The following is a 56,237-nucleotide window of genomic DNA, read 5'->3' as shown; positions in this document are numbered from 1 at the left end:
GCGCACGGTCCATGCGGGCCGCGCGGCCGGGTCGGCCGATCGAGCCGATCCGGCCGCAAGCGCAGGACCGGACGCGGAGCGCCTTCCCATCGATGTCGTCGTGCCGGTCCCGGCCAGCCGCGCTTCCCTGCGCCAGCGCGGGTTCAATCCGGCCGGCGAATTGGCGCGAGGCGTCGCTCTGCGCCTGCAGTTGCGCCTGCTGCGCGGCGTTTTACGGCGGCGCCATGAAGGCGTTGCGCGCCAGGCCAGCCTGGCGCGGCCCGATCGCGAGGCGGCCGCGCTCGATGCCTATGTCTGCGCGCAGCGGCTCGACGGCCTGCGCGTCGCGCTCGTGGACGACGTGATGACCACCGGCAGCACGGCCGACGCGGCGGCGCGGGCCTTGCTGGCCGCGGGTGCGGCCAGCGTCACCGTGTGGGTGGCGGCGCGCACGCCCAAGCCACTTTGAGATAATGGCGGCATGTTCCATGTCATTCTCGTCTGCCCCGAAATACCGCCTAACACGGGCAATGCCATACGCCTTTGCGCCAATACCGGCGCGCAGCTGCATCTGGTGCGGCCCCTGGGCTTCGATCTGGATGACGCCAAGCTGCGCCGCGCCGGGCTGGACTATCACGAATGGCAACCCGTGCAGGTACACGACAGCCTGCCGCTGGCCTTGCAGGCGACGGGCGCGTCCGCGCCGCGCATCTTTGCCATGACGACGCGCGCCGAACGGCACGTGGGCGAAGTGGCTTTCCAGGCGGGGGACGTGTTCGTGTTCGGCCGCGAGACGGCAGGTCTGTCTGCCGAGCACCTGGCCTTGTTCGACATGCCGCAGCGCCTGCGCCTGCCCATGCGGGCCGGCCAGCGCAGCCTGAATCTTTCCAACGCGGTGGCGGTGACGGTATTCGAGGCCTGGCGCCAGCAAGGCTACCCAGGCGGGCTGTAACGCCGGCCGTCAATTGATGCTGTAGCCGTGGCCCTTCAGGCAGGCGCCGATGGCGCGCGAGTACGAAGAGGTCTGCGCGCTGGTGGTCCATTGCGAAGCCTGAGCGGGGTCGTAGCCGCTTTGGCCGGAGGCCCAGTGTTCGCAGGCGGTGCGGTCGCTGGCCTGCTGCGCCGCGCTCTGGCCGTGCAGGGGATAGGCGATCACGTCGGTCGAGTCCGCCACGGCTTGGGGCGGCATGGCCACGACAGGCGGCATGGAATAGGTCATCATGGGCACCGAGGAATAGACGACCTGAGGCGTGGAGTAGACCACGGGCGGTGCGGCATAGTAGGGACTTGGGTAGGCGTAGGTCGGACTTGGGTAGGCGTAGGTCGGCGGGCTCAACGCCATGACGGTACCCGCGGCGGCCAGGCCCAAGGCCGCGCCGATGAAGAAACCGCCGCCGTGATGGTAGTAGCCTCGGCCGCCCCAGGCATTGGCGGTGCCGCAGGCCGCGCCCAGACTGACGACAAGCGCCAGCGCGGCGGTTTTGACGGTGATGGATTTCATGTCAGCCTCCGCACGGCCGCCCGCAGGAGGCGCAAGCCCCCTCGGGGGGCGGCGAACGCAGTGAGCGTGGGGGTATTCATATCATGACTCCTGCCGGCATGGATGCCCAACCGGCCGCGCGCGCAAGGCACGCAATGCAATAAACCTAATTTACTCCTGTTCGGCCTCGGGCCTGTTTCAGGATTCCTGCCGCGCTTCGCGCGCCAGCAGCGACGATACGGCCGTGACCGGAGCCACGCCGTCGAACAACACCGCGCATACGGCTTCGGTGATGGGCAGTTCCACATGCAGCTGGCGCGCCCGCGCGAGCACGGCGCGCGCGCAGCGCACGCCTTCGGCGGTCATGCCGCCGGCCAGGATGTCGCCCAGGGAGCGGCCCGCGCCGATTTCCAGGCCTACGCGGCGATTGCGGGAAAGGTCGCCCGTGGCTGTCAGCACCAGGTCGCCCAGGCCGGTGAGGCCCGAGAAGGTTTCGACCTGTGCGCCCAGCGCCTGGCCGAAACGGGCGATCTCGGCCAGGCCGCGCGTGATCAGCGCCGCGCGGGCGTTGGTGCCCAGGTGCAGGCCGTCGGCAATGCCGCAGGCCACGGCGATGATGTTCTTGAGCGCGCCGCCCGCTTCCACGCCGACGACGTCGCCGCTGGCGTACACGCGCATCGGTCCGCCATGTAGGGCCGCGATCGTCGCTTCGCGCACGGACGATTCGCGGCTGGCGATGGTCAGCGCCACGGGTAGGCCCTGCGCCACTTCACGGGCGAACGAAGGCCCCGAGAGTACGCCGCCGCGCCATCCGGCGGGCAAAGCGGCTCGGGCGATTTCATGCGGCAGGCGCGAGGTGCCTTCTTCGAAGCCCTTGCAGGTCCAGACGATGGGCACGCCGGCCATCCCCAGTGCCGGCAGGCGTTGGGCCAGCATGCGGCAAATCGGGTCCAGGCCCGCCACCGGCACGCCCAGGATGATCAGTGAGCGGGCCGGATCGCCCTGCAAAAACGCCAGCGCGGCGTCCAGGTCGCTGCCGACGGCGAGCGCCTCGGGCAAGGGGACACCGGGCAGGTAGCGGTGGTTTTCATGCGCCTGGGCCATGGCTTGCGCCAGTGCAGCGTCGCGCGCCCAGAGCAGGGTGGAATGGCGCCGTGCCGCCGCGGCGGCCAGCGCCGTGCCCCAGCTGCCCGCGCCCAGCACGGCAACGCGCAAGGCGGCGGGCGTGTTCATGATGGCAGCGGCTGCTTATTGGCGCGTGGCGCCCGGCGGCAGGATGATGCCCGAGTCGTTGCCGTTGGCGGATTCGCCCTGCTGCTGTTCAAGCTGGGCGATCTGCTGCTCGTACAGCGCCTGGAAGTTCACCTCGGCCAGGTGCAGCGGCGGCAGCGAAGTGCGTGTGATGGCGTCGGCCACGTTGGCGCGCAGGTACGGATAGACCATGGTCGGGCATACGATGCCCAGGATGGGGTCCATCTGTTCGACCGGAATGTTGGCCAGTTCGAAGATGGCGGCCTGGGTGGCTTCGACCAGGTAGAGCACCTTGCCGTCGACGCGGGTGGTGACAGTGGCGGTGACGGTCGATTCGAACACCGTCTCGGCCAGACGCTGGCCGCCGACATTGACGCTGACTTCGACCTGGGGCGTTTCCTGCTCCAGGAAGACGTGCGGCGCGTTGGGCATTTCCAGCGAGAGGTCCTTCAGGTAGACGCGCTGCATGTTGAAGGCAGGAGCATCGGATTCTTGCTGGGTGTTTTGATCGTCGGCCATGAAAGTTCCGTTGATGTGTGGGGCGAGGAAAAGAGGAAGTGAGTTTCAGCCGTTGAGCAGGGGCAGCAAGCCGTCCCGGCGGTCCAGGGCGACCAGGTCGTCGCAGCCGCCGACGTGGGTCGCGCCGATATAAATCTGCGGCACGGTACGGCGGCCGGTTCGCTCGATCATGGCCTGACGCTGGGAGGGGTCGTGGTCGACGCGGATCTTCTCCAGGTCGGTCACGCCGCGCGCCTTGAGCAGCGCCTCGGCGCGCTGGCAATAGGGGCAGTAGTCCGTGCTGTACATGACGACTTTTTGCATGATTTTTCCTGCGGGGAAATCAGCTTTTTTGCGTTACGGGCAGGCCGGCCGAGAACCAGGCTTTCATGCCGCCCTGCAGCGCCTTGGCGTCTGCATAGCCCTGGGCGCGCAGGCGCGCGGCGATGCGCGATGCGTCCCGGCCCTGCTCGCACACCAGGATGAGCGGCTTGTTCTTGGGCAGACTGGAGATTTTCTGCTCGACGTCGGCGGCCGGCAGGCTGCGCGCCTGGGCGATGTGGCCGGCCTGGAACTGCTCGGCGGGGCGCACGTCGACCCATACCGCTTGCTGCTGGTTGCTCATCTGGATGGCCTCGGACGTGCTTAGCCCGCCGCTTGCGCGGCCGTTGCGCAGGTTCGGAAAGGCCAGCATCGCGCCCGAGACAGCGGCGATGATGACAAAGAAAATATTGCTCTTGTCGAGCAGGAAGTGCAGAAGGTCCACGACGTTCACGGAAGGCTTTCCTGGATTTGGTTACGTATGCGCCCGGCGAAAGATGCCCGGGCAAAGCAGTCAATTATAAAATGAGAGTGTTACCGATTCTAAAGACTTGGTTATTTCATCCGAATTCCACACGATTCCCGCGTCCGGCGCGGCTCCTACTATGTACAAACTTGTTCTGATGCGCCATGGCGAAAGCCAATGGAACCTTGAAAACCGCTTTACCGGCTGGACCGACGTCGATCTTACCGATGTGGGTCGCGAACAGGCCCGCCAGGCAGGCCTGCTGCTCAAGAAAGAAGGCTATTCCTTCGACCTGGCCTTCACCTCGGTGCTCAAGCGCGCCATCCGCACCCTCTGGATCGTGCTCGACGCCATGGATGCCATGTACACCCCGGTGGGCAATACCTGGCGCCTGAACGAGCGCCATTACGGCGCCCTGCAGGGCCTGAACAAGGCCGAAACCGCGGCCAAGTTCGGCGACGAGCAAGTGCTCGTCTGGCGCCGCGCCTACGCGATCGCGCCCGAACCCCTGGCTCAGGACGATCCGCGCCATGCGCGGTTCGACCCGCGCTATGCCCGCGTGCCGGCCGGCGAACTGCCCGACACCGAGTGCCTGAAGGACACCGTGGCGCGCGTGCTGCCCTTCTGGAACGATTCCATCGCTCCGGCCATCCGCTCAGGCCGCAAGGTGCTGGTCGCCGCCCACGGCAACAGCCTGCGCGCGCTTATCAAGTACCTGGACAATATGTCCGAGGACGATATTGTCGGCCTGAACATTCCCACCGGCCAGCCACAGGTTTACGAACTGGACGAGGATCTCAAACCCATACGCCATTATTATCTGGGCGACTCTGCGCAAATCGAGGCGGCCATGGCCGCGGTGGCCGCGCAGGGCAAGGCCAAGAAATAAGCGGACGGGCGACGATGCGCCGGATGGCAGGATTTACGTGGGCGGCGGCGCTGATGTTGGCCGCTGCCTCGGCGTGCGCGGCGCCGTCCGCCGACCTGGCCAGGCAGCAGACCCAGGCAGAACAGCGCCAAGCCTCCCTGCGCGAGCGTATCAGCGTCTTGCAGAAAGCTATCGATGCCCGGGAGGCGGACCGCAAGGACGCCGCCGATGCGCTGCGCGCATCGGAAACCGCCATATCCCGCATCGACCTGCAACTGCGCGACCTGGGTCTGGCCCAGCGCCGCGCGCAAACCGACCTGGCCAATATCGAGAAGCAGATCACGGCCGAGCAGATCGTGCTGGCCCAGCGCCGCGAGGAACTGGCCCGCCAGTTGCGCGCCGAGTACGCCAGCGGCCTGTCGCCCTGGGCCGCCTTGCTGTCGGGCGGCGACCCGCAGCAACTGGGCCGCAACCTGGGCTACCTGGATTTCGTTTCCAAGGCGCGCGCGCAGGCGCTAGCCGCGCTGCGCGCCGAACTCGACCGCATGGCCCAGCTGCAATCGTCGGCTGCCAACCGCCGCGCCGAGCTCGCGCGCGTGGCCAGTGAAACCGCCGCCCAGAAAAACAAGCTGCTGGCCGAGCAGAAGGCGCGCATCGAGGTCCAGCTCCACACTCAGCGCGCCGAGGCCGGCAAGCTGGGCCGGGATGACCAGCGCATGACGCACCTGATTGACGACTTGCAGGTCGCCATGGCCCGTCAGGCGGCCCAGGAGGCGCGTCGGGCCGAGCAGGCACGCAAGGCGGAACTGGCACGCAAGGCGGAACTGGTGCGGCAGGCCGAGCAGGCCCGCCAGGCCGAGATCGCGCGCAAGGCGCAGCAGGCCAGGCAGGCGCAGCGGGCAGCCGAGCAGGCGCGCCGCGCGGCCGCCGCCACGCCCTCCAACAGCAACGCAGCCCAGGACAATCCCGGCGGTTTACAGCCCCGGTTGACCGAATCGAGCACGCCGCGCCTGACGCCGCCCTCGCTGCTGCAGCCGGCCCAGCCGCACACACAGCAGGCTCCCGAAGCGCTGCCGCCCCAGCAGCCCTCCAGACAGCCTGCCGCCGTTGCCCAGCAGGGCGGCGGCGAGCAGGACGACACCGAGTCGCCTGTCCATGGCCCCCACGTCACCGGCACCGGCCTCAAGCATGGCCTGATGATGCCGGTGGCCGGCGGCGTGCCCCAGGGCCGTTTCGGCCTGGGGCGGCCCGACGGCGGGGTATGGCGCGGCATCGTGCTGCGCGCCCCCGCGGGTACGCCGGTCAGGTCGGTCGCCGCCGGCGTGGTGGTCTATGCCGACTGGCTGCGCGGTTTCGGCAATCTTATGATTATCGACAACGGCCAGCACTACATGACGGTCTACGGCTACAACCAGAGCCTGCTCAAACACGTGGGCGATCCGGTTTCCGCCGGAGACCAGATTGCCACGGTGGGTTCCACGGGCGGGCAGGTGGAATCGGGCCTATACTTCGAAATCCGCTACCAAGGCAGGCCGGTCGACCCGGCGCAATGGCTGGCCCAGTAGGCCTCGGGCCGCAACTCAGGAAGTGTGCATGAGCACCAGCAAGCGCAACGAAGCATCCCTCGGTCAAGACTCCCGCATTGAACCCGCGCGCCGCAAATGGCGTGGCGCCGGACTGATCGCCACGGGGGCCGTGGCAGGCATTCTGTTAAGCGTGGGCATCACCGCCTTCGCGCAGAAGGCCACCGCGCCGCTGCCCTTGGGCGAGCTGCGCCAGCTCAGCAGCGTGTTCGCGGCCATCAAGGACAACTACGTCGAGCCGGTCAGCGACAAGAAGCTGATCGACAACGCCATCGCGGGCATGGTGAACAACCTAGACCCGCATTCGGCCTACCTGGATGCCCAGGACTACCGCGACATGCAGAGCACCACCCAGGGCGAGTTCGGCGGCCTGGGCATCGAGGTCGGCGCCGACAGCGGCTTTGTCAAGGTGATCTCGCCCATCGAGGGCACGCCGGCCGCGCGCGCGGGCATCCTGGCGGGCGATCTCATCGTCAAGATCAACGACAAGCCTACCAAGGGCATGTCCCTGAACGATGCGGTCAAGCTCATGCGCGGCGCACCCAATACGCCGGTCACGCTGACCGTCATGCGCGCCGACCAGCCGCAGCCCATCGTCATCAAGATCGTGCGCGAGATCATCAAGGTCAAGAGCGTGCGCAGCAAGATGCTCCCCGGCGGCATCGCCTATGTGCGCATCGCGCAGTTCCAGGAGCGCACCGGCCTTGATCTGATCAAGAACCTGAAGCAACTCGGGGCCAAGGGCGCGCCAAAGGGCCTTATCCTGGACCTGCGCAACGATCCGGGTGGCTTGCTGACCAGCGCCATCGGCACTGCCGGAGCCTTCCTGCCGCCGGACTCGCTGATTGTTTCCACCAAGGGTCGCGCGCCCGACGCCAGCCACAAGTACCTGGCCGTGCCCGGCGAATACGCACGCGGCGAAGGCAACTACCTGGATGACGTGCCGAGTTGGGCCAAGACGGTGCCCATGGTGGTGCTGATCAATATCGGCTCGGCCTCGGCCTCCGAAATCGTGGCCGGTGCGCTGCAGGACTACAAGCGCGCCAAGCTCATGGGCAACCGCAGTTTCGGCAAGGGTTCGGTGCAGGTCATCCTGCCGCTCTCGCAGGACACCGCCATCAAGCTCACCACCTCGCGCTACTACACGCCCAAGGACCGCTCCATCCAGAACATCGGCATCACGCCCGACTATGTCGTGTCCGACACCGCGCAGGGCGATCTGTTCCGCCTGCCGCGCGAGGCCGATCTGCAGCATCACCTGAGCAATACGCAGACCGTGAACGAGATCAAGGGCGACGAATCGTCGACCGCGCTGCTGCCTGCGACCAAGATCTTCGAATTCGGCAGCAAGGACGACTTCCAGCTGCAGCAGGCCGAAAACCTGCTGGAAGGCAAGCCTGTCATTCCGGGCGTGTTGTCCGCCGGCAAGAACGACACGCAAGCGGCCAGCGCCGCCGTCAAGCCCGTCGACACCAAGGGCGCGCAGCGGATGAAGATCACGCCCACGGGCGTCGTGCCCGAATCGGCCCCGATACTGGTGCCGGCCTCGACGGAACCGGCCAAGTAATCGTCCAAGAGGCCCAGTCACCGACTGGGCCTCTTAGTTTTACGAATACCTCATGAACGACCAGCAACTGCTGCGCTATGCCCGCCATATCCTGCTCGACGAACTCGGCATCGAAGGGCAGGAAAAACTGCTTGCCGCGCATGCGCTGGTGATCGGTGCGGGCGGCCTGGGGTCGCCCGCTGCCCTCTACCTGGCTACGGCCGGCGTAGGCCGCATTACCCTGGCTGATGACGACAAGGTCGAGCTCAGCAACCTCCAGCGCCAGATCCTGCACACCACGGCCAGCCTGGGCCGGCCCAAGGCCGAATCGGGCCGCGACATGCTGGCCGCGTTCAACCCCGAAACCCGGATCGATGCCCGCGTCGCGCGTTTGCAGGGCGATGCCCTGGACGAGGCGGTCGCCGCGGCCGACATCGTGCTCGACTGCTCGGACAATTTCGCGACCCGTCACGCGATCAACCGCGCGTGCATGCACCACCGCAAACCGCTGGTATCCGGCGCGGCCATCCGCTTCGATGGCCAAATCAGCGTCTACGACCTGCGCCGCGACGACGCGCCTTGCTATCACTGTCTGTTTCCCGACGAGGCCGACGAGGCCGACGAAATCCGCTGCGCGACCACGGGCGTTTTCGCGCCGCTGGTCGGCATCGTCGGCAGCATGCAGGCGGCCGAGGCGATGAAGGTGCTGATGGGCCTGGGCGAGCCGCTGGTGGGGCGTCTGCTGCAACTGGACGCGCTGACGATGCAATGGCACACCGTCAAGTTCCGGCGCGATCCCGCATGTTCAGTTTGCGGGCATCGCAATGCAGTTGTCTCTTAGTCAAGGCAAGGGGATTGGCATCCAATGCAATCCTGGTTTGGGGGTATGTCTGATTTCAGGCCCCGCGCTAATACGAGCCTGACCGCGGCGGCGCAATGCCTGCGGAGATTGCCCGTAGATTCGAATGCATACCGGGCGCATGCGCTCGGCGGCGTGCGCCGGAGTTTCCCCCGTTTCCGCTACGAACTGGCGCGGACTAATGTTCGCCACCTCTGCCAACTAGTTCGACTGACAGACGCTCACCCAGATGTGTGCGGGCATAAGCGAGGGCATCGCGAAAGCGTCCAGGCCGGGACTCCAATGCCAGTCTCGTGGAGAACTGCAACTGTCCTGCGCTTTTGCGGTGATACACGACAAGGTCGCGCGCGATGCCCGTCGGGCAGCCCTGCATGGGCCTGCAGGCAAGCCCCTGTACAGAGGCTTGCCTTGCGGCGGGTCCGCGGTGCGATGGCGCGGATGAGCGTCGTGGTCTTGGCCTGGCTATCGAGAATCTGAGCGGTGGGAGCGCCCACGGCCATCAAGGTTTCGCAGTTGATCGCTCCCGTCGTCCTCGTGGACTGATGAGCAGGTTCTTGCGCCGGGTGGACTTGATCCTCAGGCCCTGGAAATCGTGATTGCCGACCGTCTTGCCGGCGCCGCGGCAGCCAAGGCGGCCTGGCCGCTGACGCCAAGTCCTTGTTCGTCCCGCAGTGGCGAGCACCCGGCGTGCTGAAGGGCGTCATACGCGAGGGGCGTGGTCTGGCCAGAGGGATTCTATAGTTGAATCGATGTGAGCTTGACGGTCGTCCCGCGCCGCAGGCGCAGCGCCAATGCGCCCAGGGCGGCGACCGCGGCCAGCAGGGTGACGCCTTGCCAATGCCAGTGCGCCAGCACGGCATTGCCCAGCGCGGATCCCAGCGACATGCCGATGAACATGCCTGTGAGCAGCACGGCGTTGAGTCGGCTGCGGGAGGCGTGATCCAGGCCGAAGACGATGCTCTGGTGCGAAATCAGAGCGCTCTGTATGCCCAGGTCGAAGACGATGGCGCCGATACCCAGCGCCCAGAGGGCGGCATGAGGTGGGAGTCCGCTGCCCAGGAACAGACCGATGAAGGCCAGGACCGTCAGGCCGGCGCCCAGCCGCGTGACGGGTTCGGGGCCGTGCCGGTCGGCGATGCGGCCGGCGATGGGGGCGGCCAGCGCACCCGCGGCGCCCGCCAGGCCGAAGGCGCCGGCGGCGCTGGCTCCCAGGTTGAAGGGGGCATCGTGCAGCATGACGGCCAGGGTGGACCAGAATGCGCTGAACGCGACGCAGAGCAGGCCCTGGGCCAAGGTGGCCTGGCGCAGCGCCGGATATTGCTTCCAGAGCGTAAGCAGCGAAGCCAGCAGCCGGCCGTAGGACATTTGCGCGGTGACCGCAAAGTGCGGCAGCTTGCGCCACATGGCCGCGGCCATTGCCAGGACAGCGAGGGCGGCCAGGCCGAACATGGCGCGCCAGCCGAGGTATTCGGCGATAAAGCCGCTGGCCACGCGCGACAGCAGGATGCCCAACAGCAGCCCGGTCATGACGCTGCCGACGATGTGCCCGCGCCGTGCCGGGGGGGCCAGCGTGGCGGCGGCCGGTACGATGTCCTGCGCGACGGTGGCCACCAGGCCGAGGGCGAAACTGGAGACCAGCATCAGCGGCAGCGAGGGCGCCAGGCTGGAGGCGAGCAGCGCGGCGGCCAGCAGCAGCGCCTTGACCAGGATGACGCGCCGGCGGTCGTGACGGTCGCCCAGCGGAGCCAGGAGCAGGGTGCCGAAGGCGTAGCCCAACTGGGTCAGCGTGGGAATCCAGCCCAGGGCCTGATCGCTGGCGTGCAGATCCGCGCCGAGGATGCCCAGCAGGGGTTGGCAGTAGTAGATGGACGCCACGCCCAGGCCTGCACCCAGGGCCAGCAATAGCACCATGCCACGGGAAATATCGGATTGTGATGCGTCATGCGCATGTAAATTTGATGCGGTGGACATGAAAAACTCCTTGAAAATCGTTAAATATCCAGAAGATGGTGCATTGTCCAGGAGGTCAATTGGGTTTTGTAGAGGCATAAAACGCAAATTGGTTATACGATAAACGTATGATAAATGACGCGGTGAACCTGGCCGGCGGCGCCGACCGTATGCAGCTCATCGAAACCTTCGTACGTATCGTCGAGGCGGGCAGCCTGTCGGCGGCGGCCGAGCAGCTCGGAAATACTCAGCCCACGATCAGCCGCCGGCTGCAGGCGCTGGAGCGTGCGCTGGGTGTGCGCCTGTTGCAGCGTTCGACCCATGCCATGAAGCTCACCGAGGACGGCAGGCGCTGCTACGAGCGCGCCAAGGATCTGATCTCGACCTGGCAGGTGTTCGAAAGCGACGTGCGCGGCGACAGCGAAGAACCCGTCGGTCTGCTGCGGGTCGTGGCGCCTCACGCCTTCGGCCAGCAGCAGCTGATCGGACCGCTGGCGTCCTACCTGCGGCGTTATCCCAAGGTGCGGGTGGAATGGCTGCTGCACGATCGGCAGCCGGATTTCATTGCGGAAGGCGTCGATTGCGCGATTCGCGTCGGCGCGGTCCAGGACTCGTCCATGGTGGCCCTGCCTCTGGGCCAGGTGCCGCGCTCGGTGGTGGCCGCGCCGGCCCTGCTGGGGGATGCGCCCATCCCCCGGGACGCGGCGGACCTGGCGCGCCTGCCCTGGCTGGCGCTGCGCACTTTCTACCGCAGCGGTGTGCAGTTGACGCATTGCCAGACGGACGAAGTTCAGGCGCTGGATATCCAGCCGCGCCTGTATGTGGACAACGTCTTCGCCTTGCGCAATGCCATGATGCAGGGTTTGGGAGCGGCCGTGATCTCGTCCTGGCTGATCGCCGACGACTTGGCTGCGGGAAGGCTGATACACCTGGCGCCGCAGTGGGACGTGTCGGCGCTGCCGGTGTCTCTGATCTATCCGCAGGCGCGCTTTCTGCCGGCGCGCCTGCGCCGGTTCATCGATCTGATGCGCGAATGCGCGCCGGCGGCGCTGGCGGGAGACTTCACCCAGGCGTCGATCACGCCTGGTGATAGATCTCCGATCCCTTCTTGACGAACTCGATCGCTTTTTCCTGCATGCCCTGGTTCAAGGCATCCTTCTCGGCCAGGCCCTGGGAGGCCGCGTAGTCGCGCACGTCCTGCGTGATTTTCATCGAGCAAAAGTGCGGGCCGCACATCGAGCAAAAGTGCGCCACCTTCATCGAGTCCTTGGGCAGGGTCTCGTCGTGAAAGTCCTTGGCGGTGTCCGGATCCAGGCCCAGGTTGAACTGGTCGTCCCAGCGGAACTCAAAGCGCGCCTTGGACAGCGCGTTATCGCGGATGGCCGCGCCCGGATGGCCCTTGGCGAGGTCGGCCGCATGCGCTGCGATCTTGTAGGTGATGATGCCGTCTTTCACGTCCTTCTTGTTGGGCAGGCCCAGGTGCTCCTTGGGCGTGACATAGCACAGCATTGCCGTGCCGTACCAGCCGATCAGCGCCGCGCCGATGCCGGACGTGATGTGATCGTAGCCCGGGGCGATGTCGGTGGTCAGCGGCCCGAGCGTGTAGAAGGGCGCCTCGTCGCAGTGCTTCAGCTGAAGCTCCATGTTCTCCTTGATCATCTGCATGGGCACGTGGCCCGGTCCTTCGATCATCACCTGCACGTCGTGCTTCCAGGCGACCTGCGTCAGTTCGCCCAGCGTCTTGAGTTCGGCGAATTGCGCTTCGTCATTGGCGTCATAGCTCGAGCCCGGACGCAGGCCGTCGCCCAGCGAGAAGCTCACGTCGTAGGCCTTCATGATCTCGCAGATGTCCTCGAAGCGCTCGTACAGGAAGCTTTCCTTGTGATGCGCCAGGCACCATTTGGCCATGATCGAACCGCCGCGCGAGACGATGCCCGTCATGCGGTCGGCCGTCATGGGAATGAAGGGCAGGCGCACGCCGGCATGGATGGTGAAGTAGTCCACGCCCTGCTCGGCCTGCTCGATCAGCGTGTCGCGGAAGATTTCCCAGGTCAGTTCCTCGGCTTTGCCGTCGACTTTTTCCAGCGCCTGGTAGATGGGCACGGTGCCGATGGGCACGGGCGAGTTGCGGATGATCCACTCGCGCGTTTCGTGGATGTGCTTGCCGGTGGAAAGATCCATCACCGTGTCGCCGCCCCAGCGAATGGCCCAGGTCATCTTTTCCACTTCTTCGGCGATGCCCGAGCTCACGGCCGAGTTGCCGATGTTGGCGTTGATCTTGACCAGGAAATTGCGGCCGATGGCCATGGGCTCGATTTCCGGGTGGTTGATGTTGGCCGGAATGATGGCGCGGCCGCGGGCGACTTCGTCGCGCACGAATTCGGGTGTGATCGCGTTGGGCAGGGATGCACCGAAAGATTGACCGGGGTGCTGGCGCAAGAGGCGCCTGGCCATCTTCTCGCCTTCTGGACCGAGGGCGCGCAGGCTTTCGATGTATTGCTCGCGGCGCAGGTTTTCGCGGATCGCGACGAATTCCATTTCCGGGGTGACGATGCCGTGGCGCGCGTAGTGCATCTGCGAGACGTTGGCGCCGGCCTTGGCGCGGCGCGGCGGGCGTTGCAGGTCAAAGCGCATGGCGGTCAGCTTGGGGTCGGCCAGGCGCTCGCGGCCGTAGTCGCTGGTCGGGCCGCTCAGCAGTTCGGTGTCGTTGCGTTCTTCGATCCACGCGCGGCGCAGCTCGGGCAGCCCCTTGCGGATGTCGATCTGCGCCGCGGGGTCGGTGTAGGGGCCGCTGCAGTCGTAAACGGTGAGCGGCGGGTTCTTTTCACCACCGAACATGGTGGGCGTGTCGGCCTGCTCGATCTCGCGAAAGGGCACGCGGATATCGGGACGCGAACCGGTCTCATACACCTTGCGCGACATGGGCAGCGGCGCGACGGCGGCGGCGTCCACTTCGGCGGTGGCGGCCAGGAATTGGGGATTGGCGTTCATGTGGGCTCCAGGGGGGGGCACGCCTTGCGGGACGTGTTGCTGCGTTATGGAGCCGAGCGGGAATGGATTCCGGCCTGATGCGCGCCTGTGGTAGTACCTTGCGCGAAGCGGATGGAATACGCTCCCAGCATCGGCATTATCCGTACTGGTGCGAAGGGACTGTCTCAACACGCCGCCGGATTTATCCTGCGGCGAGTACCCCTGCGTCAAAAGTCAGACCCCAGTATAAAACCTTCCCGCAAATTGCCGTTGCGCGCCATTACAAACAGGGTGCGTATCGCGCTGACGCCCGCGCCCGCGAGCCGGTAAACTTCAAGGTTTCGCCACAAGGATTTTCGGAACGCGCCATGCTTTTGAATCTACGCTCGTTCGCTCCTCTGCTGGGCGCCTTGATGCTGGCGCTGGCAGGTTGCCAGGTCGCGCCGCAGAACCCCGACAGCCCGGTCATTCCCCCGATGGAGCCGGCAGCCCTGGCCCCCGGGCAATCCGAACCGGGTGCCGCGCCGGCGGCGCCCAGTAGCCAGGCTCCTACGGCCGTTCCCGCGCTTACGCCCGTCACGAACAGCCCCGCGACGTTCTTCATCGGCGATACGCATTCCGCCCCGGATCTGACGGCGGTGAAAATGATCGATGGAACCCGCCTCTATCTGCAGCGCGAACCCGTGCTCAAAGGCGAGGACATTACCCAGGCCCATGATCTGGTCGACAAGCAGGGCCGGCACTTCATCGGGGTGCGCTTTACCAAGTCGGGTGCGAGCAAGCTCGCCGACATTAGCGCCAAGAGCAAGGGCAAGCGCCTGGTGCTGATCATCAACGGCAGGGTGGAGGCGGCGCCGGTGATCGGCGAACCCTTGAATCACGGCGTGCTGGCGTTCGGCGTGCCCAGCGCGCTGGGCGCCGCCAGCCTGGCGGCCCGCATACGCGGCGACCAGCCTCCCGGGCTCAAGTTCAAGCCCGCTCCGAAGCCTGAATCAAAGCCTGAACACAAAGTCGAGTCCCGGCGCAAGATCGAACCCAAGCGCAGGGTCGAACCCAAGCACAGGGCCGAACCCAAGCGCAGGGTCGAACCCAAGCACAGGGTCGAACCCAAGCACAGGGCCGAACCCAAGCACAGGATCGAACCCAAGCACAGGATCGAGCTCCGTCACAAGGTAGAGCCCAAGCACCAGATCAAGCCCAAATCCGTCGTCAAACCCAAGGAAGAAACGACGGAAAGGAAGGCCCAGTAGCACGATGGTGCCGGCCGGCAGCGATCGGCACGGTTGCCCCGGACCGATGCTTCAGAGCAAGATCAGGTTGTCGCGGTGCATGAGTTCGGGGTCGGTCATGTCGCCGAGGATTTCGGCGATTTTCGACGAGGGCTGGCGCATGATGCGCCGCGCGTCGGCCGACGAATAGTTGATGATGCCGCGCGCGCATTCGCGTCCGCCCGTATCCAGGCAGGCGACCACGTCGCCGCGCTCGAAATCGCCCTGCACCTCGGTCACTCCGATGGGCAGCAGGCTTTTGCCGTCCTGGAGCAGGGCGCGTATCGCGCCTGCATCGAGCATCACGCGGCCGCGCGTGTGCAGATGATCGGCCAGCCACTGTTTACGCGCCGACCACACCGCCATTGACGCCTGCAATTCGGTGCCGATGCATTCGCCCTGGGCCAGGCGCGTCAGTACGTTGTGTTCGCGTCCCGACGCGATCACCGTGTGGGCGCCGCTGCGTGCGGCGCGCTTGGCCGCCAGAACCTTGGTCAGCATGCCTCCCTTGCCGATGCCGCTTCCGGCCCCGCCCGCCATGGCTTGCAGCGCCAGGTCGCCGGCCCGGCCGTGCGAGATGAACGCCGCGTCCGGGTCCTTGCGCGGATCGGCGCTGTACAGACCGCGCTGATCGGTGAGGATGACCAGCGCGTCGGCTTCGATCAGGTTGGTGACCAGGGCGCCCAGCGTATCGTTGTCGCCCAATTTGATTTCGTCGGTGACCACCGTGTCGTTTTCGTTGACGATGGGCACCACGCCCAGGCGCAGCAGCGCGAACAGCGTCGAGCGCGCGTTCAGGTAGCGGCTGCGGTCGGCCATGTCTTCGTGGGTGAGCAGCACCTGTGCGGTGCGCAGACCGTGCGCCGCGAAGGCCGCTTCATAGGCCTGGCACAGGCCCATCTGCCCCACGGCCGCTGCGGCTTGCAGTTCGTGCATGGAGGTGGGGCGCTTGAGCCAGCCCAGGCGCGCCATGCCTTCGGCGATGGCGCCGGAGGACACCAACACCACCTGACGGCCCTGCTGGCGCAGCGTTGCGATCTGAGCGGCCCAGTGGGCCACTGCTTGGCGGTCCAGGCCACGGCCTTCGTTGGTGACCAGGGAAGAACCTACCTTGGCCACCAGGCGCGTGGACGAGGCGATGACGGAAACGGCGTTATGCGAGCCAGTCATGATGATTGACCGTGAAGCGTGTGATGCGGAACCGGCTGGGAGGGCCGGCAAACCCAGCGCAGGATTATGGCTTATTCGTCACCACCGGGCGGCCGGGTGTCCGCGTCGCTGCGCGTGGTGTCAAAGCGCGGGTCTTCGAACACATAGGTGCCGTCCTGCTTGTCCTGCTCGTCCTGTTCCTTGCGGCGGGCGTCGTCGAGGTAATCCTGCAGGGCCCATATCAGGTCCTGGGTGCCCGAGCCGTTCAGGGCCGAGACTGCGTGAACCGGGCCATCCCAGCCGAATTCCTGGCAGAAACGGTCCTGCGCGGCCTGCGGGTCGCTCACCATGTCGAGCTTGTTCAATACCAGCCAGCGCGGCTTGGCGGCCAGCTCGGGGTCGTAGCGGCGCAGTTCTTCGACGATCGAGCGCGCATCCTGCACGGCGGCGGCGATGGCGTCGAATTCGGGGTCGGGACTGGAGATGTCGACCAGGTGCAGCAGCACGCGGGTGCGTGCCAGGTGGCGCAGGAACAGGTGGCCCAGGCCGGCGCCTTCGGACGCGCCTTCGATCAGGCCGGGAATGTCGGCCACGACGAAGCTGCGCTCGGGCGAGGTGCGCACCACGCCCAGATTGGGGTGCAGCGTGGTGAAGGGGTAGTCGGCGATCTTGGGGCGCGCATTGGAAATGCGGCTGATGAGGGTGGATTTGCCCGCGTTGGGCATGCCCAGCAGGCCCACATCGGCCAGCACTTTCAGTTCCAGGCGCAGGCGGCGCTGTTCGCCTTCTTTGCCGGGCGTCCATTGCTTGGGCGCGCGGTTCACGCTGGACTTGAAGTGCAGGTTGCCCAGGCCGCCCTGACCGCCGGCGGCCAGCGTCACTTTTTGGTTGTGGCGCGCCAGGTCGAAGAGAACTTCGCCGCTGTCGGCGTCGTGCACGATGGTGCCCACGGGCACGCGCAGGGTGATGTCGGGGGCGGCGGCGCCGTACATGTCCGAGCCGCGGCCGTTTTCGCCGTTCTTGGCGCGGTGCATGCGCGCGAAACGGAAGTCCACCAGGGTGTTGATGTTGCGGTCTGCCACGGCATAGATGCTGCCGCCGCGCCCGCCATCGCCGCCGTCAGGGCCGCCCTTGGGGATGAACTTTTCGCGGCGAAAGCTCGACACGCCGTTGCCGCCTTTGCCGGCAAGGACTTCAATGGTGGCTTCGTCGACGAATTTCATGGTGGTGGATTTGTTGTGTTTGGGTTCTTGAGGCGGCTGTTCGTGGCCCTGAGTCCCGCAGGCCGGGCCGGCTCCGAAGAGTCGGGTTTGGGCGCCGCCTTAGGCGCCCAAAGTCCCTTCGGGACTGCCCCGACTCTTAAGTCGCCCGGCCCGGCCTGCGGGACTCAGGGCCACGAACAGCCTTGCGTCTTTTAATACGACGCACGTAAAACAAAAAGCCCTGCCTTGATTATGGCAGGGCTTTCATCGGGGCGGCATGCCGCCCTGGACCTTATTCGGCTGCGACGACCGAGACGATCTGCTTGTTCAGAGCGCCCTTGACGCCAAACAGCACCTTGCCGTCGACCAGCGCGTACAGGGTGTGGTCCTTGCCCATGCCGACGTTCACGCCGGGATGGACGCGCGTGCCGCGCTGGCGCACGATGATGCCGCCGGCCAGGATTTCCTGGCTGCCGTACACCTTCACGCCCAGTCGCTTCGATTCCGAGTCGCGGCCGTTACGAGTCGAGCCGCCGCCTTTTTTCTGTGCCATGTTTAGCTCCTGCTAAATACCGATTACATCAAGCCGTGATGGCTTCGATGCGGATCTCGGTGTAGTTCTGACGGTGGCCTTGATGCTTTTGATAGTGCTTGCGACGGCGCATCTTGAAGATCGTGACCTTGTCGTGGCGACCGTGCGCAAGAACCGTAGCCTTTACCACGGCGCCGGCCACGAGCGGAGTGCCAACTTTCAGTTGGTCGCCTTCGCCCACGGACAGAACCTGGTCCAGGGTGATTTCTTGCCCGATGTCAGCCGGTATCTGTTCTACCTTGAGTTTTTCGCCAGCGGCAACGCGATACTGCTTGCCACCGGTTTTTACGACCGCGTACATGGGGGATTCCTTGATTGAATAAAAGAGCCTCGGGGACTGCGCCTGCTTTGCGCGCACTTGCGCTTCGCGCCCTTTAGAGCAAAAGAGAACCCGAGCCCGCCATTCTAGCTAGAGGCTGTGGAAAAGTCAAAAAGCTCAATCAGGGCAAGGATTTAGCCTCCAAGTTTGGGGACGGATGGCCCCACCCCGTATAATCGCGACGAATTCCCGCCGACGTCCCGGCGCGGGTCCGTTCGGCCCGCGTGCGGCGCGGCATGCTTCGTACCGGATACGACTTGAACCTCCCCGAGATCATTGCTCCCATCGCCGATGACATGAAGGCTGTCGACGCGGTCATCCGCGCGCGGCTCAATTCTGACGTGGTGCTAATCCGCACGATCGGCGACTACATCATCGGGGCGGGCGGCAAGCGCATGCGGCCGGCCATGGTGTTGATGGTGGCGCGGGCGCTGGGCTACCAGGGCAGCCACCACCATCTCATGGCCGCCGTGGTCGAGTTCATCCACACCGCCACGCTGCTGCACGACGACGTGGTCGACGAATCCGACATGCGCCGCGGGCGTGATACGGCCAACGCCGTATTCGGCAACGCCGCCAGCGTGCTGGTGGGCGATTACCTCTATTCGCGCTCGTTCGAAATGATGGTCGAGGCCGACGACATGCGCATCATGCGCATCCTGTCCGAGGCCACCACGGTCATCGCCGAGGGCGAGGTGTTGCAGCTGCTCAATGTGCACGACCCCGAGGTATCGCAGGAGCGTTACCTGCAGGTGGTGCGCTACAAGACGGCCAAGCTGTTCGAGGCGGCCGCCCAGGTGGGCGCCGTGCTGGCCGGCGGCACGCCCGCGCAGCAGGAGTCCGCCGCGGCTTACGGCCGTCATGTGGGAACCGCCTTCCAACTGGTCGACGACGTGCTCGACTACAGCGGCGATGCCCAGGCCCTGGGCAAGAACGTGGGCGACGACCTGCGCGAAGGCAAGCCCACCTTGCCGCTCATTCGGGTGATGCAGGTGGGCACGCCGGCGCAGCAGAACCTCGTGCGCGAGGCCATTCGTACCGGCGATGCCGACTTTGCGGCGGTGGCCGCCGCCATCCAGGCGACCGACGCGCTCGACCATACCCTGGCCGCTGCCCGCGCCGAGGCCAAACTGGCCCGCGAGGCGCTGGTCAATTGGCCGGTTTCCGTTTGTCGTGAATCTCTGCTAGAATTTTGTGCTTTCGCGGTTGATCGTGACCGCTGAAATCCTGTCTTTCCCAGAGCAATCGGAGCGTAGCTCAGCCTGGTAGAGTACTGCGTTCGGGACGCAGGAGTCGGAGGTTCGAATCCTCTCGCTCCGACCAGTTTTTCTGGTCGATTCGATACTCTGGTTAAGGCGGTATAAGTCAGGCATGTAAGCCCGGTAGTATGTAAGCCCGAACTGGCGCACGCGGCGTAGTCCGTTTGACGAATAAGTCGCGGGCGCTGCCACAGAGCGCCATACATCGGGCAAGTGCAATGCCACTTGATGGGCGCCCATCTCCAACGCCGTGTAAGCGGCGTTTGCTATTTGCGCCGCCGCATTCCCTTCGAGAAGGGTCGATGCGGCTGGCCATATCGGCTTTTCGAGAAAATCCGGTAAGCACGCGTCCCAGGCTCGGCCAAGAGTAATATGCCCCGGGCAGCACGGCTACGGGGTTCTGCCGCGAACCTTGTTCCGCCCTCGATTCTTTGCCATGTCGCTGCGTTTTGCACGTACCCAGGTCTATCCCGCAGGAGAGGGGGTTCCCGCCGCCGAGCGATTGAGCGCGATGCTGTCGCTGATGCTGGGCGTGTGCATGTCCAGCCTGGATACGGCCATTGCGAACACGGCGCTGCCCACCATGGCGCACGATCTCGCCACGACCGAGTCGATGTCGGTGTGGATCGTCAGCGCCTATCAGCTGATCATGGCCGCCTGCCTGTTGCCCCTGGCCGGGCTGGGCGAAATCGTCGGCCATCGGCGCGTGATCATGTCGGGATTGGTCATCTTCACCCTCGCTTCGCTGTTCTGCGGCCTGTCGTCCTCGCTGGAGTGGCTGGTCGTTGCGCGGGTACTGCAAGGTTTTGGCGCCGCCGCGGTGATGTCGGTCAACGCCGCCATGCTGCGTTTCGTCTATCCCTCGAACCAGATGGGCCGGGCAGCCGGCATCAACGCACTGGTCGTGGGCATTTCGTTTGCCTCGGGGCCGACGATCGCTTCGCTGATCCTCTCCCTGGCGAGCTGGCACTGGCTGTTCTGGGTCAACGTGCCCACGGGCATATTGGCGGTATACCTGGGGCTGCGTTCGCTGCCCGCCACGCCGCGCGGCAGAGCGTCTTTCGACTATGCCGCCGGGCTGCTATGTTCGGCGTTCTTCGCATTGCTGATCTTTACGCTCAACGAAGCTGCCCATGCGCAGGGGTGGGGCCGGGTGGCCGGCGAGTTCGTGCTGACCCTGGCATTTCTGGTGCTGCTGTTGCGCCGTCAGTCGGGCATGACGGCGCCGATTTTGGCGGTCGACCTGCTGCGGCTGCCGGTGTTCGCGCTGTCGGCGCTGACGGGCGTATGTTCGTTCGCCACGCAGGCGCTGGCTTTCGTGTCTTTGCCCTTTTTATTTCAGCAGGTGCTGGGCTATACGCAGATCGAAACGGGTTTTCTCATTACGCCCTGGTCGGTGGTCGTCGCGCTGGCCGCGCCCATCGCCGGCCGCCTGTCCGACCGCTATTCATCGGGGATGCTGGGCGGCGTGGGCCTGGCCCTGCTGTGCCTGGGCATGGTCTCGCTGGCCTTGCTGCCGCATCAGCCCTCGGTGCCGGACATCCTTTGGCGCATGATGCTTTGCGGCGCGGGTTTCGGCTTTTTCCAGTCGCCCAACATCCGCGCCATCATGACGTCGGCCCCGGTCGAGCGCAGCGGCGGGGCCAGCGGGATGGTGGGGACGGTGCGGCTGCTGGGCCAGTCCTGCGGCGCGGCCATGGTGGCCGCTTGTCTGCATGTGTCCAGCGCATACGGCGCGCTGGCGGCTCTTTGGCTGGGCGCCTTGTTCGCGGGGCTGGCCAGTGTGGCCAGCTTCATGCGCCTGCAGTATCGCTGACGCAGCAGTCGGGTACTTCACTCGACCTGCAGCACGCCCATCATCCCCAGGTCCTCGTGCTCCAGGATATGGCAGTGGAACATGCGCAGCCCCGCCATGCGCTGCACGGTGGCGATGCGCACGACTTCGCTGGGGCGCAGGTTGACCGTGTCGCGCCAGGCGAGAAAGGGTTCGGGCACGGTCTTGCCTTCGTAGGTGCGGTCGAGCACCTGGAACTGCGTGCCGTGCAGGTGGAAGGGGTGGTCCATACCGGTGAAGTTCTGCACGGCCCAGGTTTCCACCTCGTTGCGCTGGCTCGTCATATTGATGCGGTTGGGATCGAAGCTCTGGTTGTTGATCAGAAAGCGCATGCCGCCGGGCAGGCCCATCGGACCCTGGGCATGCATGTGCCGCATGTCCATCTGCTCGGTCATCATCACGGTCTTTTGATCGACGGGCTTGCCCAGCGGCTCGATGGCGCGCAGCCAGGCGGGCAGGGCGCGCGCGCCGTCCGCCGAGGGGGCGAACTGCACCTGCGCCAGCACGTGGTCGGTTTCGGGCGGTACCTTGCCTGACAGGCTCATCTTGCCGCGGTTGTAGGCCAGGGCCAGCAGCGCGGCCTGCGAATTTGCAGCGCCTGCCTGAACGATGATCTCGGCGCGCGCGCCCGGCGGCAACAGCAGCGTTCTGATGCCCGGAATGGGACGCTTGAGCAGGCCGCCGTCGGTGCCGACCTGTGTGAAGGCGCGGTGATCGCTGAATGCCAGCTTGAGGTAGCGGGCGTTGCAGGCGTTCCAGATGCGCCAGCGCTGGTCGCCGTCCACCGTGATTTGCGGCCGCAGGGCGCCGTTGACCAGCACGTATTGGCCTTCGCGGCCGTTCATCCAATCTAGCAGGCCGTTGGGCGGGATGTTGCCGTCGATGTCCAGGCGCAGATCGGTGAAGAACAGGTGCTTTTCGGGCCAGGTGGCCAGCGGATCGTTGGCAGCCCGCACGATGATGGGGCCGGCCAGGCCGCGGAATACTTGCTCGGCGGTTTGCATGTGTGGATGCGGGTGGTACCAATAGGTGCCGGCGCAACCGTGCGGCAGGGTGAACTGGTAGATGCGCGCGGCGCCCGGGACGACGAAGTCCTGCGGATTGCCGTCCTGGTCCGGCGGCACGGGCAGGCCATGCCAGTGTATGGTCGAAGGTTCCGGCAGGCGGTTGTCGAAGCGGATTTCAATTCTGTCGCCTTCGCGCACGTCGATGAGCGGCCCGGCGATGCCGTCCGGCGATTCGTTCACGCCCGCCGTGTATTGCCACATGGCGGTGTCCTTGCCGTCGATGAACGTCTGCGTGGTCGGCTGCGCGGCCAGCGCGGCACGGAACAGGCGCGGTTGCGCAGCCGTGTTGGACACGCTGTTGGGAAGTTTGAACAAGGCGGGCAGCGGTGCGCCCGACGGCAAGGCATCGGACGCGGCGAGCGGGGCGGGCGGCGGCGGCGGGGGCGCCGGTTCGACGGGAACCACCGCGGGCGCGCGATTCATGCCGGGCATCTGCCCCATGCCGGGCATGGCGTGGCCGGCTTGCTGCGCCGCGGCCGGGCGGGCCAGCAGCGCTGCGCTGCCGGCCAGGGTTTGGACGAGGAAATTTCTGCGTTTCATCGGCGGTTCCTGCGCGTAAAGAGACAGGCGGCGCAGTCGCGCCGCTGTGCCTCAATATAGCCCGCTCACGCCGGGTCCGCCGCCCTGCCTGCCGCGGCCTCCGGTGTCGGCAGGCGCTATACCGCGGCGCCGTGCGCCAGCGCCAGGGCCGGCTCCCGCGCTGCGTCCACGCCGTTCTCCAGAACGGTCAGGGTGCGGGTGTCGAGCTTGAACACCGATACCGCTTGAGCCAGGCGGTTGGCTTGGCTTTCCAGCGAGCCGGCCGCCGCCGCCGCCTCTTCCACCAGCGCTGCATTCTGCTGGGTGGTTTCGTCCATCTGCGAGATGGCCTGGCTCATTTGCTGTATCCCTTGCGACTGCTCCTTCGAGGCGCCGGAGATCTCGCTCATGATGTCGGTGACGCGGCGGATCGAAGTCAGGATTTCCTGCATGGTTGCGCCCGCGTGCTGGACCTGCGTGGCGCCGGCCTCGACTTTGTTCACCGAGTCCTGGATGAGCTGCTTGATTTCCTTGGCGGCCTGGGCGCTGCGCTGGGCCAGCGTGCGCACTTCGCCTGCCACCACCGCGAAGCCCTTGCCCTGTTCGCCCGCGCGCGCCGCTTCCACCGCGGCATTCAAGGCCAGGATATTGGTCTGGAATGCGATGCCCTCGATCACCGAGACGATGTCGGCGATCTTGTGCGAGCTGGCCGAGATGGCCGACATGGTGTCCACCACGGTCGCCACGGCCGCGCCGCCCCGGGTCGTCACGCCCGAGGCCGTGTTGGCCAGTTGGTTGGCTTGCTGCGCGTTCTCGGCATTGTGCTTGACCGTCGAGGCGAATTCCTGCATTGAGGCGGCTGTCTCTTCCAGCGAGGCGGCCTGCTGTTCCGTGCGCGATGAAAGATCGATGTTGCCGGCGGCGATCTCGCGCGCGCCGACGTTGATCTCGTCGACCCCGGAGCGCACGGCATGCACGACCTTGGCCAGGTTTTCCTGGGTGCGGCGCAGGTTGTCGAAAAGCCGGTGGATCTCGTTGCGCGAGGTCGAGGGCACTGCCGGCAGGGGTTCGCTCAGGTCGCCCTGGCCCAGGCGCATCATGCTGTTGATGACGCCGCGCATGGGCCGCAGCGTGCTGGCGGCGAGCCAGCCCACCAGGCCGGCAATCAGCACCGCGCCGACCAGCAGCATCGCCAGCTGGATGTGAATCACCTTGTTGCTGGCGGCCAGGAAGTCCGCGCTCTTGCCGTGTGCCACCATCAGCCAGTTCCAGTGCGGGATGCGGCGCCAGGCGATGAAGTCGGTGTGGCCGTCGCCCCGCATGTCGACTTCGGCGGAACCCGACTCGCTGCCTGTAATCAGTGCGCGCACCTCGGGCAGCACGACCTTGTCCAACGATTCGCCCGGCTTCATGCCGTCGCCCGCCAGGTACGACCAGGCCTTTCCGTCGTTGGAGGGCCGCAGCACCGCCAGCGTACCGAAATCAGCCACGCGGGCTTTGTTGACCCAGGCAAGCAGGCGCTGCACCTGGTCGTTGACGTCGACGCGCATGGTCAGGCCGGCATAGATATTCCCGTGCTCGTCGAGCAAGGGCTTGGTGCTCATGGCATACCACTTGCCAAAGCGATCGATCAGTCCCTCTGCCGGCTTGCCAGTATCCAGCGCCCTGGACATGATGTCGTTGGGCGCGAGCTTGGTGCCGAAAATCGGCTGGCCCTTGGCGTCGCGCAGCAAGGTGGCGGCGCGCATCCAGGCGCCTTCGGTCTTGAGCATGACGGCCGGGTCGGCGTTGGTGAAGTCGTGTACATGTTGCAGTGCCGCATCGTTGGCATTGATGGTCTGGCCGCCGGCAACCAGGCGCGGCGCGGCGCTTGCGGCGCCGGTAGCCACCGTGGTGCCGTCCAGCTTGGGCTCTCCTCCCAGCGTCTTCACGAATACGGGCATCAGCGAAGCGGCGCTCTGGCTTGCCGTCGTGAACACCAGCTGCAGGGATTCATCGGCATTGGCCAGCGCTGCCTGCATTTCCCGCTCGACATTGGCGGTAGCGCTTTGGCGGCTTTGCCAAGCCATTACCCCGGCCGCCAGGCCCATGACCAGAATGGTGACCAGCAGCGTAGCGGTCACCAATTTCCAGGACATCGAGCGCACGGCCAGCCAGCCCGGGCGCATGCGCACGACCGTGCCGCGTGCGGAGGACGAGGGATGAGTGATTTGAGCCATGAGTTGCCTCCCGGGCGGCTTTTGGAATAATTTGTTTCACTTATAGGGTAGTTTTCGCCCTCACAGTCGCGGGAATAAACGGCTGGAAGAAAGCCATTTTTCTCGATTGAACCTGGGCATGGCGTAAACTTCGGCGCGTCCGCGAGACCTTGCGCGCGGGCCATGAACAGGAACGCCACGAATATGGATTTGCATTTTCTACAGATATTGATTCTGGCCATCGTCCAGGGGGCAGCCGAGCTGTTGCCCGTTTCCAGTTCGGCGCACGTGATCGTGGCCGAAAAGTTGATGGGCCTAGACCCCACCACGCCCGAGATGACCATGCTGCTGGTTATGCTGCATACCGGCACCATGTTCGCGGCCATCGTCTACTTCTGGAAGGCCTGGGTCGCCACGTATTTTTCGTCGCTTTCGGCCTTTCGCACCAACGCGCTGCGCATCGTCGCGGCAACCGCGGCCACGGGCGTCGTCGGTCTGGCGCTGCTCTTTATCATCAAGCGCGTCGTCTTTCGCAATGCGTCGGGCTTCGAAATCGAACACCTGTTCGGCAATACAACGCTGATGGCGGTATCGCTGATTGCGGCGGGCGTGCTCATCATCCTGGCCGCCCGCATCCGCGAACGTTCGGACGACCTGACGCTGCGTAGCAGCATCTGGATCGGCGCCGTGCAGGGGCTGTGCCTGCCTTTTCGCGGTTTTTCGCGTTCGGGGGCTACGATTTCCACCGGCCTGGCCATGGGCGTATCGCGCCGCCGTGCCGAAGAATTCAGCTTCGCGCTGGCCGTGGTGCTAACCCCGCCGGTCATCGCCAAAGAGGCCTGGCGCCTGTATCAGGCCGCGCATGTCCAGGCGGTCGACAGCGGCCATGCCGTGAACACGATGCACTTGATAGGTCCCAGCCTGGTGGGCATGGTGTTCAGCTTCCTGGCCGGCCTGCTGGCGCTACGCTGGCTGTCAAAGTGGCTTGAGCAAGGCCGCTGGCATTTCTTCGGCATCTACTGCCTGGTGGCGGCCTGCGTGGTGCTGGCGGTGGGCTAAAGCCTGCGTTTGGGGTTTACTCTTCGCAGTTGGCCAATACCTTGAGCAGCAGCCTGCGCAGCGTCTGCCGGTCCCTCTCGCTGATGCCTTTCATGTAGATGGCCTCCAGCGCCAGGGCGGGCTCTAACATGGACTCGAAGGTTCTGCGGCCCAGGGGTTCCAAGTACACGTGCACCGTGCGGGTGTCGGTGCTGCCGCCGAGGCGGCGCACGTAGCCGCGGCCTTCCAGTGTGCGCAGCGAACGCGACAGCGTGGACTGTTCGGTCATGGTGGCCTGGGCCAGTTCGCCGATGCTCAGTCCGTCCTGGCCGGACAGGAAAGCCAGGACGCGCCAATGCGTCATGGTCAGCCCGTTCTGGTCGAGGATGTCGAACAGGCGGCGGTTGATCTGCGTGGCGGTCCGGTTGATCAGGTAAGGCAAGAACCGGTCGTGTCCCGGATAGGCGGAGGCGGGCATGATTCAGGGGGCTGCGGCAAGTCGGCGTCGCGCGAATTGTAGCGATGCGCTCAGCGTCAGTCCGATGACTGAAATCAGCACCTGGGGCACGAACCTGTCTACCACCCCGTAGGATCGCGTCGCCGTCATCAGTAAGTGGCCCAGTCCATCGCTGGACGAGATCATTTCCGCCAGGAACAGGTTGAGGTATGCGATCACCAGCGCGATGCGGCAGCCGGTGAGTATCGCGGTCCCGGGGCCGAGGGCAACGTGACGGGCAGGACGATGGCGGCGCGGCTTGCCGCCGCGGCCTGCGCGGCCCACACCGGCTTGGGTGGCACAGAGCGCAGGCTGTGCAGCGCGGCCCATATCAGCAGAAAGACGACGTTGGCTACGACCAGGGCGATCTTGGGGGGCGAGGCAACGCGCACCCGCGGCGCGATGGCCCCAGGCGAGGGCACGAGTCCGGCGGGCACGAGGCTGGCCAGACATGCCGCCGGCCAAATCGCCGGCAGGCCGATCACGGGCAAGATGGGGCCATATTTCGCGAACTCCGCGATCGGGAGCGAACGCCGCGCCTGGGCGAGCAGGCCGTGCATTGCAGCCCTCCTGTTCCGGTTGCAGCGTGTCGGCCCAATGCGTGAACGCCCTGCGCAGGCGCTCCATCAGCATGTCGGGCGCCACTTCGATGACAGCGATGATGCGTAGACGGCGTACACCTTACTTTCGTTGTGCTGCGTGTTCTTGCGTGTTCAGCGCCAGGATGCGCGCCATGCGCGCCAGCGCGTCCTGCTGAAAACGCTGCACCTTCCCCGCTTCCCAGGTATAGAGGCCCTGTCCGGTTTTCACGCCCAGTTCGCCGGCCTGCATTTTCTCCTCGATGATCCTGGGCGCGGCATAGCGCACGGGGTCAAGGTGCGCGCTCAGATAGCGGCTCGCGTGGTAGAGGATGTCTAGCCCGCCGAAGTCGATGAATTCGGCCACACCCATAGCCGCATAGCGCGGCCCGAACCCGTAGCGGATAGCCTGGTCGATGTCGGCCGCCGTGGCGGTGCCTTCCTCGATCATGCGGGCCGCCTCGTTCATGACCAGGGTCTGCAGGCGCGGCACGATGTAGCCGGGCCTGTCGTTGCACACCACCGGTATCTTGCGGGCTGTCTTCAGTGCGGCCAGCGCGCGCTCGAGCACGCAAGCCGAGGTGCCCGCGTGCGGCGCGACTTCAACCAGCGGGATCAGATAGGCGGGATTGAGCCAGTGCGTGTTGAGAAAGCGCTCCGGATGCGGAATCAGCGCGGACAGTTCGCCGGCCAGCATGGTCGATGAGGTCGAGGCGACGATGGCACCCGTCGCCGTGTGTCGGCCCACGAATTCCAGGGCTTCGCGCTTGGCGTCCAGGGTCTCCGGTACGGCTTCGAAGAGCAGGCAGGCCGAGGCCAGCGCGGCGGGGGCGTCGTCGCGGCCTACCAGCGTCACCCTGCCTGGGGCGGCTTGTGCGGCGGTCGGATCGATGCAGCCCAGCGACAGCATCGTGTCGAACATGCCCTGCAGTTCGGCGCGCGCTTGATCTTGCAGGCGCTGCCAGGCCTGGGCGGTGCGCGGGCGCAGATCGATCAGGGCGAAGTCCTGCCCGGCCAGGGCATGGGCCGCCGCGATACCTCGGCCCATGCGTCCGGTACCGAATGCCGCGATGGGCGCGCCGTTCACAGCCCTTCCCCGGTGGCCAGTCTGCGCTTGAGTTCATCGGGCGTTATCGCGGCCAGGCCCAGCGCGCCCATGGTACGTGGGCCCCGCTTGAGGTCCTTGCCGCCGATGGCGCCGGCAATGGCGAGCAGGCCGCTGGCAATGGGCGCCGAGGCGCCGCACCAGTCGGCCACCGACACCAGGAAGGCCAGGCCGTAGTGCACGTCCTCGGTCATATAGCGATGCGTCATCAGGTCGATGTTTTCGCGCCAGTCCCCGCTCTCGACCAGGCGCTGGTGCGCATCGCCGTACATCCACCGGTCGCCGACGTAATGATCGCGCAGGGGAAAGTGCGGCGTCTCGTAGCCCAGCTTTTCGCGCACGCCGATACGCTCTTGGTCGAGCATGTCGGCCACCGCGCGGATGGCCGGCTGCGTGCCTTCGTTGTGGATGTCCCAGGACGGAAAGTGCTGCAGGGGACCGGCGTTCATCAGGATGAGCGGCGGGTGGATGATGGGTCCGGCGTTCATCAGCGCGCCGGACAGCGCATCTTCCACCGGCTCGATGGGGTAGCCCTGGCGCAGCACCGCGTATGCGCGATCGGACAAGCGGGCCGGGAACACGCCGGTGGGCAGGCGCGTGGCGTAGCTCGTAAGGGTGACCTGCTGCTCGCCGTGTTTGCGCGCCAGGTAGGGCAGCGTGCCGGTTTCGCAGAAGGCCACCTCGGCCCGGTTGCCAGCCTGGCGCAGGACGCGCCACATCACCAGGCTGCCGAAAGTTCCCGGCGGCAGGAACACCACCTGGCCATCCTGCAGATGAGGCGCCAGCTTGCGCGCGATGTCTTCCTGGGCGAAGGCCGGCGTGGGAACCACGATGAGATCGGCGTCGCGCGCGGCCTCGCCGATGTCGGGGGTATAGAGCGCGATGCGCAGGTCGTGCTCGCCATTTTTGTCCTTCATGGCGATGGCATAGTCTTGCACGCGCTGCGCGGCCTGGCGGCGCCACATGCGGACCTCGTGGCCGCGCAGGGTGAAGTCCGCTGCTGCCGCATAGCAGCCGTGTCCGCCGCCGAGGATCGCTACTTTCATTGTCAGTTCCCGTTATGGGCCGAGCGGTGAAACAAGGACTGCCCGGCCATTTATATGCACGTGCATCAATCCTAAAAAATAGGATGGGCTGGCAGTGGGGGCTAGCTAGGGATTTCCCGGTGGCAAGGTGCGGCCGGCCACGGCCTGGTTGTGTGAATACGTTATAGAATGTGTCAGAAGTTCGATAAACCGAGTTTTGCCGCGGTGGGCCATGCTCACTTCTCTCAGCATCCTGTTTGCGGTCATGACGTTGGCCAATTTCATGAGCCTGGCGATTTTCGGATCGCTGCGTCATGCGGGCATCCCCGGCATCAGCCGCTGGATGGCGGCTAACCTATTGGCCATTGCCGGCATGCTTCTTTATGCATTGCGCGATGCCAGTTCGAGTTTCCTGCTGGTGGTCCTGGGCAATGCGCTGTTTTGCTGCGCGATCGTGCAGGGCTACCAGGGATGTCGGCAGTTTTTCCGACGGCCGCCGGCAATGCTGTTGCCATACCTGGGCCTGCTGATCGCGATCGCGGCTATCTGCTACTGGAACAATATCGAACAGGATTTCGATGCCCGTGTCGTCGTCTTTTCGATTTTCTTCGTTTGCATGTATGCCGGCATGGGCTGGCTCGTCTGGGCCCACCGCAAGCCCAAGCGCCCGTTCTATGCCTACGGTTTCATGCTGGGCGTTCTTGCCCTGGGTGTGCTGGTCAGCGTGATACGGGGTGTCGCCTACGGCATCGGCGCGATGCATCAGACGACGCTGCTGCTGCCCACGCCCGTGAATATCGCCTTTGTATTCACGTTGCTGCTGGTCCTGCCCGCGCTGTCGATCGGCATGGCCATGCTCGCGCATGACGACATGACCGAGCGCCTGGAGTACTGGGTCAACCAGGACGAACTGACCGGGGCGCTGACCCGGCGCGGCTTCTTCGCCAGGCTGCACGCGGTGATCGAGCAGACGAGCAAGGCCAGCGGCGTGTTTTCGGTGGCCATCGTCGATCTGGATCACTTCAAATCCATCAACGACCAGTACGGGCACGCGATGGGTGATCTGGTCCTTACGCGCGTGGGCCAGCTTATCGTTTCCTCGCTGCGCGAGGCCGATGTGTTCGGCCGCCTGGGCGGAGAGGAGTTCGTCATCATGTTCCCGGGTCTGCATCGGCAGGAGGCGGCCTCCAGGCTCGACATCTTGCGCGTGAGCCTGCGCGACGATTATTCCCGCACGGTGGACGACGCCGTGCCGGTTTTCACATTCAGCGCGGGGGTGGACGAATACCGCGCCGGCGAACCCATGGAAAATCTGATGCGGCGCGCCGACACGGCACTGTATGCCGCCAAGGCCCAGGGCCGCGATCGCGTCGTGGCCGCCGACGACATGCCGTCCGGTCCTGGGCCCGGACCCGGTCCGCAGGGCCTGCCCGGCGCCATAGACGAAATGGCCGGCCAGCTCGGGATCCGCACGACCATCAGGGCGGACGACTGAGCGCGAACCGGCTTACGGGCGCTGCGATTCCCGCGCCGCCCCGTCTTGCAGGCCTTGCCGCTATCCGCTCATGCCGTACGGCGGCGATAGCCCTGGGCGGCCTGCAGCAGGCTGCGCGTGTATTCGTGGGCGGCCTGTCCCTGCCGGAGCGCCTCGGTGGTCGTGTGCTCGACGATCTCGCCCTGGCGCATGACCGCGATGCGCGAGCATAGAAAACCCACCACGGCCAGGTTGTGGCTGACCAGGATGAGCGTCAGGCCGCGCTCACGGTGCAACACGCGCAGGAGGTTGAGAATTTCTGCCTGTACCGAGACATCCAGCGCCGAGGTCGGTTCGTCCAGCAGCAGCACGCGGGGCTCGACGATGAGCGCGCGGGCGATGGCGACCCGCTGGCGCTGTCCGCCGGATAGCTGATGCGGATAGCGAAAGCGCAAGGTCGGCTCCAGGCCCACCGAATGCAGGATCTGGGCGATGCGTTCGTCGTGCCGGTCCATGCCGTTGATGGCCAGGGGTTCACGCAGGGTGCGGTCCACGGTAAAGCCCGGATGCAAGGACGCATAGGGATCCTGGAAGACCATCTGCGCCTGGCGCGATAGGCGCCGCTCCGATTGCGGGCCGGGCTGGGACTCGAGCACGATGCGGCCGGTGTCCAGCGGCATCAGTCCGCCGATGGCGCGCAACAGCGTCGTCTTGCCCGAGCCCGATTCGCCCACCAGGCCGTAGGCTTGGCCCGCGGCGACCTGGAAGCGGGCGCCGCGCACCGCCTGCACCGGACCGCCGCGGCCGGGGAAGCAGATGCTCACATCCTGCACGTCGATCATGGTTTGCTCGCTTGCTCGGCCTGCAGCCATGCCGGGTCGCGCTGTATCACGGGCAGACGCTCGGGCTGGTCCATCAGTGTGGGACTGGCGGCGAGCAGGGCGCGGGTATAGGGGTGTTGCGCCTGGCGCAGCTCGGACGCCGCGCAGGTTTCCACGATGCGGCCGGCATACATCACCGCCACGCGGTCGCAGAAGGCGCCCACCAGGGGCAGATCGTGGCTGATGAAGATCAGGCCGGTGCCGTGCCGGGCGACCATGTCGTCCAGTACGTCCAGCACCTGCATGGCCACCAGCACGTCGAGCGCGCTGGTGGGCTCGTCGGCCACCAGCAGACGCGGGCCGTTGGCCGCCATCATGGCGATCATCACGCGCTGTCCCATGCCGCCGGAGAGCTCGTGCGCATAGGAGGCCGCCACCCGCCTGGGGTCGCGGATGCGCACCGCATCCAGCGAGGCCAGCACCCGTTCGTCCATCTCGCGCCGCTTCATGCCGGGATTGCGCAGCGCCCAGGCCTCGCGCATCTGCCTGCCCACGGTCATCACCGGGTTGAGCGAGTATTTTGGGTCCTGCAGGATCATGCCCATTTCCTGTCCGCACAGCCGGCGACGTTCGGCTGCGGGCATGGCGAGCAGGTCGCGACCCGCATAGCGCAGAGTCTGGGCCGACATGCGCGCCGCAGGTGGCAGCTGTCCCAGCAGCGCGCGGCCGGTGAGGGATTTTCCCGAACCCGATTCACCGACGATGCCCAGCCGCTCACCCGGCGCCAGGGTGAGCGACACACCGCGCACGGCCGGCGTCCATTGCCGGTCGGGGCCGGGAAAGGCTATCTGCAGCAGGTCGATATCGCAGAGCGCGCCGGGCGCGTGCCCGCGGCATGCGGGTATCGATTCGGGCCGTGGATCCGGCGAACATCGAGACGCTTGCATTCTCAATCTCCGTGGCGCGGATCGAAGACGTCGCGCAGGCCGTCGCCCAACAGATTGAAGGCCAGACTCACGATCAGGATGGCCAAACCGGGCAGCGTGCAGACCCACCAGGCGTCGAGGAGCACGTTGCGGCCCGAGGCGACCATATAGCCCCATTCCGGACTGGGAGGCTGGGCGCCCAGTCCCAGGAAACCCAGTCCCGCCACGCTCAGGATGATGCCGGCCATGTCCAGCGTGGCCCGCACGATCACCGACGAGGCGCACAGCGGCATGATGTAGCGCAGCAGCAGGCGCAGGCGCGACGCGCCCTGCATGCGGGCGGCGTGAATGAAGTCCGCGCGGGCATGGCGCAGCGTCTCCGCGCGCGCCAGCCGGGCATAGGCCGGCCAGGCCGTGATCGAAATGGCGAGCACCGCGTTGAACACGCCGGGTCCCAGCGCGGCCGCCAGCGCCAAGGCCAGCACGATCTTTGGAAAAGCCAGCGCGATGTCGGTCAGGCGCATCAGCACGCGGTCGACCCAGCCGCCGAAGAATCCTGCCGCCGTGCCGATCAGCAGGCCGATGGGCACCACCACCACGACCACCAGCACGGCGATAGCCAGCGTCAGCCGCGCGCCATGCACCAGCCGCGAAAGGATGTCGCGGCCCAGCTCGTCGGTGCCCAGCCAGTGGCTGGGGCTGCCGGGCGGCAGCAGGCGGTCGGCCAGGACCTGCCTGAGCGGATCCTGCAGCGGCAGTAGCGGGCCGATCAAGGCGGTCAGGGCCAGCAGCGCCAGCACCGCCAGGCCGCACAACGACAGGGGGTTGGCGGCCAGCCGGCGCCAGCGCCGGTAGGCCTGGCCCAGCATCGCCTGCGCGCGCGTGGCGGGCTCGGCGTTCAGGAGCCAGGCGCGGCGGCGCGTGTCCGTAGCAGTGCCGGTCGCAGGCTTCATGTGCGCACCCGCGGGTCGAAGACGCGATACAGCATATCGGTGATCAGGTTGATGAGAATGAACAGGGCGCCGATGGTCAGCGTACTGCCCAGCACGGCGTTCATGTCGGCGTTCATGAGCGCGCCAGTGAGGTACGAACCGATGCCCGGCCAGGAAAAGACGATCTCGGTGAGCACAGAGCCTTCCAGCAGATTGCTGTAGGCCAGCGCGACGATGGTCAACAGCGGCACGGCGATGTTGCCCAAGGCATGACGCCACACCACGCGCCGTTCGGGCACGCCCTTGACCCGCGCGGTGATGATGTATTCCTGTCCCAGCTGTTCGAGCATGAAGGCGCGCGTCATGCGGCTCAGGTACGCGACCGAGTAATAGCCCAGGAGGCAGGCCGGCAGCACAATGTGCGCCAGCGCATTGCGAAAGACGTCCCATTCGCCTGCCAGCAATGCGTCGATCAGCAGGCTGCCGGTTCGCGTGTCGACCATGCCGTCGTAGGCCGGATCGATGCGGCCGGGGCCGGCCACCCAGTGCAGCTTGGCGTAGAACAGCAGCAGGCCCATCAGGCCCAGCCAGAAGATAGGCATCGAGCTGCCTATCAGTCCGACCAAGCGCGCGACGTGGTCGATGGCGCGATTGTGATGCGTGGCGGCCACCACGCCCAGCGGCACGCCCACCAGTATGCCGATGAATATGGCTAGCGTGGCCAGCTCGAGCGTGGCGGGGAACACGCGCAGGATGTCGTTGCGCACCGGATTGGACGTGAGCAGCGACATGCCCAGGTTGCCGTGCAACACATCGCGCACATACAGTGCGAATTGCACGGGCAGCGACCGGTCCAGCCCCATCTGCGCGCGCGCCGCGGCATAGGCGCTGGCCGAGGCGTGATCGCCCACCACGGCCAGTACCGGGTCGATGGGCACCTTGCGGCCGATGAAGAACGTCACGGCCAGCAGGCCGGCGAAGGTGGCCGCCAGCGTCAGCGCCCCGCCGCCGGCGCGCAGCGCCCAGCGCATTGCCGCCTTGCCCGGCATCATTGCTTGGTCAGATGGCGGTACGAAACCAGATCGTTGATCGGTCCGACTTCGATGCCGCTCACGCCCGGACGCATGGTTACTTGCGAGACGCGCTGGAACATGATGACGAAAGGCGAGTTCGCCAGCATCTGCTTTTGCATGATCTCGTAGAGCTGGGCGCGCCGCTGCGCCGACGGTTCGGTCAGGGCCGCGTCGGTTTCCTTGGTCAGCTGCGGGATGTTCCAGCCGTTGCGCCAGGCCAGCATCTTGTAGGGGGAATTGTCGGAATTGTCCGGATTCCAGGCAAACCCCTGCGCATTGCTGTGCGGGTCTATGTAGTCGGCCGACCATTCGCCGATGTAGATGTCGTGCTTGCGCGCGCGGTACTTGGCCAAGGTCTGCTTGTTGTCGCCCGGTATGAGCTCGACCTGGATGCCGGCCAGCGCCAGATTGGCCTGTATCGCCTGGGCGATGTCGCCGTAGGGGTAGCCGTTGCGCACATCCATGGTCACCTTAAAGCCATTGGGCAGGCCGGCCTTGGCCAGCAGGGACTTGGCGCGGGCCACGTCCTGGTGATACGGGTTATCGTCGATCGCACCCAGAAAGCCTTCGGGAAGAAAGGTCTGGTGGACCTTGTAGGTGTGCTTGGCGATGTGGTCCTGGATGCCCTGGTAGTCGATCAGCCACTTGATGGCCTGCTGCACATCGTGCCTGGCCAGGTAGGGATTCTTCACGTTCAGGCCCAGGTACAGCAGCGTGGCCTGCGGCACGGCCAGCGACTTGGCCTTGCCGTTCTTGGCCAGCGCGTCGATGTCGTTATCGCCCAGATTGCGGGCGATGTCGGCGTCGCCGTTCTCGAGCATCAGGCGCTGCCCGGACGTCTCGGGCACATGCTCGAGCACGATGCGCTTGAGCAGGGCCGGGTCGGCATGGGCATCGTAGCGCTGCAGGATCAGGCTGTCGTTGGCGGTCCACTTCACCAGTTTGAAGATGCCCGATCCGGCTTCGTGCGTGCGCAGCCAGGCGTTGCCGAAATCGCCGTTCTGTTCATGCTGCTCCAGCAGCTTGCGGTCCACTACCGAGGCGGGCCAGGCGCCCAGCACATTGAGCACGAAGGTCGGCGAATAGACGTGGTCGGTGGTGATGCTGACCGTCTGGTCGTCGATCTTGCGCACGTTCTGGCGCACGTTCGCGGCGGTAAGGCCTATGCCTTGCAGCACCGCGGCCGCGCCCTTGTCGAGCAGCACGCAGCGCTGGATGGACCAGGCCACGTCGTCGGCCGACAAGGGGTTGCCCGAATGGAATTTCAGGCCCGGGCGCAGTTTGAAGGTGTAGGTCAGGCCGTCGCTGCTCACCGTCCACGATTGCGCCACGTCACCCTTGAAATGCGAGGGGTCGGACAGGTCGACCCGCACCAGGCGATCGTAGGTGTTGGCGACGTATTCCTCGGGCATCAGCTCGTAGACCTCGCCTGGATCCAGGGTCGAGAACTCGTCGAGCATGGTGGCCATCACCAGCATGTCCTTGGGTGTGCCGGCCCGGGCCGGCTGCGCGGTGGCCAGGGTCGCCACCAACGCACAGGCCAGTGTTGTCGATCGCAGCAATGCCGCGCCAAATGCCAGTTTCATGGAAGCTCCGGGTGTCGTTGTGAAAACCTGGGTGAACCTACATCAGGCGCAGCGTATGCCCGGCGCCGTCTTCGATCAAGGGCAAGGCGGTCCGCGAGCCGGGCAGTTCGTAATGCCACCACTCACTGGAGATATGCGCAAAGCCCGCGGCGTTCATGATGCCCAGCAGCAGCAGACGGTTGCGCTGTATGGCCTGCGGCAGGCCGTCATGGAAATGGGCCGACGCCAGCGTCATGTCGTCAAAGCCGGTGCCCATGTCCAGCGCCTGTCCGTCGGTGTCGATCAGCGTCAGGTCCACCGCCGTGCCGCGGCTGTGGTTCGAACCCTGCCTGGGATCGGCCACGTAGCGCGCATCGGGCAAAAAGTTCCACAGCGCTTGCTGCGCCTGGGGCGGACGGTAGGCATCGAAGATGCGCAGCGTGCAGCCGGCCTGACGGGCGATGTTCACGGCGCGGCGCAGGGCCGCTTCGGCCTGGGCCAGCAGCAGGCAGTGCGCCTGGCGGTAGATGGGCTGGCCGGTGATGTTGTCGGCCGTGGCGTAGGCCAGGTCGATCTCGAGGCCGTGGGTTTCGGGGGTGATGCTGACGAGGGAAGCGAGGCTCATGAGAGAAGGGCGTAAGGGCGCGCCGGTGCGCCGCCTGTGCGAATGAAAAGGACCTGCATTCCGATGGTACAGGTCTTCTGAATTCCCCCGGCTTTCATTTTCCTTTCAGATCGATATAATTAATGAGATTGATTCTCAATATATTTCAGTAAAAAGCAAAATCCACGCAAGAGAAAAAAAGGCGCGTATGCAGCAACACGAGATATTCCCGATTGTTCCCATCCGCGCATCGCGGATCAAGCGCGCGGCGCCGGTGGCTCTGGCTGTTCTGCTGGCCCAGGCCTGGACCGCGGCCTCGGCGGCCGATTCCGCCCTCGCGTCCTCTGCCTCGTCGTCTCCCGCCCTACTCGACGCTGTCAAAATCCAGGGCAGTGCAATCGACGGCTATACCCCGGAGCCAGACGCGGGCGTCACACGCACCGACGCGCCCGTCATGGAAATTCCCCAAGCGGTCGTTTCCGTGCCGGCCCAGGTCATATCGGACCAGCGACCGCAGAACCTGGACGACGCGCTGGGCAACATCAGCGGCATTACGCAGGCCAATACACTGGGCGGCACGGAGGATTCGTTCACCAAACGCGGTTTCGGCGACAACCGCGACTGGTCGATCTTTCAGAACGGCATGCCGATTGTGCAGGGACGCGTGCTCAACGCCACCACCGATCACGTGGAGGTGCTCAAGGGACCTTCATCGGTACTCTACGGAATCATGGACCCGGGTGGCGCTGTCAACGTCATCTCCAAGCAGCCGCGTTTGACGCCCCACACCGAGTTGAGCGTAGGCGGCTCAACTTACGGCGCGGGCAAGAACGGCGGCGATGTGACGCTGGATTCCACCGGGGCCATCGTCAACACTCGCCTGGCCTACCGCCTCATCGCCGACTTTAGCAACGAGACCTATTGGCGCAACTTCGGCACGCATCGAGAGGCGCTGATCGCGCCTTCGCTGGCCTGGCTAGGCAACGATACGCAAGTCACCGTGTCCTACCAGCACCGGAACTTCCTCTATCCCTTTGACCGCGGCACGGCCCTGAATCCGGCCACGCTCAAGCCGCTGGACATCCCGGCCGATCGCCGCCTGGACGCATACAACAACGATATGTGGGGCGAGTCCAACCTGCTGCAGTTTTCCGCCGATCATCAATTCAACAGCGAGTGGGGCGGACATGTGGGCTACAACTACAACGACGAAACCTACGACGCCAACCAAATGCAGATCAGCGGCGTCAATACCGCGACCGGCACCTTGACACGCCGCAATAACGGCACCTTCGGCGCCGATTCGTTCGACCATTATTTCACCGCATCTCTGGCCGGCAAATTCGACGTGGCCGGCATGCGCAACGAATTGACGTTCGGCACGGATTTCGAACACCGAAAAATCTACCGCGCCGATCTGACCCGGGACGCGGCCACCTGCACCTTCAGCTACATCAACCCGGTCTACGATTGCGAACCGCAGACCTCGACAGTGTCGGCCTCCGATAGCGACCAGACCGACACTTACCGGGGCATGGGGATCTGGGCGCAGGACTCTCTGCACCTGTCCGATAAATGGATCCTGGTGGGCGGACTGCGCTACCAGCGCTGGGGTGAACAGGCCGGCAAGGGCCGGCCCTTCAGGGCCAATACCAATACCGACGGCGGCAAGGTCCTGCCCAAGCTGGGCGTGGTCTACAAGTGGAACGACGCGCTGTCGCTGTACGCCAGCTACACCGAATCGCTCAAGCCTTCGATGAGTATCGCGGCCCTGGCCGGCGGGGTGGTGATCGATTCAGCCGTGCAGCCCGAACAATCCCGTTCCTGGGAAGTCGGCGCCAAGTGGGACATGGCCCAGGGACTGTCCAGCACTTTCGCGCTTTTCGACATCCGCAAGCGCAATGTGCTGGCATCGCAATATGACGCCACGCTCGGGCAAAACGTGGCCCGCGCCGTGGGCGCGGTCCGTTCGCGCGGCATCGAATTCGACATGACAGGCAGGATAAGCCCCAGGTGGAGCGCGATTGCCAGCTACGCCTACATCGACGCCGTGGTCACCAGGGATCCGCTATACGCCGGCTGGGCCGTGGCGCAAGCGGCGCGTCACACGGCCTCGCTCAACCTGGCTTATGACGCCGGCCGGGTGGCGGGCGCAAACCTGCGCATCGGCGGCGGTGCGCGCTATGTGGGCGTGCGCTCGGGCGAATTGGGCACGCCTTACTTCACGTTGCCCGCCTATACCGTGTTCAACGCTTTCGCCACTTACGACACGAGGATAGGCGGCCACAAGACGCGCTTCCAGTTGAACGTGAGCAATCTCTTTAACCGTGTGTACTACACGTCCGCCGTCAATCCGTATTTCGTCGCGCTTGGCAATTCGCGGCAGATCATGCTGCGCACAAGCTTCGAGTTGTAAAGGCGCATAGATGACACGCACGATTCAGATCAATTCCGCCACCCCGGCAGCCGTTGTCGCTCGCGCACCCGAGAAATCCCCGCAGCATGCGCGCGCGCACCGCCGGGGCGCTTTCATCAAATGGCTGCGCAAGGCGCATGGCTGGCTGGGCTTGTGGGGCGCGGCGATGGGCCTGATGTTCGGCATCAGCGGTTTTTTCCAGAACCACCGCGCGGTCATGAAGATCGATACGCCCGCGCCGGTCGTCACCCGCATCCGCATGCAAGTGCCCGAGACAGTGCCGCAGGAGCCGGCGGACGTGGCGGCCTGGCTGCAGCGCGAATGGAATCTGGTCAAGCCCGTGGAGCGCGTCGCGCGCAGCGCCGGCCAGACCGTCTCCTGGAACGGCCAGACGGTGCAGTTGCCCGAGCACTGGCAGATACGCTTTCGCACGCCGCATTACCTGATCCAGGCCGATTACACGCCCGCGACCCGCCAGGTTTCGGCGCGCCAGGTGATGCCGGGCTGGCTGGGCGTAATCGAAAACCTGCACCGTGCCAACGGCGTCGGCATGGCCTGGGTGCTGTTGTCGGACACCATCGCGGGGAGCCTGGTCTTGCTGTCGCTCACGGGTCTGCTGTTGTGGACCGAGCTGGAGCGCAGGAAACTGGTGGGCGCGACGGTGTTCGCGGCGTCGGTTGCGGCTGTGCTGGCGGCGACGGCCGTGACGCTGTAGGGCCTGCGCCGAAAGCCCTTTATCGAAGGCTGCTTGCGACACCGTGATGTGCGCGTCGTATATGACCTCGGCGCGGGTGAGGCCGGGCGCCAGCCAAGCGAGGATCGCCGCGCCTCCCCTGCGCAGCAACCTGCAGCGAGTGACGGCGGGCTGGCGGTGGCCGTTACGGGCCTTCTGGAAGCGGCCATGCGCGATGGCGATGCCTTCTATTTAGATAATATGTTATCTAAATAGAAGGCCCTTTGCCCTGTTTGACCAAGGTGACCGCCTCGTCGATGTCGCGATACAGGCGGTCGAGCAACTGCTTGCCTATCATTGCTTCCAGTTCCCGGTATTTCTGGTCGATCTTGGGACGCATGCGCTCGATGAGCTTGCGGCTCTTGGCCGTGAGCGAGATTTTCTGGCGCCGCTGGTCCTCGTCCGAGCGCGCGCGCACGATCAGGCCGGTTTCTTCCATGCCGGCGAGGATGCGGGTCAGGCTGGGTCCCAGGAGCTGGCAGTGCTTGGCGATCTGGTTGGGCTCGATGGCGCCCGTGTCGCTCAAGCTGCGCAGCACGCGCCATTGCTGCTCGGTAAGCCCCGCCTCTTTCAGTACGGGGCGGAAATGCTGCATCAGCGTCTCGCGCGCGTGCAGCAGCAAGTGCGGCAGATTGCGGTGGTGAAAGGGGGCTTTCATACCCGCATGTTAGCAAGGGGCAGGGCTGCAGGGCAGTATCATTGCGCCTCCGATTGCATCGCGATTCCCATGGCCACAGAACGAAGAGGTATCCAGTCCATCGAGGTCGGCGGCACGCTGCTGCGCGCCTTGGTCGACCATGGCGGCCCCATGCTCCTGGGGGATCTCGCGCGCAAGGCGGGCATGGCGCCCGCCAAGGCCCATCCTTACCTGGTCAGTTACTGCAATCTGGGTCTGATCCAACAGGATGCCTCCTCGGGACGCTACGAGCTCGGTCCGTTCGCGCTGCAGATGGGACTCATCAGCCTGCAGCGTTGCGATCCGGTGCGCACGGCGATTCCCCTGGTGAACGAGAGACTGTCGCGTTTTGGCCAGACGGTCGCGCTGGCGACCGCAGGCAGCCAGGGGCCGACCATCGTGCACATCCATCCCGCGACTGCCGCCATTCATGTGACCATGCGTACTGGAACGGTCATGTCCTTGCTGCAGACCGCGACGGGACAGGTCTTTGCCGCCTATCTTCCGGCCGCGGCGGTCGAATCGCTGATCGCCCTGGAGGAGGCCGGTGCCTTGCAGATAGGCGCTTCGCGGCGGCGCTTTACCCGCCGGGAAGTCCAGGCGCGCCTGGCCGAAGTCAGGCGCCACGGACTGGCTCGCAGCATCGACGACCCCGTCGCCGGCATCAGCGCCCTGAGCGCCCCGGTCTTTGACCACAGCCGCAACATCGTGCTGGCCGTCACGCTCATCGGCCCCAGCGGCTCGGTCGAGGCGTCCTACGACGGCGAACTGGCGACGGTGCTGGTTGAATGTGCCGCCACGGTGTCCTCGCGCCTGGGCTATATCTCCGGCTAGCCCAGCGCGCGCCCGATCCCATCGAAAGCTTGCCCGGCACGCGAGGCCGTGCGCCGCGGCAGTGCGCGCCCGTCGTTTCCGCGGCGGGGATCGCCGCGCACGGGTCTTGCCTAATGCCGGGGTGGTTCGTTATTATTTAATGAATTAAACATTATATAAAAATAGCTCGGAGCGAGACATGCAAGGCAAATCCGAAGCGGCCGTCGATTACCAGAAACTGCAGTTCGCCTACCGCCGCGTGGGCGAGGTGCCGCAGCGCGTGCATCCGGTAGCCGTCGTCGGAGCGGGCCCCATAGGGCTGGCTGCCGCCATCGACCTGGCCCAGCAGGGCGTGCCGGTGGTTTTGCTGGACAACGACGACACCCTCTCCACAGGTTCGCGCGCCATCTGCTTCGCCAAGCGCACGCTGGAAATCTTCGATCGCCTGGGTTGCGGCCAGCGTATGGTCGACAAGGGCGTGTGCTGGAACGTCGGCAAGGTGTTCCTGCGCGACGAGCAGGTCTACGCCTTCGACCTGCTGCCTGAAACCGGTCACCGGCGTCCGGCCTTCATCAATCTGCAGCAGTACTACGTCGAGGGCTACCTGGCCGAAAGGGCCGCCGAATTCGGCAACATCGACATACGCTGGAAGAACGAAGTGGTGGGCATCGAGCAGCGCGCGGACCGCGTCACGCTGGACATCGCCACGCCGGAAGGGCGCTATGCGCTCGATGCCCGCTACGTGGTCGCCGCCGACGGCTCGCGCAGCGCGATGCGCCGCGCCCTGGGGCAGGAAAGCCATGGCCGCACCTTCAAGGACCGCTTCCTGATCGCCGACGTGAAGATGAAGGCGCCATTCCCGGCCGAGCGCTGGTTCTGGTTCGATCCGCCTTTTCACCCCAACCAGTCGGTGCTGCTGCACCGGCAGCCCGACGATGTCTGGCGCATCGATTTTCAGCTGGGGTGGGACGCGGATCCGGCCGCGGAAAAGGAGCCTGCGCGCGTGATCCCGCGCATCAAGGCGCTGCTGGGCGAAGACGTGGATTTCGAGCTGGAATGGGTCAGCGTCTACACCTTCTCGTGCCTGCGCATGGATCGTTTTCGCCATGGCCGCGTCCTGTTCGCCGGCGATTCGGCGCATGGCGTGTCGCCCTTCGGCGCGCGCGGCGCGAACAGCGGAATCCAGGATGCCGACAACCTGGCCTGGAAGCTCAAGCTCGTGCTGGACGGCACCGCCCCCGACGCCTTGCTCGACAGCTATGCGTCCGAGCGCGAATACGCCGCGGACGAGAACATCCTGAACTCCACGCGCTCGACCGATTTCATCACGCCCAAGACCCCGATCTCGCGCATCTTTCGCGACGCTACGCTCAAGCTGGCCCGCACCTGTCCTTTCGCGCGGCGCCTGGTCAATAGCGGGCGCTTGTCGGTTCCCGCGGTGCTGCGCGAATCGGTGTTGAACACGCCGGACAGCGCGGACGATGCGTTCGATTCCCGCGTGGTGCCCGGCGCCCCCATTCCGGATGCGCCCATCAGGATGCAGGGGAGTCCGGCGTGGTTTCTGGACCGCATATCCGGCAACGTATTCGCGGGCTTGCATTTCTGCGGCACGGGCGAAGATGCGCGCACGGCTGCCGGGCAACTGGCCGCGTTCGCATATCCCGGCGTCGCGCTGGACAGGCTGCTGGTTCTGGCGCCCGGGGCGATCCTGGACGACACGGCCTTGCCCTGCGGCGTGGCCGCGATCGAGGATGCCCAGGGCGTGCTGGCCCGGCGCCTGGACGCCAAGGCTGGCTCCTTCTACCTGCTGCGCCCGGACCAGCACCTGTGCGCGCGCTGGCGCGCCTGGAACGAGGCCGCGGTGGCCGCTGCCATCGGGCGCGCCATCGGCAGGCAGCAGCAATGAGTGGAGCCGCCATGACCCTGAACATCGAACCGAACATCGCCGATCCGGATGCCTTCTACGAGCGCCTGATCGAAACCCATACCGGCCTGGCGCACGCGCAGAGCGTGGCCTTGAATGCCAAGGCCGTGGCATTGCTCTCTGACCTGATCGGCGATAAAAAAGTCCTGCAGGAGGCGGCAAGCATCGCGGCCGATGGGCAGGCCGGGGCCGACGGCCCTGAGCACGACGCCAAATTTCTTCTGCTTCTGGCCAATCACGTCGGCGACATCGCGCAGCTTGTGCGCGTGCTGGACCAGGCCAGAGCGCAAGTCGTCTGATCGACCTTTTCCTTTTCACCCAGCCCCTCAACCACGCAAATGCGACGGAGAATCTTCATGGCTAAGGCATTCGCTTCCCAGGCCGACCTGGAAGCCAAGAAAATCACCTGGACTCAACTTTCCGAAAACGCCTACGCCTATACGGCCGAAGGCGATCCCAACTCCGGCGTGATCATCGGCGACGATGGTGTCCTCATCGTCGACACCACGGCCACGCCCGCCATGGCGCAGGATCTGATCGCCAAGATCCGTTCGGTGACGGACAAGCCGATCAAGTACGTGGTGCTGTCGCACTATCACGCCGTGCGCGTGCTGGGCGCCTCGGCCTACTTCAAGGAAGGCGCCGAGCAGGTCATCGCCAGCCGCGGCACGTATGAAATGATCGTCGAGCGCGGCGAAGCCGACATGAAATCGGAAATCGAACGCTTCCCGCGCCTGTTCGCCGGTGTCGAGACCGTGCCCGGCCTGACCTGGCCCACGCTGGTCTTCGACCAGGAAATCACGCTGTTCCTGGGCAAGCTGGAAGTGCGCATCGCCCACGTCGGCGCGGGCCATACCAAGGGCGACACCATTGTCTGGCTGCCTGCGCAAAAAGTGCTGTTTTCGGGCGACCTGGTCGAATACGACGCGGCCTGCTATTGCGGCGACGCCCAGCTGGAGGAATGGCCTGCGACGCTCGAAGCTCTGCGCGCTTTCGGCGCTCAGAAACTGGTTCCGGGCCGCGGTCCTGCCTTGACCAGTCCGCAGGAAGTCGACAAGGGGCTGGACTACACGCGTGACTTCGTCACGACCCTGCTGCAAAGCGGCCGCGAGGCGGTCAAGCAGAAGCTGGATCTGAAGGGCTCGATGGCCCTGATCCGCAAATCCATGGACCCGAAGTTCGGTCAGGTCTTCATCTACGAACACTGCCTGCCCTTCGATGTATCCCGTGCCTATGACGAAGCCAGCGGGATCAAACATCCCCGCATCTGGACGGCGCAACGCGACAAGGAAATGTGGGACGCATTGCAGGCCTGACCTCCTGCTCCATGCAAAGCGGCTTGCGCCGTGTTGCCGCCCGTTGACAAGCAGGCCCGGGGGCGCCGACAATATAGATAACATGTTATCTATATTGTCGGCCTGGCCCGAGACTTTCAGGCGGGGCAGGCTACCCACCCGGTTGGTATCGACCATGACATTCGCGCCCCCGTCCCTGTTCTACGACGACCCACCCTACCGGCTGAGCGGCGTGGTGTATGGGCCCTTGCTGAATCAGCGCTGCGCCCTGGAGCGCCTTGGCGATGCCGTTGACCAACCGCCCTACAAGGGCGCGCCCAAGGGCCCGGTGCTCTATATGAAGCCGCGCAATACGCTGGCCTGCGACGGCCAGCGTATTGCCGTTCCCGACGGCGTGCAGGCCATGCGCGTCGGCGCGACGCTGGGCCTGGTGGTGGGGCGCACCGCTTGCCGCGTGTCGGCTGCAACAGCCCTGGATCATGTGGCCGGCCTGGTGCTGGTGGCTGACCTGACGGTGCCGCACGACACGTTCTATCGGCCTTCCGCGCCGTTCGTGGCGCGCGACGCCTCCTGTTTCATCGGGCCGCGCATAATCCCTCTGGCGCAAGTCGGGGATCCGAACGCGGTGACGCTGTCGGTGCGCGTGGGCGAGACGCACGCCACGGCTTGCTTGGCGGACATGGTGCGACCCGCGGCCCGCCTGCTGGCCGACGTCACCGAATTCATGACCTTGTCGGTCGGAGACCTGCTGCTGCTGGGTACCTGCGCCGACATGCCCTTGTTGGGCCGGGGCCAGGCATTCGTCATCGGCGCGCCGGGCATGGACGAACTGCACGGAGGTGCGCAATGAAGACGGCACGCGTAGCCTATGGCGGCGCGATACACACCGCGACGCCGCATGAACGGGGCCTGCGCCTGGCCGACGGCCGGGTGCTGCGCGAGCAAGACGTGGTGTGGCTGCCGCCGTTCGAGGTCGGCACCCTGATCGCGCTGGGCCTGAACTACGCCGATCACGTCAAGGAGCTTTCCAGGGAACTGACCGTCACCAGCAAGGATGAGCCTCTGGTGTTCTTCAAGGGGCCGGGCGCGGTGGTGGGCCACCGAGCGCAGACACGCCGCCCCAGGGATGCCGCCTTCATGCACTATGAATGCGAACTGGGTGTGGTGATCGGCAAGCCGGCCAGGAACGTGAAGGCTGCCCAGGCCATGGCGCACGTGGCGGGTTATACGGTCTGCAACGACTATGCCATCCGTGACTACCTGGAAAACTGGTACCGGCCCAACCTGCGGGTCAAGAACCGCGATACCTGCACCGGCATGGGCCCGTGGCTGGTCGATGCCGCGCAGGTGAGCGATCCGCACGATCTGGCCCTGCGCACCAGGGTCAACGGCAAGATCACCCAGCAAGGCACGACGGCGAACATGGTCAACGACATTGCGGCCTTGATCGAATATCTCAGCGGCTTCATGACGCTGCTGCCCGGCGACGTTATCCTGACAGGCACGCCGGATGGTGTGGTCAACGTCGACGAAGGCGACGAAGTCGTATGCGAAATCGACGGCATCGGGTCGCTGCACAACACCATCGTCGGCGACGACGTCTTCGGCTGCTGACGCAGACCGGCGCCGAGCGCCCAGGGACACAGGAAGCATCCATGCGCATAGAACATCTGATCGACGGCAAGGCCGTCGCGGGCAGGAGTTACTTCGAGACCGTCAACCCGGCCACGCAGCAAGTGCTGGCCGAAGTGGCGGCGGGCGGACAGGACGAGGTCAACGCGGCCGTCGCCGCCGCCAAGGCGGCCTTTCCCAAGTGGGCCGATACGCCCGCCACGCAACGGGCCCAGGCCATACGCAAGCTGGGCGATCTGATCGCCCGGCACGTGCCCGAGATCGCCCAGACCGAAACCGACGACTGCGGCCAGGTCATCGCCCAGACCGGCAAGCAGCTCGTGCCGCGCGCGGCGGACAACTTCTATTATTTCGCCGAGATGTGTACCCGCGTGGACGGCCATACCTATCCCACGCCTACGCACTTGAACTACACCTTGTTCCATCCGGTCGGGGTCTGTGCCCTGATCAGTCCGTGGAATGTGCCTTTCATGACGGCCACCTGGAAGGTCGCGCCCTGTCTGGCCTTCGGCAACACGGCGGTGCTCAAGATGAGCGAGCTCTCGCCGCTGTCGGCGGCCCGCCTGGGCGAACTGGCCTTGGAGGCGGGCATCCCGCCGGGCGTGCTCAACCTGGTCCACGGCTACGGGCGCGATGCCGGCGAGCCGCTGGTGGCGCACCCCGATGTGCGCGCTGTGTCCTTCACCGGTTCGACAGCGACCGGCAACCGCATCGTGCAGGCGGCGGGCCTGAAGAAATTCAGCATGGAACTGGGCGGCAAGAGCCCCTTCGTCGTTTTCGAGGACGCCGATATGGCGCGCGCGCTGGATGCGGCCGTATTCATGATCTTCAGCAACAACGGCGAGCGCTGCACCGCGGGCTCGCGCATTCTGGTGCAGCGCAGCGTCTACGCCGCCTTTGTCGAAAAGTTCGTCGAGCGCGCCAAGCGCATCGCGGTGGGCGACCCGCTGGACGAGAAGACCCTCATCGGACCGATGATCTCCCAGGCCCACCTGGCCAAGGTGCGCCATTACATCGAGCTCGGCTCCAAGGAAGGCGCCACCCTGCTGTGTGGCGGCCTGGATGCGCCCGCCGGCCTGCCGCAGCGGGTCAGGAAAGGCAACTATGTGGCGCCGACGGTCTTTGCCGACGTCGACAACCGCATGAAGATCGCGCAGGACGAGATATTCGGTCCGGTGGCCTGCCTGATTCCCTTCAAGGACGAGGCCCATGCCGTCGCGCTGGCCAACGATATCCAGTATGGCCTGTCGAGCTACGTGTGGACCGAGAACATCGGCCGCGCCCACCGCGTGGCCGCGAGCATCGAGGCGGGCATGTGCTTTATCAACAGCCAGAACGTGCGCGACCTGCGTCAGCCCTTTGGTGGCACCAAGGCTTCGGGCACGGGGCGCGAAGGCGGCACCTGGAGCTACGAGGTGTTTTGCGAACCCAAGAACGTGGCTGTGTCGCTGGGCAGCCATCACATCCCGCACTGGGGAGCCTGAACCATGGGCAAGCTCGCGCTCGCCGCCAAGATCACGCATGTGCCTTCCTTGTATCTGAGCGAGCTGGACGGCCCGCGCAAAGGCAGCCGGCAGCGCGCCATCGACGGTCTCAAGGAAATCGGCCGCCGCTGCCGCGCGCTGGAGGTGGACACCATCGTGGTGTTCGATACGCATTGGCTGGTCAATGCCAGTTATCACATCAATTGCGCTGCGCACTTCAAGGGTGTGTACACCAGCAACGAGCTGCCGCATTTCATCAGCAATATGCCCTACGAGATTCCAGGCAATCCGGCGCTGGGCCGGCTGCTGGCGCAGTCGTGCAACGACTGGGGGGTAGAGACGCTGGCCCACGACGCCACAACGCTGGCCCCCGAGTACGGCACGCTGGTGCCGATGCGCTATATGAACGAGGACCTGCATTTCAAGGCCATCTGTGTTTCCGCGCTGTGCACGAGCCACTATCTGAATGACAGCGCCCGCCTGGGCTGGGCCATGCGGCGCGCGGTGGAAGATCATTACCAAGGCAATGTGGCCTTCCTGGCGAGCGGATCGCTGTCGCACCGTTTTGCGCAGAACGGGCTTGCGCCCCAGTTCGCCGACCGGGTCTGGAGTCCTTTCCTGGAGCGGCTCGACCACGATGTGGTGCGCATGTGGCAGGCCGGGGAATGGGCCGATTTCTGCGCCATGCTGCCCGAATACGCGGTCAAGGGACATGGTGAGGGCTTTATGCATGACACCGCCATGCTGCTCGGGGCGTTGGGCTGGTCGGCCTACGACGGCAAGGCCCAGGTGCTGACACCGTACTTCGGTTCGTCCGCCACCGGGCAGATCAATGCCGTCCTGCCCGTCACGCCCCAGGATGGCCGTGCAGTCCCGAAGGCGCAGGCCAGCAGCGCCGAGGGGTTCCAGGCCATATCCCGTCTGTGAGGTAACGATGCCGCATCTGGTGATTCTCTATTCCGGCAACCTGGATCGCGATCTGGACATGGCGGCCGTGTGCCGCGGCCTGGCAGATGCCATGCTCTCGGTCAGGGACGACGAAGGCAAATCCGTGTTTCCCCTCGGCGGTACGCGCGTTCTGGCCTATCCCGCGCCGTACTTCGCGGTGTCCGACGGCGGCCAGGCCGGCTGCGCTGCCGGCGAATCCGGCGACTACGGGTTCATGTACCTGAACCTGCGCATGGCCCGCGGTCGCAGCGAGGCGGTGCAGCGGCGCGTCGGACAGGCCGTGTCCGAGGCGGCCCGCGATCTGCTCGGGCCTTTGAAACAGACGCGGCGAGTCGGGCTGACGTTTCAGGTCGACGTAGGGGCCGAAGTCTACGACGCCAAGTTCGGCAATCTGCACGATCTGTTTCAGAAAGAGGTCCGTTAGTGTTCGACGATGCACTGATCCAGAGCCTGGCCCGAGAACTATCCGAATCGGAAAGGAGCCGCGTCCAGGTCGCGCATTTCTCGCGCCGCTTCCCGGGCATGACGATCGAGGACGGCTATCGCATCAGTCGCGCCTGGGTGGCCATGCAGCGGGCCCAAGGCCGCCGCGTCATCGGCCACAAGATAGGCCTGACCTCGCGCGCCATGCAGCTGAGCAGCCAGATCGACGAGCCGGACTACGGCACCCTGCTGGACAGCATGCTTTTCACCTGCGAGGCCGGCAAGGAGCTGGATATCCCGGCGGCCCGTTTCATCGCACCCCGGGTCGAAGTGGAGCTGGCCTTCGTGCTCAAGGACCCGCTGCACGGTCCCGGCGTCACGATCGAGCAGGTGCTGGCCGCCACGCAATACGTCACGCCAGCCATCGAGATCATCGACGCGCGCATCGAGCAGTTCGACCGCCACACCAAGGCCGCCCGCAAGGTATACGACACCATCAGCGACAACGCCGCCAACGCGGGCGTGGTTGTGGGCGGCCGGCGCATTGCGCCCTCGCAGGCGGACTTGCCGTGGTGCGGCGCCATTCTGCGGCAAAATGGCGCGGTCGAGGAAACCGGTCTGGCCGCGGGCGTGCAGGGCCATCCGGCCGTGGGCATTGCCTGGCTGGCCGACAAGCTCGCGCCCTGGGGCGAATCCCTGCAGGCTGGCCAGATTGTGCTTGCGGGGTCTTTCACCCGTCCTGTCGCCGCCCGGCCGGGCGATCGTTTCGAAGCCGACTACGGCCCGCTCGGCACCCTGAAATTCCGTTTCATCTGAGGACGCCATCATGGAAATGCCACGCAATACTTTCAAGGCCGCGCTCAAGGCGGGCCAGGCGCAGATCGGCCTGTGGGTCGGGCTGTCCGACTCCTACGTAGCCGAGGCGCTGGGCGGCGCGGGCTTCGATTGGCTGCTCATCGATGGCGAGCACGCGCCCAACGACGTGCGCAGCATCCTGCGCCAGCTGCAAGCTCTGGCGGCCTATCCGGTGCATCCCATCGTGCGGCCGGTGATAGGCGATGCGCACCTGATCAAGCAGATCCTGGAAGTCGGGGCGCAGACCCTGCTGATTCCCGTGGTCGAGACCGCCGAACAGGCCAGGGAAATGGTTGCCGCCACGCGCTATCCACCTCATGGCATACGCGGTGTGGGCAGCGCGCTGGCGCGTTCCTCGCGCTGGAACCAGATCAAAGACTATGTGCACAAGGCCGACGAGCAAATGTGCCTGCTGGTGCAAGTCGAGACCCGCGCCGGCATGGAAAACCTGGACCAGATTGCCGCAGTGCCGGGCGTGGACGGTGTTTTCTTCGGCCCCGCCGATCTTTCGGCGTCGATGGGCTATCTGGGCCAGACCACGCACCCGCAGGTGCACAAGGCCATCCTCGACGGCATCCGGCGTGTGCGCGACGCAGGCAAGGCGCCGGGAATACTCTGTTCCGATGAGGCGCTGTCGCGGGAATACCTCGCTGCGGGCGCGCTTTTCGTGGCGGTCGGGGTGGATTCTTCCGTGTTGGTGCGCGCAGCAACGCAGCTGGCGCAGTCCTTCAAGGGCCCCCCGGCCGGCGCGGGCAAAACGCAATCGTCATCGGGCTACTGACCCGGTCCGGCTCGGCTCCGTCATGGCGTGGACATGCACTTCGTCCATCGAATTGGCCGCGGCGCTGGCGGCGATACAGCGGTAGATCAAGCAGGATGCCGGGCGCCCGCCGGACCAAATCTCGCGCTATCTGGCAGGCGCCTATTTCCAAGCCTTAGGAAGTGATCACGGCCGCGGCGATGATCTTGTACACGATCAATATGACGGCAAGCGCCAGATAGCCGCGCAGCACGCCCATCCAGACCCGGTTGGGCAGCGAGAGTTCCGGCGCGGGCAACTGGTCCAGGGCCGGCATGCGCCAGCCGGCTTTCTGGGCTTGCCGCGGCTGGGCCGCAGGGTCACTTGCGCTGTCCTTCGGCTTGCGCGGCGGCAGGACCAGCCTGGTCAGGAGATATCCGGCGATGCCCAGGGTCGTGCCGCCGCCGAGAATTTCCAGAATCGCCGCGCCGCTCAGATCCGGAAGCACCGTCGCCATGGTCAGGATGACCGAGAGCATGACCAGCACCCAGACGACCGCGCCGGTGAACAGGTTCAGCTTCCTGCCGTTGCTCCAGGGGCCGAGCACCGCTTTGTCATTGCAAAGCAGCAGCAGGAACACCGTCGCGCTGGGCAGCAGCACGCCTGCCAGAGCCTGCACGGCATTGGTCAGATAGCCGAGGAAGGCGTCGCTCGAACACACCACCAGGGCGCCCGCCGCGGCAATCAACAAGACATAGACCAGATAAAAGCCCTTGGCATCGGTGACGCCGCGGTGCAGGGAGTGGCGAATCTTGAACACGTCGCCGATCGCATAGGCCGTGGACAGCGATACGGCCGCCGCGCCGATGATGGCGGCGTCGAACAGGGCGATTGCGAACAGCGTGGCCGCGGTGTGGCCCGCATACTTGTCCAGGCCGGCGATCACCCCGCCGGCATCGGTGAAATGACCGGCCTGCGGCGTGCCGGCATACAGTTGCGCGCAGAAGGCGATCATGGCCACTGCGCCGATCACCACGAAGGCGATGCCGATCCACAGGTCCGCTTTCTCGTATTTCATGAAGCGCGGCGTGATGCGCTTATCGATGATGTAGCTTTGCTGGAAGAACAGCTGCCAGGGTGCCACGGTGGTACCGACGATGGCGATGACCAGCAGCATGACGTCGGAAAGCTTGCCTTGCCTGGGCCAGTTGGGAATGAAGAAATCGCGGGCGATCTGGCTGACCGGCGGATGAATGGTCACCAGGACCGGTACCAGCAGCAGGCTGCCCAGGCAAAGCAGGATCGCGAAGCGCTCGAACCGCCGGAAACTGCCGGTGCTCACCGCGGCCATCGTCAGGACGCCGGCGATGCAGACGCCCAGGATCTTGGAGATCCCGAAGTAGTCGAGCACGAAGACGATGCCGATGAACTCGGTCACGATGGTCAGGGCATTGAGCAGGAACAAGTCCACCACGCTGAAGGCGCCCCAGAACTTGCCGAAGCGCTCGAAGATCAGGCGGGCATGGCCCACGCCAGTGACGGCGCCCAGGCGCAGCACCATTTCCTGGTTGACGTAGAGCACGGGAACCAGGAGCAGCATGGTCCACAGCAGGGACGTGCCGTAATTCTGTCCGGCCTGGGTGTAGGTGCCGAAGGCACCGGCATCGTTGTCGCCGACCATGACGATCAGGCCGGGTCCCAGGATGGCCAGCAGGGTGCGCAGCCGCGCCCACCAGGTGGTTCGCGGGTCGGTATCGTGCTGGGCGATGGTGCCGAACGCGCCGCGGATGTCGCCGATATGGGCGCTGTCGATCACGGCGCCGGCGCCGGCCGCTTCGGCCGCCTCGATTGTGGATACGTTTTGATAGGTCATTGAGGACCTCCTTGAATGGACGGACGGCCGCGGGCCGCCGCCGGTGCGACGGAAATCCGGACGGCGTGGCAACGCGGCATCGGCCATGTGGCGCGACGACCGGGAACCGCGCACGGCAGGCAGCATGCGTCACGCGCGGGCGCAGCGAACGCTACCTTTTCCGGTAAGGCAATGGGAGGTGATCAATGTCCGCCACGAGGGCGAAGAGAGGGCAGGAGGAAAAACCGGCCTGCTTTGCTTGACGCACCGTCCCGCTTTTCAGCGGAACGGCGGTAGGAGAATAGACTCGTGCCGCGAATTCCGCTGTTTAGATCGAAGATCGACTAGGGCAAGAGTCCATTGGGGCAACCCCGTTGTTCAAACGAAGTAAATGTTATTCCTGGCGCGTCAGAGCGGTCAACCTCTCGCGCCGCGGGCGTCGCAACGCTGTTGCGGGCCGACCACGCCCGCCGCCCGCTTGCGGGGCTCAGCGCAGATCGGGGAAATCTTCTTCCCAGTATTCGCCGGCAAGCCGCGGTGTGCCTGTGTCGCGTTCCATTTCCCGGCGGCGCAGCTCGACGCGGCGGATCTTGCCCGAAATGGTCTTGGGCAGCTCGCTGAACTGGAGCCGCCGGATCCGCTTGTACGGCGCGAGCTTCTCGCGCGAGAAGCGAAATACCTCGCGTGCGAGATCGGGGCCGGCCTCGTAGCCTTGGCGCACGATGACAAAAGCCTTGGGCACCGATAGGCGCAGCGGATCGGGACTGGGCACGACGGCCGCTTCCGCGATCGCCTCGTGCTCGATCAAGACGCTCTCCAGCTCGAACGGGCTGAGCCGGTAGTCGGACGACTTGAACACATCGTCCGATCGACCGACGTAGACGAGATAGCCGTCGTCGCGGCGCAGCGCGACGTCCGACGTGTGATAGAAACCGTTGCGCATGGCGTGCTCGGTTCCCTGCGCGCTATTGGCGTAGCCGCTCATCAGGCCGAGCGGGCGATGGGCGAGCGGCAGGGCGATCTCGCCCTCGCCGGCCGGACGGTCGTCCGCGTCGACCAGTTCGACGCGGTATCCGGGCAGCGCACGCCCCATCGATCCGGCAACCACCGGCTGGCCCGGCGAGTTGCCGATCTGACAGGTGGTCTCGGTCTGGCCGTAGCCGTCGCGGATCGTGATGTTCCAGGCATGCCGCACGCGCTCGATGATCTCGGGGTTGAGCGGCTCGCCCGCGCCGACGAGCTCGCGCAGCTTTACCGGGTACGACGCCAGCGGCTCCTGCACCAGCATGCGCCAGACGGTTGGCGGCGCGCACAGCGTAGTGACCTCGCAGCGAACGAGCACGTCCAGCGTGTCTTTCGGCACGAAGCGGCCATAGTTGTAGATGAACACGCAGGCCTGGGCATTCCAGGGCGCGAAAAAGCAGCTCCACGCATGCTTGGCCCAGCCCGGCGAACTGATGTTCCAGTGCACATCGCCCGGCTGCAGCCCGATCCAGTACATCGTCGAAAGATGCCCGATCGGATAGCTCTGATGCGTGTGCTCGACGAGCTTGGGCTTGGACGTCGTGCCCGAGGTGAAGTACAGCAGCAGTGTATCGGTCGCTTGCGTCGGGGCGTCAGGCGTGAACGAGGCGCTTGCATCGTAGGCGCGGCCCAGGTCGATCCAGCCCGGCGCGCCGCCCGGCTGCGCGCCGACCGCGATGCGCTTGACCGCGGCATCGAGCGCATCGAATTTAGCGAGTTCGGCCGCGTCGACGACGACGTAAGCGACGCCGCCCGTCTGCACCCGCTCGCGCACGTCATCGGGCGATAGTTGCGTTGTCGCGGGCAGCACGATGGCGCCCAGCTTCATCGCGGCAAGCATCACGTCCCAGAGCTCGACACGGTTGGGCAGCATGAGCAACAGGCGGTCGCCGCGCCCGACGCCTTGTTCCCTCAAAAAATTGGCCATGCGCGAAGAGCGCTCGGCCATCTGCGCAAAGGTGAATGTCGTGCCGGCGCCGGCCGCATCGTCGACGATCCACAGCGCGGGCTTGTCGTTGCCCCGCGCCATGACGTCGAAGTAATCCAGCGCCCAGTTGAATGTGCCGACCTCGGGCCAGGAAAATTCGCGATAGGCGCGATCGTAGTCGGTGCGCAGGCGCAGCAGCAGGTCGCGCGCGCCGAGGAAAGCCTGCGCGGAAGGCGAGAAGCTTGTCATCGTTGTCTCCCTGGCGCGGATGCGCGCCTTGTTATTGGCGATTTTCGTGCGAGTATAGGTATTCGGTTATACACAGGATAGGCATTAAAAAGCCCATCCGATCTGCAAAAAAACACAAATAGGCCCGACACGGAAAATGAACCTGCGCGATTTCAAGATCGACATTCCGGGCGAGGATATCGAGGACCTGATCCGGCGCCTGCGCGCCACGCGCCTGCCGGCGGCTTTGGATGCGCAAAAGTGGGACGACGGCGCGAGCCTGCATTTCATCCGGCGGTTGCATGACCATTGGTCGAATCGCTTCGATTGGCGTACCCAGGAGGCTCGGCTGAACCGTCTGCCGCAATACCTGGCACGCATCGACGGGCTCGATATCCATTTCATCCACCAGCCCGGCACGGGGCCGGCGCCGATGCCCCTGGTGCTCACGCATGGGTGGCCCGGTTCCTTCATAGAGATGGAGCGCGTCATCCCGTTGCTGGCCGATCCGGCAGCCCATGGCGGCGATCCGATCGATGCTTTCCACATCGTCGTGCCGTCCTTGCCCGGCTTCGGTTTTTCCGCGCCGCCCAAGGGGCCGGGCATCGGCGCGCGGCACGTTGCCCAGCTATGGCTCAAGCTGATGAACGAACTGGGCTACGAGCGCTTCGGTGCACAGGGCGGGGATATCGGCGCGAGCGTCTCGGCCTGGCTGGCTCGCCGCTTTCCGGCGCAGATTATCGGGGCGCACATCAACTATATCCCGGGCAGCTACCGGCCGCCGCTGGGCCCCGGACTGCCGCCGGTGACGACGCAGGAACAGACGTATCTGGACGCGGTGGCGGCCTGGGCGGGGAGGGAAGGCGCCTATGCGGCCCAGCAGGGAACCAAGCCGCAGACTCTGGCCTATGCGATGACGGATTCGCCGATAGGCCTGGCCGCCTGGATCGTGGAGAAATTCCGAGCGTGGAGCGATTGCGGCGGCGACGTCGAACGCGTCTTTCCGATGGAAGAATTGCTGACCCAGGTCTCCCTCTATTGGTTTGGCCGCATGCTCGATGCTTCGTTCCGTATCTATAAGGAGAACTGGCTGCAGCCGCTGACTTTCGAGGCATCCGAACGCGTCGTCCCCGCCTTGGGCGTGGCCGCGTTTCCCCGCGAACTGCCGATGCCTCCGCGCTCCTGGGTCGAACGCGTTTTCAATGTGCAGCGATGGACCGCGATGCCCAGGGGCGGTCATTTTGCGGCGATGGAGCAGCCGCAAGCGCTGGCTCAGGATATCCGCGCTTTCTTCCGGCCGCTGCGAGGATAAGGCGCTTGAATCGTCCGCCCTATCGCTGTGGGCGCTCGGCGCCCGAGCGGGGCAGCGAGCTGAAGTAAGCCGCGATATTGGCGATATCCTGGTCCGACAAGGGTTGGGCCATGGCGTTCATGATGGGGTTCTTGCGGTCCT

53 protein-coding genes, 1 tRNA gene and 1 riboswitch (2 of these 55 only partly in view) are annotated in these 56,237 nt (G+C 65.5%); of the genes, 27 read left to right on the top strand and 27 right to left on the bottom strand.

Annotated elements, in window-relative coordinates; all coding sequences use genetic code 11:
- Together H143_RS0105140 and H143_RS0105135 are read left to right on the top strand one after the other, a co-directional pair.
- Positions 1–448, top strand: the 3' portion of a protein-coding gene (locus tag H143_RS0105140; protein ID WP_019937163.1) for a ComF family protein. Its footprint begins 425 nt before the window's first position; only the last 448 of its 873 coding nucleotides appear in the window; its start codon lies off the left edge, out of view; the stop codon is at positions 446–448.
- Between the two features lie 12 nt (positions 449–460).
- Positions 461–931 (top strand): tRNA (cytidine(34)-2'-O)-methyltransferase, encoded by a 471-nt coding sequence (locus tag H143_RS0105135; protein ID WP_019937162.1) that lies wholly within the window; start codon positions 461–463, stop codon positions 929–931.
- Positions 932–940: 9 nt separating this feature from the next.
- Here H143_RS0105135 and H143_RS21565 read toward each other — a convergent pair whose 3' ends face one another.
- The 5 genes from H143_RS21565 to H143_RS0105110 form a co-directional block, all read right to left on the bottom strand.
- Entirely contained in the window at positions 941–1,480 is a 540-nt protein-coding gene (locus H143_RS21565) for a hypothetical protein (RefSeq protein ID WP_019937161.1), read from the bottom strand.
- A gap of 177 nt (positions 1,481–1,657) precedes the next feature.
- Entirely contained in the window at positions 1,658–2,692 is a 1,035-nt protein-coding gene (locus tag H143_RS0105125) for an NAD(P)H-dependent glycerol-3-phosphate dehydrogenase (RefSeq protein ID WP_019937160.1), read from the bottom strand.
- 15 nt (positions 2,693–2,707) lie between these two features.
- Positions 2,708–3,229, bottom strand: a complete 522-nt coding sequence (secB, locus tag H143_RS0105120; RefSeq protein WP_019937159.1) for a protein-export chaperone SecB — start codon at positions 3,227–3,229, stop codon at positions 2,708–2,710.
- Between the two features lie 45 nt (positions 3,230–3,274).
- Entirely contained in the window at positions 3,275–3,532 is a 258-nt protein-coding gene (grxC, locus tag H143_RS0105115; RefSeq protein ID WP_019937158.1) for a glutaredoxin 3, read from the bottom strand.
- A gap of 19 nt (positions 3,533–3,551) precedes the next feature.
- Positions 3,552–3,974 (bottom strand): rhodanese-like domain-containing protein, encoded by a 423-nt coding sequence (locus H143_RS0105110; RefSeq protein WP_026349742.1) that lies wholly within the window; start codon positions 3,972–3,974, stop codon positions 3,552–3,554.
- A 160-nt stretch (positions 3,975–4,134) separates the two neighbouring features.
- Here H143_RS0105110 and gpmA point away from each other — a divergent pair, with 160 nt between their 5' ends.
- From gpmA to H143_RS0105090, 4 genes are read left to right on the top strand one after another with little or no spacing between them, the layout of a single operon-like run.
- Positions 4,135–4,884, top strand: coding sequence for a 2,3-diphosphoglycerate-dependent phosphoglycerate mutase (gpmA, locus tag H143_RS0105105; protein ID WP_019937156.1), 750 nt, complete (start codon positions 4,135–4,137; stop codon positions 4,882–4,884).
- Between the two features lie 23 nt (positions 4,885–4,907).
- Positions 4,908–6,428 carry a peptidoglycan DD-metalloendopeptidase family protein gene (locus tag H143_RS0105100; RefSeq protein ID WP_019937155.1) on the top strand — a complete coding sequence of 507 codons (1,521 nt, stop codon included), beginning with the start codon at positions 4,908–4,910 and terminating at the stop codon, positions 6,426–6,428.
- A 28-nt stretch (positions 6,429–6,456) separates the two neighbouring features.
- On the top strand, positions 6,457–8,013 hold the full coding sequence (locus H143_RS19985; protein ID WP_019937154.1) for a S41 family peptidase: 1,557 nt from the start codon (positions 6,457–6,459) through the stop codon (positions 8,011–8,013).
- A 52-nt stretch (positions 8,014–8,065) separates the two neighbouring features.
- A complete protein-coding gene (locus H143_RS0105090; protein ID WP_019937153.1) occupies positions 8,066–8,833 on the top strand; it encodes a molybdopterin-synthase adenylyltransferase MoeB in 768 nt (255 codons plus the stop codon).
- 753 nt (positions 8,834–9,586) lie between these two features.
- Here the strand turns inward: H143_RS0105090 and H143_RS0105085 are convergent.
- On the bottom strand, positions 9,587–10,822 hold the full coding sequence (locus tag H143_RS0105085; RefSeq protein ID WP_026349740.1) for an MFS transporter: 1,236 nt from the start codon (positions 10,820–10,822) through the stop codon (positions 9,587–9,589).
- Positions 10,823–10,929: 107 nt separating this feature from the next.
- On the opposite strand from H143_RS0105085, the gene H143_RS0105080 reads away from it, so the two are divergent.
- Positions 10,930–11,913 carry a LysR family transcriptional regulator gene (locus H143_RS0105080; RefSeq protein ID WP_019937151.1) on the top strand — a complete coding sequence of 328 codons (984 nt, stop codon included), beginning with the start codon at positions 10,930–10,932 and terminating at the stop codon, positions 11,911–11,913.
- Here the strand turns inward: H143_RS0105080 and thiC are convergent.
- The gene (thiC, locus tag H143_RS0105075; RefSeq protein ID WP_019937150.1) at positions 11,879–13,792 is read right to left on the bottom strand and encodes a phosphomethylpyrimidine synthase ThiC; all 1,914 of its coding nucleotides are present in this window, start codon (positions 13,790–13,792) and stop codon (positions 11,879–11,881) included. The genes H143_RS0105080 and thiC overlap by 35 nt on opposite strands.
- A gap of 105 nt (positions 13,793–13,897) precedes the next feature.
- Positions 13,898–14,005: riboswitch (TPP riboswitch) on the bottom strand.
- A 134-nt stretch (positions 14,006–14,139) separates the two neighbouring features.
- Between thiC and H143_RS19980 the strand changes: the two genes are divergently transcribed.
- Entirely contained in the window at positions 14,140–15,021 is an 882-nt protein-coding gene (locus H143_RS19980; protein WP_019937149.1) for a hypothetical protein, read from the top strand.
- A gap of 51 nt (positions 15,022–15,072) precedes the next feature.
- On the opposite strand, the gene proB is transcribed toward H143_RS19980, so the two are convergent.
- The 4 genes from proB to rplU all read right to left on the bottom strand — a co-directional run bounded on the left by proB (position 15,073) and on the right by rplU (position 18,283).
- A complete protein-coding gene (proB, locus tag H143_RS0105065) occupies positions 15,073–16,209 on the bottom strand; it encodes a glutamate 5-kinase (RefSeq protein ID WP_019937148.1) in 1,137 nt (378 codons plus the stop codon).
- Between the two features lie 71 nt (positions 16,210–16,280).
- A complete protein-coding gene (gene obgE / locus H143_RS0105060; protein ID WP_019937147.1) occupies positions 16,281–17,411 on the bottom strand; it encodes a GTPase ObgE in 1,131 nt (376 codons plus the stop codon).
- A gap of 271 nt (positions 17,412–17,682) precedes the next feature.
- Positions 17,683–17,943: a 50S ribosomal protein L27 gene (rpmA, locus tag H143_RS0105055; protein WP_019937146.1), complete on the bottom strand. Its 261-nt coding sequence runs from the start codon at positions 17,941–17,943 to the stop codon at positions 17,683–17,685.
- A 28-nt stretch (positions 17,944–17,971) separates the two neighbouring features.
- Positions 17,972–18,283, bottom strand: coding sequence for a 50S ribosomal protein L21 (rplU, locus tag H143_RS0105050; protein ID WP_019937145.1), 312 nt, complete (start codon positions 18,281–18,283; stop codon positions 17,972–17,974).
- Between the two features lie 275 nt (positions 18,284–18,558).
- Between rplU and H143_RS0105045 the strand changes: the two genes are divergently transcribed.
- From H143_RS0105045 to H143_RS0105035, 3 genes are all read left to right on the top strand, one after another.
- The gene (locus H143_RS0105045; RefSeq protein ID WP_019937144.1) at positions 18,559–19,524 is read left to right on the top strand and encodes a polyprenyl synthetase family protein; all 966 of its coding nucleotides are present in this window, start codon (positions 18,559–18,561) and stop codon (positions 19,522–19,524) included.
- A gap of 23 nt (positions 19,525–19,547) precedes the next feature.
- Positions 19,548–19,624: transfer RNA gene (locus tag H143_RS0105040), tRNA-Pro, on the top strand.
- Positions 19,625–19,996: 372 nt separating this feature from the next.
- Positions 19,997–21,376: an MFS transporter gene (locus H143_RS0105035; protein ID WP_033365378.1), complete on the top strand. Its 1,380-nt coding sequence runs from the start codon at positions 19,997–19,999 to the stop codon at positions 21,374–21,376.
- 17 nt (positions 21,377–21,393) lie between these two features.
- On the opposite strand, the gene H143_RS0105030 is transcribed toward H143_RS0105035, so the two are convergent.
- Together H143_RS0105030 and H143_RS23115 are read right to left on the bottom strand one after the other, a co-directional pair.
- The gene (locus tag H143_RS0105030) at positions 21,394–23,001 is read right to left on the bottom strand and encodes a multicopper oxidase family protein (RefSeq protein WP_019937142.1); all 1,608 of its coding nucleotides are present in this window, start codon (positions 22,999–23,001) and stop codon (positions 21,394–21,396) included.
- A 116-nt stretch (positions 23,002–23,117) separates the two neighbouring features.
- The gene (locus H143_RS23115; protein WP_019937141.1) at positions 23,118–25,199 is read right to left on the bottom strand and encodes a methyl-accepting chemotaxis protein; all 2,082 of its coding nucleotides are present in this window, start codon (positions 25,197–25,199) and stop codon (positions 23,118–23,120) included.
- A gap of 189 nt (positions 25,200–25,388) precedes the next feature.
- Here H143_RS23115 and H143_RS0105020 point away from each other — a divergent pair, with 189 nt between their 5' ends.
- Positions 25,389–26,237 carry an undecaprenyl-diphosphate phosphatase gene (locus H143_RS0105020; RefSeq protein WP_196801348.1) on the top strand — a complete coding sequence of 283 codons (849 nt, stop codon included), beginning with the start codon at positions 25,389–25,391 and terminating at the stop codon, positions 26,235–26,237.
- A gap of 16 nt (positions 26,238–26,253) precedes the next feature.
- Here the strand turns inward: H143_RS0105020 and H143_RS0105015 are convergent, their stop codons facing one another.
- The 4 genes from H143_RS0105015 to H143_RS0104995 form a co-directional block, all read right to left on the bottom strand.
- Positions 26,254–26,694 (bottom strand): MarR family winged helix-turn-helix transcriptional regulator, encoded by a 441-nt coding sequence (locus tag H143_RS0105015; protein WP_019937139.1) that lies wholly within the window; start codon positions 26,692–26,694, stop codon positions 26,254–26,256.
- Positions 26,695–26,888: 194 nt separating this feature from the next.
- Positions 26,889–27,272: a hypothetical protein gene (locus tag H143_RS0105005; RefSeq protein ID WP_019937137.1), complete on the bottom strand. Its 384-nt coding sequence runs from the start codon at positions 27,270–27,272 to the stop codon at positions 26,889–26,891.
- 121 nt (positions 27,273–27,393) lie between these two features.
- Positions 27,394–28,377 (bottom strand): 3-hydroxyacyl-CoA dehydrogenase NAD-binding domain-containing protein, encoded by a 984-nt coding sequence (locus H143_RS0105000; RefSeq protein WP_019937136.1) that lies wholly within the window; start codon positions 28,375–28,377, stop codon positions 27,394–27,396.
- A complete protein-coding gene (locus tag H143_RS0104995; protein ID WP_019937135.1) occupies positions 28,374–29,441 on the bottom strand; it encodes an NAD/NADP-dependent octopine/nopaline dehydrogenase family protein in 1,068 nt (355 codons plus the stop codon). The genes H143_RS0105000 and H143_RS0104995 overlap by 4 nt, the downstream gene beginning before the upstream one ends.
- Before the next feature lie 211 nt (positions 29,442–29,652).
- Between H143_RS0104995 and H143_RS19970 the strand changes: the two genes are divergently transcribed.
- Positions 29,653–30,915: a GGDEF domain-containing protein gene (locus H143_RS19970; protein ID WP_019937134.1), complete on the top strand. Its 1,263-nt coding sequence runs from the start codon at positions 29,653–29,655 to the stop codon at positions 30,913–30,915.
- A 68-nt stretch (positions 30,916–30,983) separates the two neighbouring features.
- On the opposite strand, the gene H143_RS0104985 is transcribed toward H143_RS19970, so the two are convergent.
- From H143_RS0104985 to ddpX, 6 genes are read right to left on the bottom strand one after another with little or no spacing between them, the layout of a single operon-like run.
- Complete coding sequence (locus tag H143_RS0104985; RefSeq protein WP_019937133.1) at positions 30,984–31,736, bottom strand: ABC transporter ATP-binding protein; 753 nt, start codon at positions 31,734–31,736, stop codon at positions 30,984–30,986.
- Entirely contained in the window at positions 31,733–32,620 is an 888-nt protein-coding gene (locus tag H143_RS0104980; RefSeq protein ID WP_026349737.1) for an ABC transporter ATP-binding protein, read from the bottom strand. The genes H143_RS0104985 and H143_RS0104980 overlap by 4 nt, the downstream gene beginning before the upstream one ends.
- Positions 32,621–32,664: 44 nt before the next feature.
- On the bottom strand, positions 32,665–33,594 hold the full coding sequence (gene nikC / locus H143_RS0104975) for a nickel transporter permease (protein WP_019937131.1): 930 nt from the start codon (positions 33,592–33,594) through the stop codon (positions 32,665–32,667).
- A complete protein-coding gene (locus H143_RS0104970; protein WP_019937130.1) occupies positions 33,591–34,625 on the bottom strand; it encodes an ABC transporter permease in 1,035 nt (344 codons plus the stop codon). Before H143_RS0104970 ends, nikC begins: the two co-directional genes overlap by 4 nt.
- Positions 34,622–36,232, bottom strand: a complete 1,611-nt coding sequence (locus tag H143_RS0104965; protein WP_019937129.1) for an ABC transporter substrate-binding protein — start codon at positions 36,230–36,232, stop codon at positions 34,622–34,624. Before H143_RS0104965 ends, H143_RS0104970 begins: the two co-directional genes overlap by 4 nt.
- Before the next feature lie 37 nt (positions 36,233–36,269).
- Positions 36,270–36,836 carry a D-alanyl-D-alanine dipeptidase gene (gene ddpX / locus H143_RS0104960; RefSeq protein WP_019937128.1) on the bottom strand — a complete coding sequence of 189 codons (567 nt, stop codon included), beginning with the start codon at positions 36,834–36,836 and terminating at the stop codon, positions 36,270–36,272.
- Between the two features lie 187 nt (positions 36,837–37,023).
- Here ddpX and H143_RS0104955 point away from each other — a divergent pair, with 187 nt between their 5' ends.
- Both H143_RS0104955 and H143_RS0104950 read left to right on the top strand, forming a co-directional pair.
- Positions 37,024–39,231, top strand: a complete 2,208-nt coding sequence (locus H143_RS0104955; protein ID WP_019937127.1) for a TonB-dependent siderophore receptor — start codon at positions 37,024–37,026, stop codon at positions 39,229–39,231.
- A gap of 10 nt (positions 39,232–39,241) precedes the next feature.
- Positions 39,242–39,946, top strand: a complete 705-nt coding sequence (locus H143_RS0104950; RefSeq protein ID WP_019937126.1) for a PepSY-associated TM helix domain-containing protein — start codon at positions 39,242–39,244, stop codon at positions 39,944–39,946.
- Between the two features lie 226 nt (positions 39,947–40,172).
- Here the strand turns inward: H143_RS0104950 and hpaR are convergent, their stop codons facing one another.
- Positions 40,173–40,622, bottom strand: coding sequence for a homoprotocatechuate degradation operon regulator HpaR (gene hpaR, locus H143_RS0104945; RefSeq protein ID WP_019937125.1), 450 nt, complete (start codon positions 40,620–40,622; stop codon positions 40,173–40,175).
- Between the two features lie 69 nt (positions 40,623–40,691).
- Here hpaR and H143_RS0104940 point away from each other — a divergent pair, with 69 nt between their 5' ends.
- From H143_RS0104940 to hpaI, 11 genes are all read left to right on the top strand, one after another.
- Entirely contained in the window at positions 40,692–41,474 is a 783-nt protein-coding gene (locus H143_RS0104940) for an IclR family transcriptional regulator (protein WP_019937124.1), read from the top strand.
- A 178-nt stretch (positions 41,475–41,652) separates the two neighbouring features.
- Positions 41,653–43,359 (top strand): FAD-dependent oxidoreductase, encoded by a 1,707-nt coding sequence (locus H143_RS0104930; protein ID WP_019937122.1) that lies wholly within the window; start codon positions 41,653–41,655, stop codon positions 43,357–43,359.
- A gap of 11 nt (positions 43,360–43,370) precedes the next feature.
- Positions 43,371–43,676 (top strand): DUF2783 domain-containing protein, encoded by a 306-nt coding sequence (locus H143_RS23235; protein ID WP_019937121.1) that lies wholly within the window; start codon positions 43,371–43,373, stop codon positions 43,674–43,676.
- A 57-nt stretch (positions 43,677–43,733) separates the two neighbouring features.
- Complete coding sequence (locus H143_RS0104920; protein WP_019937120.1) at positions 43,734–44,693, top strand: MBL fold metallo-hydrolase; 960 nt, start codon at positions 43,734–43,736, stop codon at positions 44,691–44,693.
- Between the two features lie 154 nt (positions 44,694–44,847).
- The gene (locus tag H143_RS0104915; protein WP_019937119.1) at positions 44,848–45,522 is read left to right on the top strand and encodes a fumarylacetoacetate hydrolase family protein; all 675 of its coding nucleotides are present in this window, start codon (positions 44,848–44,850) and stop codon (positions 45,520–45,522) included.
- Positions 45,519–46,286 (top strand): fumarylacetoacetate hydrolase family protein, encoded by a 768-nt coding sequence (locus tag H143_RS0104910; RefSeq protein WP_019937118.1) that lies wholly within the window; start codon positions 45,519–45,521, stop codon positions 46,284–46,286. The genes H143_RS0104915 and H143_RS0104910 overlap by 4 nt, the downstream gene beginning before the upstream one ends.
- A gap of 41 nt (positions 46,287–46,327) precedes the next feature.
- Positions 46,328–47,788: a 5-carboxymethyl-2-hydroxymuconate semialdehyde dehydrogenase gene (gene hpaE, locus H143_RS0104905; RefSeq protein WP_019937117.1), complete on the top strand. Its 1,461-nt coding sequence runs from the start codon at positions 46,328–46,330 to the stop codon at positions 47,786–47,788.
- A 3-nt stretch (positions 47,789–47,791) separates the two neighbouring features.
- Entirely contained in the window at positions 47,792–48,715 is a 924-nt protein-coding gene (gene hpaD / locus H143_RS0104900) for a 3,4-dihydroxyphenylacetate 2,3-dioxygenase (protein ID WP_019937116.1), read from the top strand.
- A 7-nt stretch (positions 48,716–48,722) separates the two neighbouring features.
- Positions 48,723–49,160, top strand: coding sequence for a 5-carboxymethyl-2-hydroxymuconate Delta-isomerase (locus tag H143_RS0104895; protein ID WP_019937115.1), 438 nt, complete (start codon positions 48,723–48,725; stop codon positions 49,158–49,160).
- A complete protein-coding gene (hpaH, locus tag H143_RS0104890) occupies positions 49,160–49,975 on the top strand; it encodes a 2-oxo-hept-4-ene-1,7-dioate hydratase (RefSeq protein WP_019937114.1) in 816 nt (271 codons plus the stop codon). The genes H143_RS0104895 and hpaH overlap by 1 nt, the downstream gene beginning before the upstream one ends.
- Before the next feature lie 10 nt (positions 49,976–49,985).
- A complete protein-coding gene (hpaI, locus tag H143_RS0104885) occupies positions 49,986–50,795 on the top strand; it encodes a 4-hydroxy-2-oxoheptanedioate aldolase (protein ID WP_019937113.1) in 810 nt (269 codons plus the stop codon).
- 154 nt (positions 50,796–50,949) lie between these two features.
- Here the strand turns inward: hpaI and H143_RS0104880 are convergent, their stop codons facing one another.
- Together H143_RS0104880 and H143_RS0104875 are read right to left on the bottom strand one after the other, a co-directional pair.
- Positions 50,950–52,626, bottom strand: a complete 1,677-nt coding sequence (locus H143_RS0104880) for an NRAMP family divalent metal transporter (protein WP_019937112.1) — start codon at positions 52,624–52,626, stop codon at positions 50,950–50,952.
- Between the two features lie 466 nt (positions 52,627–53,092).
- Positions 53,093–54,805 carry an AMP-binding protein gene (locus tag H143_RS0104875; protein ID WP_019937111.1) on the bottom strand — a complete coding sequence of 571 codons (1,713 nt, stop codon included), beginning with the start codon at positions 54,803–54,805 and terminating at the stop codon, positions 53,093–53,095.
- A 136-nt stretch (positions 54,806–54,941) separates the two neighbouring features.
- Between H143_RS0104875 and H143_RS0104870 the strand changes: the two genes are divergently transcribed.
- The gene (locus H143_RS0104870; protein ID WP_019937110.1) at positions 54,942–56,096 is read left to right on the top strand and encodes an epoxide hydrolase family protein; all 1,155 of its coding nucleotides are present in this window, start codon (positions 54,942–54,944) and stop codon (positions 56,094–56,096) included.
- A gap of 19 nt (positions 56,097–56,115) precedes the next feature.
- On the opposite strand, the gene H143_RS0104865 is transcribed toward H143_RS0104870, so the two are convergent.
- A protein-coding gene (locus tag H143_RS0104865; RefSeq protein ID WP_019937109.1) for a cytochrome c crosses the window boundary here: on the bottom strand, positions 56,116–56,237 show its 3' end. Its footprint extends 271 nt past the window's final position; the window shows 122 of its 393 coding nt (coding positions 272–393); the start codon falls outside the window, past its right edge; the stop codon is at positions 56,116–56,118.

Source organism: Bordetella sp. FB-8 (genome assembly GCF_000382185.1).
GTDB lineage: Bacteria > Pseudomonadota > Gammaproteobacteria > Burkholderiales > Burkholderiaceae_B > Bordetella.
This window is presented reverse-complemented; position numbering and strand designations above follow the sequence as displayed.

Excerpts from the sequence above, each read along its gene's own strand:
- proB (WP_019937148.1), bottom strand. The coding sequence starts at position 16,209 with ATGACTGGCTCGCATAACGCCGTTTCCGTCATCGCCTCGTCCACGCGC.
- rplU (WP_019937145.1), bottom strand. The coding sequence starts at position 18,283 with ATGTACGCGGTCGTAAAAACCGGTGGCAAGCAGTATCGCGTTGCCGCT.
- H143_RS0104930 (WP_019937122.1), top strand. The coding sequence starts at position 41,653 with ATGCAAGGCAAATCCGAAGCGGCCGTCGATTACCAGAAACTGCAGTTC.
- H143_RS19985 (WP_019937154.1), top strand. The coding sequence starts at position 6,457 with ATGAGCACCAGCAAGCGCAACGAAGCATCCCTCGGTCAAGACTCCCGC.
- H143_RS23115 (WP_019937141.1), bottom strand. The coding sequence starts at position 25,199 with ATGGCTCAAATCACTCATCCCTCGTCCTCCGCACGCGGCACGGTCGTG.
- H143_RS0104985 (WP_019937133.1), bottom strand. The coding sequence starts at position 31,736 with ATGATCGACGTGCAGGATGTGAGCATCTGCTTCCCCGGCCGCGGCGGT.
- ddpX (WP_019937128.1), bottom strand. The coding sequence starts at position 36,836 with ATGAGCCTCGCTTCCCTCGTCAGCATCACCCCCGAAACCCACGGCCTC.
- H143_RS21565 (WP_019937161.1), bottom strand. The coding sequence starts at position 1,480 with ATGAAATCCATCACCGTCAAAACCGCCGCGCTGGCGCTTGTCGTCAGT.
- H143_RS0104870 (WP_019937110.1), top strand. The coding sequence starts at position 54,942 with ATGAACCTGCGCGATTTCAAGATCGACATTCCGGGCGAGGATATCGAG.
- H143_RS0104950 (WP_019937126.1), top strand. The coding sequence starts at position 39,242 with ATGACACGCACGATTCAGATCAATTCCGCCACCCCGGCAGCCGTTGTC.
- H143_RS0104955 (WP_019937127.1), top strand. The coding sequence starts at position 37,024 with ATGCAGCAACACGAGATATTCCCGATTGTTCCCATCCGCGCATCGCGG.
- H143_RS0105030 (WP_019937142.1), bottom strand. The coding sequence starts at position 23,001 with ATGAAACGCAGAAATTTCCTCGTCCAAACCCTGGCCGGCAGCGCAGCG.
- obgE (WP_019937147.1), bottom strand. The coding sequence starts at position 17,411 with ATGAAATTCGTCGACGAAGCCACCATTGAAGTCCTTGCCGGCAAAGGC.
- H143_RS0105125 (WP_019937160.1), bottom strand. The coding sequence starts at position 2,692 with ATGAACACGCCCGCCGCCTTGCGCGTTGCCGTGCTGGGCGCGGGCAGC.
- hpaI (WP_019937113.1), top strand. The coding sequence starts at position 49,986 with ATGGAAATGCCACGCAATACTTTCAAGGCCGCGCTCAAGGCGGGCCAG.
- H143_RS0104915 (WP_019937119.1), top strand. The coding sequence starts at position 44,848 with ATGACATTCGCGCCCCCGTCCCTGTTCTACGACGACCCACCCTACCGG.
- hpaD (WP_019937116.1), top strand. The coding sequence starts at position 47,792 with ATGGGCAAGCTCGCGCTCGCCGCCAAGATCACGCATGTGCCTTCCTTG.
- rpmA (WP_019937146.1), bottom strand. The coding sequence starts at position 17,943 with ATGGCACAGAAAAAAGGCGGCGGCTCGACTCGTAACGGCCGCGACTCG.
- nikC (WP_019937131.1), bottom strand. The coding sequence starts at position 33,594 with ATGAAGCCTGCGACCGGCACTGCTACGGACACGCGCCGCCGCGCCTGG.
- H143_RS0105080 (WP_019937151.1), top strand. The coding sequence starts at position 10,930 with ATGATAAATGACGCGGTGAACCTGGCCGGCGGCGCCGACCGTATGCAG.
- thiC (WP_019937150.1), bottom strand. The coding sequence starts at position 13,792 with ATGAACGCCAATCCCCAATTCCTGGCCGCCACCGCCGAAGTGGACGCC.
- H143_RS19980 (WP_019937149.1), top strand. The coding sequence starts at position 14,140 with ATGCTTTTGAATCTACGCTCGTTCGCTCCTCTGCTGGGCGCCTTGATG.
- H143_RS0104970 (WP_019937130.1), bottom strand. The coding sequence starts at position 34,625 with ATGATGCCGGGCAAGGCGGCAATGCGCTGGGCGCTGCGCGCCGGCGGC.
- H143_RS0105135 (WP_019937162.1), top strand. The coding sequence starts at position 461 with ATGTTCCATGTCATTCTCGTCTGCCCCGAAATACCGCCTAACACGGGC.
- H143_RS0104920 (WP_019937120.1), top strand. The coding sequence starts at position 43,734 with ATGGCTAAGGCATTCGCTTCCCAGGCCGACCTGGAAGCCAAGAAAATC.
- H143_RS0104995 (WP_019937135.1), bottom strand. The coding sequence starts at position 29,441 with ATGAAAGTAGCGATCCTCGGCGGCGGACACGGCTGCTATGCGGCAGCA.
- H143_RS0105085 (WP_026349740.1), bottom strand. The coding sequence starts at position 10,822 with ATGTCCACCGCATCAAATTTACATGCGCATGACGCATCACAATCCGAT.
- gpmA (WP_019937156.1), top strand. The coding sequence starts at position 4,135 with ATGTACAAACTTGTTCTGATGCGCCATGGCGAAAGCCAATGGAACCTT.
- H143_RS0105015 (WP_019937139.1), bottom strand. The coding sequence starts at position 26,694 with ATGCCCGCCTCCGCCTATCCGGGACACGACCGGTTCTTGCCTTACCTG.
- H143_RS0104895 (WP_019937115.1), top strand. The coding sequence starts at position 48,723 with ATGCCGCATCTGGTGATTCTCTATTCCGGCAACCTGGATCGCGATCTG.
- H143_RS0104875 (WP_019937111.1), bottom strand. The coding sequence starts at position 54,805 with ATGACAAGCTTCTCGCCTTCCGCGCAGGCTTTCCTCGGCGCGCGCGAC.
- H143_RS0104910 (WP_019937118.1), top strand. The coding sequence starts at position 45,519 with ATGAAGACGGCACGCGTAGCCTATGGCGGCGCGATACACACCGCGACG.
- H143_RS0104880 (WP_019937112.1), bottom strand. The coding sequence starts at position 52,626 with ATGACCTATCAAAACGTATCCACAATCGAGGCGGCCGAAGCGGCCGGC.
- H143_RS0104965 (WP_019937129.1), bottom strand. The coding sequence starts at position 36,232 with ATGAAACTGGCATTTGGCGCGGCATTGCTGCGATCGACAACACTGGCC.
- H143_RS0105005 (WP_019937137.1), bottom strand. The coding sequence starts at position 27,272 with ATGCACGGCCTGCTCGCCCAGGCGCGGCGTTCGCTCCCGATCGCGGAG.
- hpaR (WP_019937125.1), bottom strand. The coding sequence starts at position 40,622 with ATGAAAGCCCCCTTTCACCACCGCAATCTGCCGCACTTGCTGCTGCAC.
- H143_RS0104940 (WP_019937124.1), top strand. The coding sequence starts at position 40,692 with ATGGCCACAGAACGAAGAGGTATCCAGTCCATCGAGGTCGGCGGCACG.
- H143_RS19970 (WP_019937134.1), top strand. The coding sequence starts at position 29,653 with ATGCTCACTTCTCTCAGCATCCTGTTTGCGGTCATGACGTTGGCCAAT.
- H143_RS23235 (WP_019937121.1), top strand. The coding sequence starts at position 43,371 with ATGACCCTGAACATCGAACCGAACATCGCCGATCCGGATGCCTTCTAC.
- H143_RS0105090 (WP_019937153.1), top strand. The coding sequence starts at position 8,066 with ATGAACGACCAGCAACTGCTGCGCTATGCCCGCCATATCCTGCTCGAC.
- grxC (WP_019937158.1), bottom strand. The coding sequence starts at position 3,532 with ATGCAAAAAGTCGTCATGTACAGCACGGACTACTGCCCCTATTGCCAG.
- H143_RS0105035 (WP_033365378.1), top strand. The coding sequence starts at position 19,997 with ATGTCGCTGCGTTTTGCACGTACCCAGGTCTATCCCGCAGGAGAGGGG.
- secB (WP_019937159.1), bottom strand. The coding sequence starts at position 3,229 with ATGGCCGACGATCAAAACACCCAGCAAGAATCCGATGCTCCTGCCTTC.
- hpaE (WP_019937117.1), top strand. The coding sequence starts at position 46,328 with ATGCGCATAGAACATCTGATCGACGGCAAGGCCGTCGCGGGCAGGAGT.
- H143_RS0105100 (WP_019937155.1), top strand. The coding sequence starts at position 4,908 with ATGGCAGGATTTACGTGGGCGGCGGCGCTGATGTTGGCCGCTGCCTCG.